Here is a 57,671-nt window from a genome sequence, read left to right as displayed (position 1 = left end):
CCCAGGTCCAGACGCCGCTGTCGACGACCTCGACACCGTCGGCCACCTGCGCGAAGAGGTAGCGGCCGTCGGTCGTCAGTGCGCTCGGTGCGGAGATCTCGCCGATGTCCGTGACGCTCTCATCGAGGAGGTCGAGGTGGGTCACGGCCCCCTCGGGATCGATCGAGGTCAGTCCGAGCTGCGGTTCGGCGACCTCCTCCGCTCCGGCGACGGCGCCGTGGCCGCCATCGGACGATGCCGTCGCGTCCGGGTCGGCGGGGCCCGCGGCGCAGGCGGACAGCGTGACGGTGAGGGCGCCGGCGAGGGCGAAGAGGGCGATGCGAGAGCGCACGAGGTGCCTTCCTGTCGGTGTCGGGTGTCGGGTGTCGGGTGTCGGACGTCGGCTCAGGCGCGTCAGGCGCGTCAGGTGCGTCGCGCGCGTGACCCGAGCGAGTCGATGACTGCGCGCGTGCCCCACGAGAGGCAGGCGAGCAGGATGGCGGATGCCGCGACCGAGGCGCCCGCGGCCGTCGCCGCGTACCACGACGCGAGCAGGCCGAGGAAGACGGCGGCGACGCCGAAGATCGCCGCCAGCGCCATGCGGGTCGGGATGCGGGTGGTCCAGTGCCCGGCGGCGACGGCCGGGGCGAGCAGCAGGCCGACGACGAGCATCGAGCCCACGGCCTGGTACGACGCGACGACGGCCAAGGTCACGAGTCCGACGAGCGCGGCCTGAGCGATCTGCGGGCGCAGCCCCAGCACCGCGGCGATCCGCGCATCGAGCGACAGGGCCACGAACGAACGGTGGAGCGCGGCGGCGGCGATCAGTCCGACGGTCGCGGCGGCGGCGAGCAGCACGAGATCCGTTCCGCTGATCGCGAGGATGTCTCCGAAGAGGATCGCGGTCGCATCGGTGGCGAAGCTGCCGGAGTGCGAGATGACGATGACGCCCAGGGCCAGCATCGAGACGAACAGCAGGCCGATGCTCGTGTCGTACGACAGGCGCGCTCGCCGCTGGAGGGCGCCGATGCCGAGGCTCATCGCGATGGCGCTCAGCGCGCCGCCGACGAGCACGGGCAGCGAGAGCACCGTGGCGAGAGCGACGCCGGGGAGCATGCCGTGTGCGAGCGCCTCGCCGAGGAACGCCATTCCGCGGATGACCACCCAGGTGCCGACGACGGCGCAGAGGATCGCGACCAGGGCACCGCCGAGCATCCCGCGCTGCAGGAAGTCGAGAGCGAAGGGGGCGAGTACACCGGTCGGATGGGAGGTCACAATCAGCGAGCCTAGAGCTTTATGAGAATGATTATCAAACTCATATAGTGGGATCATGCCCGACACCCCCCTCTCTCGCCGCGCTGCCGCCGATCTCGTCGACGTGCACGTGTCGTTCGGCGACCGCGCGGCTCTCGCGGGCGTCGACGTGCACATCCCCTCAGGCGCGGTCACCGTGATCACCGGGCCCAACGGCGCGGGAAAGTCGACTCTCCTCGAGGTGCTCGGAGGCACGCGGGCGATGACCTCGGGCAGCCGGGCCGTGCCTGGCACCGTGGCGTTCGTTCCGCAGCGGGCCGCGATCCCCGCCGGTCTCCCCGTAGCGGTGAGGGATGTCGTCAGTGTGGGCGCGTGGGGCCGGCTCGGACTGTGGCGGCGCATGGACGCCGCAGCACGCGAGCTCGTCGAGAGGTCGATGGACCGCCTCGACATCCGCTCCCTCGCCCGCGCGCCGTTCGCCGCGCTCTCCGGCGGACAGCAGCAGCGGGCGCTGCTCGCCCAGGGGCTCGCGCGGGATGCCGACCTCCTGCTGCTCGACGAGCCGACGACGGGCCTCGACGCGTCGAGCGCTCTGCGCATCCGCGCCGTGCTCCGCGAGGAGTCAGCACGCGGCGTCGCCGTGGTGTGCGTGTCGCATGACCCCGCGGTGATCGGCGACGCCGAGCACACCGTCCGGCTGGTCGACGGTCGCATCGGCGTCGGGGCTTGAGGCCCCAGCAGCCTCGGGGGCGTGTGGCTCTCGGGATGAGCAGGGCGCGCGTTCTAGTGTTGACCCGTTCTCCTCCGGACGAGCATCCGTCGGGCTCCGGACCGATCGGATGCCGTGAACACCTCCCACGATTCGAGGATTCGATGACCACGCAGCCGCCTCCGCCGCCACAGCCCCCGCAGTATCCGTCGCCTCCGCCGGCTCCGTACGCGGTGTTCTCGGGCATGCTCGGCGACAACGCCTCCGGCGGCTGGCTGCTCGCGCGGGCAGAGGTCAGCAACGGCCTCATCACCCTCTGGGTCGAGCTGCCGAGCGGCTGGACGCAGTACTTCAGCGTCAGAGCCGACGAGGTCACGGTGAAGTCGGCTGCGCAGCGCATCACGCTGGTCGTCCGCGGACAGAGCTATCCGCTGCTCGCCGACGCCCGCGCGGTGGGCAGAGCCATCGGGCTCGGCGTCGTCGGCGTCGTCGCCGACATCGTCGACAAGCCGGGGCTCGAGATCGGGGCCGACCTCGGTCGAGGCGCCAACGTCGCCGGTGCTGCGCGCGCCTTCCAGCAGGGGGGAGGACCCGAATTCCTCGCTGCGGCGCGGCAGTCGGGTGCGCGAACCTCGAGACTCGGCTACGGGCCCTTGCTCGCGATCGGCTGCGGGGGAGGGCTGCTCGTCGTCGTCCTCGTCACCGTGATCACCCTGGTGGCGATCAACTTCTGAGGCTCTCGCGGTTCAGGACGGCGTTGAGCGATCCGTACCCTTGCGCCCATGTAGTTTTGTTGCAAAACTATATGGGCGGCTCACGGTGAGTCGCAGCCAGGAGCGATCAATGAAGATCATCATCATCGGTGCGGGCATCGGCGGACTCGCCGCCGCCGTCAGTCTGCACGAGGCCGGACTGCGTGACGTCACCGTCTACGAGCGCACCACCGCGATCCGCGGCCTCGGGGTCGGCATCAACCTGCTGCCCCACGCGCTGCGCGAACTCACCGAGCTCGGCATCGCCGACACGATAGCCGAGCTGGGTGTCGAGCCGCGGACTCTCGCCTATTACAACCGTGTCGGGCAGCCGATCTGGAGCGAGCCGCGCGGCATCGCGGCGGGCTACCGCTGGCCGCAGCTGTCGGTGCATCGAGGTCGGCTCCAGCTCGCGCTGCGCGACCTCGCAGAGGCTCGTCTCGCCGAGCCCATCCGCCTCGATCACCGTCTCATCGACATCGCTCGCAACGACGACGGCACCGAGACCGTGCGCTTCGCCACCGGCGGCGGCACAATCGAGGACACGGCAGATGTGATCATCGGCGCCGACGGCATCCACTCGGCCCTGCGTGCGCTGCGATACCCCGCGGAGGGGGCGCCGCCGTGGAGCGGCCTCACCCTGTGGCGCGGAGTGACCCGGATCCCGGCGTTCCTCGACGGACGCACCATGATCATGGCGGGCGACGGCGAGCAGAAATTCGTCGCCTACCCGCTCGCCCCCGTCGACCCCGACGGGCGGATGCCGGTGAACTTCATCGCCGAGCGACGCACCTCGGGCTCGGGCGATGCGGACTGGAACCGCGCCGTCGACCCCGCGCCGATCGCCGAGCTGTTCCGCGACTGGCGCTTCGACTGGCTCGATGTGCCCGCTGCCATCGCCACCGCGGACGAGATCCTCGAGTACCCCATGGTCGACCGCGACGCCCTGCCGCAGTGGACGTTCGGGCGCACCACGCTGCTCGGCGATGCGGCCCACGCGATGTATCCGAACGGGTCGAACGGCGGCTCGCAGGCGATCCTCGACGCCCGCACCCTCGCCTTCCACCTCGCGACGGAGGAGAGCATCGACGACGGACTCGCGGCGTACGAGCAGGCGCGGCGTCCGGCGATGACCGCGCTGCTCGCCGGCACGCGTGCCACCGGACCCGAGCGGGTGATGCAGCTTGCGCGCGAGCGTGCTCCGGAGGGCTTCGCCGACATCGACGACGTGATCCCGTACGCCGAGCGCGAGCAGATCGCCACCGACTACAAGACCGCAGCGGGCTTCCTTCCCGAGATCCTCAATGAGCGCCCCTCACTCACACCGGCCTCGGCGGTGACGCCATGAGCGATCTCGACGCGGGCAGGCTCGCCGCCGTCATCTCCCCGCTGCGTCGCGCCCTGCTCGCCGCGACGCGCGCAGAAGCGCGGTTGCCCGAGATGTCGGACGCGCAGATCGACGTGATCCGCGCGCTCCCACGGGGCACGTCGCGCGGCCCGGCCGAGATCGCCGACCGGCTGCGTCTGAGTCGTTCGACCGTGAGCAACCTGCTCGGTGCCATGGAGAGCGACGGACTCGTCGAGCGGACCCCGGCTCCGGCCGACGGTCGTCGTGTCGTGGTGAGAGCCTCGGCGGCCGCACTCGACCTGTTCGACCGGTTCGACGCGGCGAACTCCGCGCTCGTCGCTCAGGCGACAGCGCGTCTCGATCCCGGCGAGCGGGCGGCGCTCGACGCGGCGCTCCCCGTGCTCGAACGGCTTTGCGCCGTGCTCGTCGGCACGGCGTCGCCGCCGGCCACGCCAGACGCGGCAGATGGCGCTGCCCCAACTGAGGAGTCGAACCGATGACACCGCACGACGCACTTCCTGTTCCCGGCCTCGAGTTCGCCTTCGACGTCACCGTCGATCTCGGTCCGCTCGAAGACCACCTCGCCACCAGCGTCGGTCATCGTCGCGTGGTGCCGATCCTCGGCGGAAGGGTCACCGGCGGGGTCGAGGCAGAGATCCTGCCCGGCGGTGCCGACTGGCAAATCGTGCGTCCTGACGGCACGATCGAGATCGACGGCCGCTACTCGGCCCGCACGGCAGAGGGCGACCTGCTCCTGCTCCACGCGAGAGGTCTGCGCACCGGCACCGCCGACATCCTCGAGCGGCTGGGTCGAGGCGACGAGGTCGCCCCCGAGTCGTATTACTTCCGCACGACCGTGCAGATCGAGACGGCGGCGCCAAAGCTCGCGCACCTGCAGCGTGCGCTGTTCCTCTCGGCGGCCCAGCGACAGGCGAACGCCGTGCGTTATCGCGCGTACCGGGTGAGCTGACTGCGACCCCGGATGTCTGGTGCGGCCGGACTCAAGAGTGCGCGGGTGAGACGGGGCGGGTGGAGGCTCGCTCGCGATAGATCAGGTCGAACCACTCCGTGCCGTGCACGGAGTCATCGGCCTTCTCGATGAGGGAGATGAGCATCGCGCCTGCCCGCATCCCGGCATCCTGAGCGCGCAGATCGAGAGATGAGATCGGCGGCTGCACGATCTGCAGCGCGGGGCTGTCGTTGTACGCGACCAGCTGGACCTCGTCGGGGACGGCGTGGCCGAGTTCGCGCAGGGTGGACAGGATGCCGACGCCGAGGCCCTCGGGGAGGCACACGATCGCGTCCACGTCGGGGTGATCCTCGTGCAGGCCTCGGATCATCGAATGGAGTTCCTCGGCAGAGGGCACACCATGGAGGTCGATGAACCTCACGGTGATGCCGGTGGCGTCCGCCCAGTCCGCGGCGGCGTCGGCCGCGAGTCGCGCCCACATCTGATCTATCAGTGGCCGGACGACGGCGATCGACGTCGCGCCGCTCGCGCGCAGCCGATCGAGCAGCCGATTCATCGCGGTGCGGTGATCGCCGGCCAGGGCCACGGTGGGCTCGGGCATCCCCGGGGGGACGAGTTCGGATGTCACCACAGGGCGCCCGGATTCGAGGATCGCGCGGGCGAGCTCGTCGCCGCCGATCACATCCGTCATCACGAATCCGTCGACATGAAGGGCTCGGGCCTTGGCGGCGGGGAACTCTGCGGGAATCAGAGACACCGTCAGCTCCCGATCCTCGGTGCTCTGCACGACGCCGACGGCGAAGTTCATGTAGTACTCCATGAAGTTCATGCCGCGAGGCAGCCAGAGTCCGATCGAGCCGGCCCGCGCCTGGCGGAGGTTGCGCGCTCCGCTATTCGTCGAGTAGCTGAGGGCCTGCGCCGCCTCGAGTACCCGACGTCTCGTCTCGGCGGAGACGCGACCGGTGCCGGCGAGCGCGCGGGATGCCGTGCCTCGAGAGATTCCGCACAGATCGGCGACGTCTTGCAGCGTCGCGGCTCGTGTCGATGACATCGTGACCTCCCTGTCGATCCTATGTCGCCGCTGGGTATCAATATTGCCCAATCGATTGCGCAACCGATGTTCCGTGCGCCACACTGTCGTCCAACGACCCGCAGGCGTGTTGAGCAGGTCGGCCACCCGACGGAAGGAAAGCACGCCATGACCCAGCAGACGTCTCTTCGAAACGAGGAGCACACCGGCCAGCTGAAGAAAGCAGCCCTCAGTGCGTGGGGGGTCGTCTTCCTCGTCATATCGGCTGCGGCCCCGTTGAGCGTTCTCGCGGGGATCGGACCCCTGGCTGTCCTGATCGGCGGCGTCTCGGCCCCGATCGTCTACGCCGTCGCGGGCATCGTCCTCGCCGTGTTCGCCGTCGGATTCCTCTTCATGGCGCGCAACCTCACCGCGATGGGAGGCTTCTACACCTACATCGCGGTCGGCCTCGGCCGGGTGGTCGGACTCGCGGCGGGCTTCCTGGCCTGGATCTCCTACAACCTTCTCCAGATCGGTCTCTGGGGTCTGTTCGGGGTCATGGCGCAGGGCATGTTCGCCACCGTCTTCGGCATCGACGTGCCGTGGTGGATCCTCGCGGTCGTCGGCGCGGTGCTCGTCTTCGCGCTGGCCGTCGCCGGAGTAGATGTGGGGGCGAAGGTGCTGGGAGTGCTCCTGGTCCTCGAGACCATCCTGCTCGTGGTGCTCGCCGCGTCGATCCTCACCCAGCGCGCCGGGCAGCTCGAGTTCGGGACGTTCGCGCCCGAGAACATCTTCACGCCGAGCATGTTCGCCATCCTCGGATTCGGATTCGCCGCGTTCATGGGGTTCGAGTCGACCGTCCTCTACCGCAGTGAGACCCGCGACCCCGATCGTTCGATCCCGCGGGCGACCTACATCGCCGTGGCATTCCTGGCGATCTTCTACACGGCCACCCTGTGGCTGGTGATCCAGGCATTCGGTGACAGCGAGGTGCAGGGCGTGATCGCTCAGGACCCCGCGGCCTTCTTCTTCACCGCCATGGGCGCGTACGTGGGGGATTGGGGAGTGTCAGTGATGTTCGTGCTGATCGTGACGAGCATCTTCGCCGGCCAGCTCGCCTTCCACAACGCGATCAACCGCTACAGCTTCGCGCTGTCGCGGGACGGGATCCTTCCCTCGGCGTTCACCAGGACCAACCGCAGGGGTGCGCCCTGGGTCGCCGGGGTGATTCAGAGCGTGGTCGCCATCATCGTCGTCATCGCGTTCGGCACCGCCGGCCTCGACCCGCTCACTCAGCTCGTGATCCTCGTGAATTCCCCCGGTGTCTACGGCATCATCACGCTGCAGCTCCTGGCCTCGATCGCCGTGCTGATCTTCATCATGCGCAACAGGCATCTGGCGCGCCGGTGGTACGTCCTGCCGGCTGCCATCGTCTCGCTGGTCGCGATGGCCGTGCTTCTCGTCGTCCTGGTGATCACGATCGACTACCTGACGGCGGCCGGCCCCGCGATCAACGCGATCATCCTCGCCGTCGTCCCCGTGGTGCTGCTGCTCGGCGCCGGATACGCACTCATCCTCCGGGCGCGCCGGCCCGAGGTGTTCGCACGCATCGGCGGTGCCGATCCTGAGACGGCCCGCATCGAGAACGGAGAAGGGCGATGACGCGCGAAGGCATCGCAGACCTGGTGGTCTTCGCGGGCACGGTGGTCACGATGGAGTCCGACCCGACGACCTCCGACGGGGCCGAGGGCGTGGCCATCGTCTCCGGCGAGGTGGTGGCGGTCGGACGCAGGGCCGCGCTGCAGGCCTGGATCGACGAGACGACTCGCGTCATCGATCTTCCCGATGCGGTGATCCTCCCGGGGTTCGTCGACAGCCATATCCATCCGGTGTTCGGCATCGAACTCACCCGCGGAGTCGACCTCAGTCGGTGCCGCACACTCGTCCAGGTCGAGTCGGCGCTCCGGGCCGAGGTCGCCGGACTGGCAGCCGACGACTGGCTGCTCGGCTGGGGGCTCGACCCGAACGTGTTCGGTGAAGAGCCCGTCTCCCACGCGGTCCTGAATTCCGTGGCGGGCGAGCGGCCCGCCCGCATCCGCTTCTTCGACGCCCATGCCGCGCTGGCGTCCGATGCGGCACTCGCGCTCGGCGGCGTCACCGGTCGCGAAGAGTTCACCGACGGCTCCCGCGTCGTGACCGACGGACAGGGCCGCCCCACGGGCTACCTCCTGGAGCTTCAGGCCATCGACCTCGTGGAGAAGGTGCTTCCCCCGCTGAGCTTCGAGCACCGCGTCGACGCCCTCTACGATGTGCTCCTGAACATGGCCAGGGGCGGATTCACCTCCGGACAGGTGCAGGACCTCGCGCCCGACGCGATCGACCTCCTGAAAGCGATCGAGGAGACGCGCGAACTGCCGATCCGGTTGCGCATGTCGCCCTGGTACGTGCCGGGGACCCCGATCGAAGAGGTGGTCCGGCTGGCCGCACTGCAGGGCGCTCACGGTCGGCACTGGGTGGTCGAGGGCGTCAAGCTCATGATCGACGGCACCATCGACAACGGCACGGCCTGGCTGCATGAGCCGGATTGTCTCGGAGAGTCCACCACCTCGCTGTGGCTCGACCCCGACCAATACCGCAACGCACTCACCGAGCTCGACCGGCGTGGCATCCCCACGACGACGCACGCGATCGGTGACGCCGGGATCGACTTCGTGGTGCGCGCGATCGACGGTCTGACGGAGCCCGCGGCGACGCACCGTATCGAGCACATCGAGACGATGACGGATGCCGCACTGGCCGTCTTCATGTCGTCGAAGGCGACCGCGAGCATGCAGCCGACCCACTGCACGCTCTTCACCAAAGCGGATGAGAGCGACAACTGGTCGCGACGTCTGGGCCATGCCCGCGCGGGCCGCGGATTCCGTACCCGTGATCTCGTCAGCGCCGGGATTCCGCTCGCGCTCGGGTCGGACTGGCCCGTCGCTCCGAGCGACGCCGTCGGCATCCTCGCGGACGCGCAGCTGCGGCGCCCGCACGACGACCCCGCCGCGCCGCCTATCGGCCCGGATCAGGCGCTCGATGCGATGACGGCGCTACGCGGGTTGACGGTGGAGCCCTATCGCACCATCGGTCGCACCGGCGGTGTTCTGCGGGCGGGCGCCGTCGCCGACATCACCGTGCTCGACCGTGATCCTCGGACGGTCGATCCCGAGAGCCTGGGCGAGGCCGCGGTGCTGTTGACGATCGTCGACGGTGGCGTCGTCGTCGACGCCGGCGAGCGGCGATCATGACGTCGCCCCACCTGCCCGTCGCCCTCATCACGGGGGTCGGCAGCGAGCATGGCATCGGTTTCGCCGTCGCTCGACGACTCGGCGCCGAGCGGATGCGTCTGGTCCTCACCTCCACGACGGAGCGCATCTTCGGCCGCGTCGACGAGCTGCGAGCGGCCGGGGTGGAGGCCGTGGGGATCGTGGCCGATCTCACCAGGCAGAGCGGGGTGGACGCCGTCATCGCATGCGCACAGGAGACCTACGGCTGCGTGGATGTGCTCGTCAACAACGCCGGAATGACCTCGGTGTCGGACCCCGACGAGCCCGGTGCGATCGATGAGCTCTCCGCTGACCGATGGCACGCCTCGCTGGAACGGAACCTCACCACCACGTTCTCGGTGATCCGCGCGGTCGTCGGCGGGATGCGGGATCGGGGCTATGGCCGGATCGTGAACGTCTCGTCGGTCTCCGGACCTGTCGCTGCATTCGTCGGAGACGTGGCGTACCACGCGGCGAAGGCGGGAGTCGTGGGGCTGACCCGCGCGGCGGCGGTCGAAGTGGCGCCTGCGGGAATCACCGTGAATGCGGTCGCGCCGGGATGGATCGATACGGCGTCGGCGACAGATCGCGAACGGGCCATGGGTGCAGCGACTCCAGTCGGGCGATCCGGCACCGCGGATGAGGTCGCATCCGTGATCGGGTTCCTCGCCGACGAGGCGGCGTCGTACATCACCGGGCAGTTGATCACTGTCGACGGGGGGCAACTCCATCACCGAAGAACGCGGGCGTTGAGACCCGTGACGAAAGAACGGCGAGAATTGACCATGAACGAGAACACTCTCGGATTCGACTTCTTCGAGGCGGGGGAGCTGCCGGCGCCGATCGTCACGGCAGCGCTGGCCGAGCGGTGGGCGGAGGAGGCGTTCGGCCTCGTCGTGGATGCCGTCGATCTGGGCAGCCAGCAGGATGCGAACTTCCTCCTCATCGCTCGCGGCGGAGTGAGCGGTGATCGGGTCGCGGTGATGAAGGTCTCGAACAGCGCGTTCGACGTCGAGGCGGTCGACGATCAGGATCGTGCCGCGCAGTGGGCGGTCGATGCGGTCCCCGGGCTGCGCGCGCCGACGCGGATCGGCGACGTCGCTCTGCTGGAGGCGCCGAGCGGCACTCACGTCGTACGACTCATCCGCTATCTCGACGGGGGGACGCTGCACGGGAGCGCGCCTCTCTCGCCTCGTTCCGTCGCGGCGATGGGGCGAGTGTGCGGCGAGATGAGCGCCGCGCTGTCGAGCCTTCCGCACACGCCGGCGGAACGAGTGCTGCAGTGGGACCTGCGCCAGGGATCGCGAGTGGTCGAGTTCCTCGCGGAGCACATCCCGGACGCGGTGCTGCGGGAGCGGCTCGTGAGGGTCGCGCGTGCGGAGGCCGCCCGCGTCGAGCGGGTGGCTGCGCTGCTGCCTGTGCAGGTCGTGCACGGCGATCTGACCGACGACAACCTGATGCGGTCCGCATCACGGGGCGACGACAGGGTCTTGGACGGTGTGATCGACTTCGGCGACCTGATGCTCTCCTGGCGCGTCGCGGAGCTCGCGACGACGATCTCGTCGGTCCTGCATCATGACGGCGCGTCCGCGTCGTCGGTCCTGCCTGCCGTCCGGGAGTTCCACCGGATCCGTCCGCTGAGCATCCCCGAGGTGGAGGCCCTGTGGCCCCTCGTCATCATGCGCGGGGCGGTGCTGGTGACGAGTGGTCATCAGCAGGTCGGCACGGACGACTCCAACGAGTACGCCCGGGACGGTCTCGCGCGCGAGTAGCTCATCTTCGACCGGGCCGCATCTGTGCCGTCGCCGGTGATGACGGAGATCATCGCCCAGCACCTGGGTCTCCGGCCACCCGGCTCCCCGGTGGAGGTCACGGCCGCGCGGTTGTTCGACGGCGATCCCTCTGCTGCAGAGCTCGACCTCCGCGTGGGCAGTCGCCTCCTCGACGATGGCGCCTGGATGACCGACGCGGACGCGCGTCGCGCCGTCTCCGAGGCCGTCGACGCGCTCTTCGCGCAGGGAGCGGACATCGTCGTCACGCCGTTCGGCGCGATCGACGCCACTCGGAGTCGTCCGCTCGCCACAGATCCTGCGGCCACCTGGCGCACGGGTACGGACCTGTGGGTGTCGGGCGAGACGCGGATCCTGGCGCCGTGGTCGGGGAACGTGGCCGCCACAGGCACGCAGATCGTCCTCGCCGGTGACAGCGCGACCCTTCGGATCTCTGCGGATCCGGACATGTCGGGTCTCCCCGCGGCTCCGTCCCTGGGCGTCGGTGAGCATCTCGCGACGCTGCGGCCGGGGGTGCGCTACCGACTCTCCGTCGCGGCAGCCGACGTCGACGCCGAGATCCCCGACGCGGTACTGCCGGACCATGCCGTGGGGTGGATTTCTCAGCTCGGGAACCCCGCAGCGGTATTCGGTCTCGTCGCTGCAGACGGGGAGGCGACAGTCGACGGCAGTGGGGATGGCGACCTGCTGGACCGACGGGCGGCCGTGCTGGCAGACGTGCAGGAGCATTACTACGCCCGCCCTCCGCGCATCGATCGCGGATGGAAGCACCATCTCATCGCCGACGACGGACGCGTCTTCCTCGACATGGTCAACAACGTCACCGTGCTCGGACACAGCCACCCGAGAGTGGCGCGCGCGATCGCCGATCAATGGCGGACCTTCAACTCCAACTCCCGGTTCCACTATCAGTCGATCGTCACGCTCGCCGAGAAGCTGACCGCGCTGCTCCCCGAGAGCCTCGACACGGTGTTCTTCGTCAACTCCGGCTCGGAGGCGGTCGAGCTCGCACTGCGCCTCGCGCGCGTGCACACCGGACGCGATGATCTGCTGGCGGTGCGCGAGGGGTACCACGGCTGGACGTACCTCGCCGATGCGGTGTCGACCTCCAGCGCAGACAACCCCCGTGCCCTGCAATCCCGGCCCGAGTGGGTGCACACCCTCGACGTGCCGAACGCCTTCCGGGGCCGGCACCGCGGTGAGCACGCGAGCCGCTACGCAGATGACGCCGCGGCCGTGGTTCGAGAGCTCGTCTCCTCAGGCCGACCACCGGCGGCGTTCATCTGCGAGCCGGTGTACGGAGGTGCGGGCGGTGTGACGCTTCCTGACGGCTATCTGAAGACCGTGTACTCCGAGGTGCGGGCGGCAGGAGGACTGACGATCGCGGACGAGGTGCAGGTCGGGCTCGGCAGGCTCGGCACGTGGTTCTGGGGATTCCAGCAGCAGGGCGTCATCCCTGACCTGGTCACGATCGCCAAGTCCTTCGGCGACGGACATCCGCTGGGTGCCGTGGTCACCACGAGAGCCATCGCCGCGAGCTATGCGGCTGAGGGGTACTTCTTCTCCTCGACCGGAGGCAGCCCGGTCTCGAGCGTCGTCGGCTCGACGGTGCTGGATGTCATCGCCGACGAAGACCTCGCCGGCAACGCCCGACGGGTCGGCGCACACCTGAAGAATCGCCTGCAGGGACTCGCGCACCGTCACGAGATCATCGGCGCGGTGCACGGGGAGGGGCTGTATCTCGGCGTCGAGTTCGTGCGCGACCGGGTCACGCTCGAACCCGCCACCACCGAGACGACGGAGATCTGCGAACGACTGCTCGAACGCGGGATCATCGTGCAGCCCACCGGAAACCTCATGAACGTGCTGAAGATCAAACCTCCGCTCAGCTTCGATGAAGCCGCAGCGGACTTCTTCGTCGATGCCGTGGATCACGTGCTGTCATCGGCACACCGTGGATAGTTACATCCCGGCGCATCCCGGCACCGCTCCCGATGGCCGGCGGTGAAGCGCGTCAGCGGAGTTCGCGGGTCGAATAGAGGCGCACGGCGGTGATCGTGCCTATGACGATGCCGAGCACGCCGACGGCGACGCATGCGCCGAGCCCGAGGGCGGGCGGTATCGCTCCGATGGCATCGCCGTCGATGGCGCCGGTCGTCTGGGCGAGCCAGGCGGCGCCCGCGATGAGGAGGGTCGGTGCATAGACCATCAGTCGACCGCGTGAATAGCCGATGCGGAACAGCACCGGCAGCTGCACACCGATCGAGATCCCGATGATCGCGAACGCCGCCGCGTAGCCGAGGCCCAGGAACTCGGGCGCGACGGAGGTTCCACGCACGGCTGCGACGCTCAGCGTCGTCACGGTGGCGATGAACATGGCGACGACGCCGTAGATCAGGATCGAGAGGGTGCGGCCGACGACGACCACGCGTCGGGAGATCGGCAGGATGCCGTAGAGCGTGTCGAGGTGGTCGCGCTCGTCGCCGAGGAACGGCCCCGAGAGCATCAGCGATGTCACGAAGGCGGATGCGGCGATCGCCATCCCCGGAACGGGCAGGACGATGCCGACGACGACGATGAACGCCAGGGGCAGCAGAGTCTGCCGGCGAGGGAACCACGACATCAGGTCGAGCTTCGTGAATGCGAACGTCATGCTGCTGCCTCCTCGTGCTGGGCGGCCAGGTGGATGATGATGTCGTCGATCGTCGCCTCGTCGATCACGACCTCGGGTCCGAACATCGGCGAGTCGTCGACGCGGATCAGGGCGGACCAGTGCGCCCCCGTGCGCTGGGGTCCGAGAGTGCCGCCCGGTACATCGCCGGTTCCGCGGGCCACGGCGAAGTCCTCCGTCGCGTCCGGCAGCGTGCCCTGGTGCGCGATCGCGGTGAATCTGATTAACCGCTTGACCATAACCCGAGAGCGCGCTACTGTCTGCGTAACCGATTAACCAAAGACGATTGGACGGGCAGTGAGTCAGCGAGGTTTCTACCGGCCGGACGGCGGATGGGTGGGAGATGTCATTCCCTGGCAGGAGGACGGCGTGCTCCACCTGTTCTATCTGCACGAGACGCGGCAGGTGCCGAAGGAGGGCATGCCCTGGCACCGCATCTCGACGGAGAACCTCGTCGACTTCGTGGATCACGGCGAAGCGATCGCCTCCGGCGGCTCCGCCTCCGACGACTTCAACATCTACACCGGCAGCATCGTGCGCGACGCCGACGGCCGGCACCATGCGTTCTACACCGGACAGAATCCCGACCGGAGCGGACCCGACGGACTCCCTCTGCAACTGGTCCTCCATGCGACGAGCGATGACGACATGGCCTCGTGGCAGCGGCATCCGGAGCACACGTTCGGGGCGACCGTCGGCTACGAGACCGCCGACTGGCGTGATCCGTTCGTCTTCCGAGACGAGAGTGCGGGCCTCTGGCGGATGCTGATCACCGCTCGCCACGACACCGGGCCCGAGCGGCGTCGGGGCGTCGTCGCGCAGTGCATCTCCCGCGACCTCGAGCACTGGGACCCCGCCGCGCCCTTCTGGGATCCGCGCCGCTGTGTCGCTCACGAATGCCCCGAAGTCTTTCAGTGGGGGGACTGGTGGTACCTGGTCTCCTCCGAATTCAGCGACGCCTTCGTGACCCGCTACCGGATGGCCCGCAGCCTCGACGGGCCCTGGGTCGTCCCCGAGCACGACACCCTCGACTCCCGGGCGTTCTACGCCGCGAAGTCCGCCGCCCTCGGAGATCGACGCTTCTTCTTCGGGTGGATCGCCACCCGCGAAGGCGGCACCGACGACGGAGCCTGGCAGTGGGCGGGAACCATGTCGGTCATCGAAGCGGCGCAGCGGGCCGATGGAACGCTGGCCTTCCATCCGACGCGCGAGCTGCGCGACACGTTTGTCGCACCGGCCGCCGCGCTTCCGGTGCCGACGACGCTGAGCGCCCCGGACGGGTACGAGCAGATGCTCGCCGAGAACGTCGCCGAGGACTCCTTCCGACTCGTCGCACGATTCGACATCGGAGTGAACACCCGGGAGTGCGGCATCGTGCTCCGGGTGGGCGATGACGGTGAATCCGGGTACAGCCTGAGGCTGGAACCTCAGCGCGACCGCCTCGTCTTCGACCGCTGGCCGCGCCGCTCCACCGGCACCGAGCAGTGGCAGATCTCGGGAGACGTGCCCTTCGTGATCGAGCTCGAGCGTCCCGTCGATCTCGCACCCGGCGAGCACGAGCTCGAGGTGATCGTCGACGGCGAGCTCTGCGTGGCGACAGTCGACGATTCCACCGTGCTGAGCACGCGTCTCTACGACCACCCGACAGGCCGGGTGGGCGTCTTCGTCGGCGAGGGAGAGGTCACCGTGCGCGAGTTCACGATGCGCACCCGCGACCACGCCCGCGTCGATCCGAGACGAACCGACCTGCTCGCAGCGAACGCCTGAGCATCCCCCTCCACACACCTATGGACATCGAAGGAGATTCACCATGATTCGACCCGCACGCAGGATCGTGCTTCTCGCCGCCGCAGCCGCGACGACCGCGCTCATGCTCACGGCGTGCGGGGGAGCATCCCCCGCAGCCGACCCGACAGACGTCGATCCCGAGGGAGAGGTCGTGCCCCGCGAGATCTCTTGGCTGCTCTCGCGTCCGGCGGACGGCGGTGTCATCACCACGATGGAGAAGATCGCGGACGAGTACGCCGAGGACCACCCCGGATTCGCGCTCAACCTGATCACGACCCCCGATCGTCCCTCGTACATCCAGAAGTACGAGACGCTCGCCGCGGCGAACAAGCTGCCCGAGCTCTTCGACACCGATGCGACCCCCTTCGCCCAGAAGCTCGCCGAACAGGGACGGATGGTCGATGTGGACCTCCTCCTCGACGACCTCGGCCTGACCGAGGACTACCGCCCGGCGGCGCTGAACTACCAGCGGTTCGACGACGGCTCGCTCTACATGGTGCCGTTCGAGTTCCAGCTCGAGTTCTTCTGGTACAACAAGGCGCTGTTCGACGATGCCGGAGCGACCGTGCCCGCCACTCTCGACGACTTCCCGCAGATGTGCACGGATCTCCGCGCCGCGGGCGTCACGCCCATCGCGCTGGACGGCCAGGACCAGTGGCCTCTCGAGCGGTACATGGCCTATTACCCCTTCCGCATGGCGGGTCCCGAGTACGTGCAGGACCTCAAGAACGGCGACGCCTCGTTCTCCGATCCCGCCGGGCGCGCAGCGGCCGAATGGCTGTACTCGCTCGGACAGGCGGGATGCTTCTCGGAGGGCTTCTCCGCGACGGGCTACGCCGACGCCCAGGCGCAGTTCACCTCGGGTGATGCCGCCGTGTACAACATCGGCACGTGGGAGCTCGGCAACCTCGCCACCGACGCCCTCGATCCCGGGGTCCGTGACGACGTGGACTACTTCACGCTGCCGACCATCGACGACGCGGCGACGGCCGACAACGAGTACGTCACGCCCTCAGGCATCGGCATGGCGGTGAACGCCAAGACCTACGACCCCCTGGTGCGCGACTTCCTCGGGTTCGCGCTGGAGCGGTATCCGGAGCTCTACGCAGCGACCGGCGCGCTGTCGCCGACATCCTCGGCGACCACGACCGTCCCCGACACTGCGACCTCCCTCTACGGCCGGGCCGTGGAGCAGGCGGACGGCGTCGGCGAGGCGATCGCCATGCCGTGGGACACCCAGCTGGATCCGGCCACCAACACGCGACTCCAGCAGGAGCTCACCCTGCTCGTGCAGGGGGAGATCACACCGGACCAGTTCATCGAGACCATGGACAAGGCGCTCGCGGAGAACAGCGATGGCTGACGTCCTCCCGGCGAGGACCCTCCCGGCGACGACGGCCCCGGCCCGGACGGGCACGTCCGGCCCGTCCAGGCCGGCACGGCGTCGGCCGATGTCGGGAGCCATGCTCCCTCGACGGTCCGCACTGTCGGTCCTCGTGTTCCTCGTCCCGCCGCTGCTGCTGTACGGCATCGCCGTGCTGCTGCCGATCGTGCAGTCCCTCGTCCTGAGCTTCTTCCGCTGGGACGGCATCACCGACATGGCGTTCGTCGGCGTCGACAACTACGTGAAGATGCTCACCCGTGACGATGTCTTCTGGACGGCGTTCGGGAACGCGATCGGATACCTCGCGATCTGCCTGGTGCTGCAGCTCGGCGGCGCCCTCTTCGTCGCCGGGCTGCTCACGGCCCTTCCCAAGGCGCGAGAGCTCGTCAAGACGATCTATCTCCTGCCGGCCGTGATCTCCACGGTGGCCATCGCCATCCTGTTCCAGCGGATCTACTCGTTGGAGCCGGTCGGCCTGCTGAACCAGGCGCTGGCGTGGATCGGGCTCGACGGCCTGCAGACCGCGTGGCTGTCCGACGTGCAGACGGTGCTCGCCGCGGTGTCGATCCCCGAAGGATGGCGCTTCACGGGCCTGTACATGCTGATCATCTACGCGGCGCTCATGGCCGTGCCGCGAGAGCTCGAGGAGGCGGCGCGTCTGGACGGCGCCTCCTGGTGGCAGGTGTTCTGGCGTATCCGGTTCCCCTACATCCGGCCCGTGTGGATCACGACGACCATCATGGCCACGACGTTCGCGCTCCGAGGCTTCGACATCCCCTACCTGCTCACCGGAGGAGGCCCGGGTCAGGCCTCCGAGCTGCTGACCACCTACATGTACAAGACCGCGTTCGTGCACACCGACTACGGCTACGCCAGTGCGATCTCGGTGTTCATCGTCATCGAGTGCCTCGTCGCCGTCGGCCTCATCCTGCTCGTGCTGCGCCGGAAGGATCGCTCATGACCTCCACCGCCACCCTCACGCCCCTGGCGAAAGCGCCTTCGTCGCCGTCGCGGCCGCCGTTCCGACGGCGCGGCTCGTCGCGACTGCGTGCTCAGCGCACACTGCTCACGGTCACGATCGTGCTGATCGTCCTCGTGCAGATCTATCCGCTCGCCTGGCTGTTCCTGACGAGCTTCCGCACCGCGGCGGACTTCGCCGGCGGCAACCCGTTCGCCCTGCCGTCGGAGTTCACGCTCGACAACTACGGGCGTGCATTCGCCACCGGCAACCTCGGGGTGAACATCGTGAACAGCCTGATCGTCACGCTCGGCTCCAGCGTGCTCATCGTCGTCGCCGGCATGATGGCCGCCTTCGCGCTGCAGGTGCTCGGCTTCCGATTCAGCGGCATGGTGCGCGCACTGTTCCTCCTCGGGATCATCGTGCCCGTGCAGATCGCGCTGGTGCCCCTGTTCATCGACTACTCGCAGGTGGGGCTGCTGGACACCCACCTCTCGATGATCATCCCGCTGGCCGCCTTCGCCCTTCCGATGGCGGTGTACCTGTTCTCGTCGTTCTACGAGTACATCCCGCGAGAGACGTACGAAGCGGCCTCGCTGGACGGAGCGGGCCCGTACCGCATCTTCCTCACCATCACCTCACCGCTGTCGGTCAACACGATCATCACGGTCGTGCTCGTGAACAGCATCTTCATCTGGAACGACTTCATCTTCGCGAACACCTTCGTGCTCTCCGACGGGTTGAAGACGATCCCCCTGGGCCTGCAGAACTACATTGGAGCAATGGGCAATACGGACTGGACGGCGACCTTCGCGGCGGTCTGCGTCTCGGTGACGCCGTTGCTGCTCGTCTTCCTCGTGCTCAACAAGGCGATGATCCAGGGCCTCGAGAGTGGAGCCACCAAGGGATGAGCACAGCAGGGAACGGCGCGCACCCGCCGAACGTCACGATGCGAGACGTCGCCAAAGTCGCGGGCGTCTCGATCGCCACGGTCTCGCACGTCATCAATGACAAGCCGGGCGCACGGATCGGAGAGGACGCGCGTCGGCGTGTGCAGGATGCCGTCGCCTCGCTCGGATACCGTCCCAACGCACTCGCGAAGACCCTCTCGCAGGGCACGTCGCGATTCATCGGCCTCGTGGCCGACCAGATCGCCACCACTCCCTTCGCGGGGCAGATCATCCACGGCGCGCAGGACGAGGCGTGGAAGCACGGGTTCGTGCTGCTCGTGGCCAACACCGACGGCAACGTCGACGTCGAGAACGATGCGATCGCGATGATGCTCGAGCATCAGGTGCGCGGCATCCTCTACTCCAGCTGGTATCACCGCGAGATCGCGGTGCCCGCGGCCCTCCTTCAGACGGACTCGGTGCTCGTCGACTGCTTCGCGCCCGACAGCGGGCTGCCCGCCGTCGTGCCCGACGAGGTGCAGGGCGGGCGCACGGCCACCGATGAGCTCATCGCGGCCGGGCACCGGCGGATCGCGTTCGTGAACACCACGACGCCATCGCCCGCGCGGAGCGGTCGGCTGGCCGGATATCGGGCGGCTCTGACCGCCGCCGGCATCGACCTCGACGACGCCCTGGTGCTCCCGGCATCCCCGGAGCAGGAGGGCGGGTACCGTGCGACGCCGCAGATCATCGCATCGGGGGCCACGGCGGTCTTCTGCCACAACGACCGCGTCGCCATGGGCGTGTACGACGGGCTGCGCGAGCAGGGTCTGCGCATCCCCGAGGACATGGCCGTCATCGGCTTCGACAATCAGGATGTGATCGCGGCGCATCTGCGTCCGGCGCTCTCCACGGTCGCGCTGCCGCACTACGAGATGGGGGCGGCCGGGGTCCGAGTGCTCCTCGGGCTCGACGAACCGGGCGTGGCGAACCCGACACCGGTCCGGTGTCCGCCGGTGCTTCGAGCGTCGATCTGACCGTCTGCACCGAGAATGCTTGACACCCGTTCTGTCGCGCGTTAGCTTGGGGTCTCACAAGTACTAACGCGCGACAGAACGGTCAACGATGACGAAGCGACCCGTCACCATGAGTGACGTAGCCAGAGATCTCGGTCTCTCCCGCTCGGCGGTGTCGTTCGCGTTCAACGACGAGAACCAGGTCTCGGCCGAGACCCGTGACCGCGTGCGGGAGCGGGCGGCCGAACTCGGGTATCGCCCGAATGCCGGAGCCAGGGCGCTCGCAGGACAGCGGACCGACCTGTTCGGGCTCGTGACCGACATCGTGTCGACGCCCTTCGGCGGCGATCTGATCGCCGGGGCGCAGGACTGGTTCTGGCGCCACGGCAAGTCGCTCATCATCGCGGGTGCCGCGCACATCGAGCGTCCGGACGCCCGGTCGATCGAGATGATGCTCGAGCACCGCGTCGGCGGCATCATCGTCGCCACCACCTGGAACCGGCCCATCGACCTGCCCGCCTCCCTCGACGGGGTTCCTGTCGTGCTCGTGCACTGCTTCGACCCGCTCGGACGCTACTCGACAGTCCTTCCCGACGAGGAGAACGGCGGCTACTCCGCCACCTCGATGCTGCTCGAGGCGCGGCGTCGGCGGGTGGCGTTCATCAATCTGCCGAGCGATCTCGTGGCCGCCGAAGGTCGCGAGGCCGGCTATCGCCGCGCCATGGCCGATGCGGGGATCCCCCTCGACCCCACGCTCATGGTCCGGTCCGGACCCGAGGCCGAAGACGGCTACCGGGTCGCGATCGAGCTGCTGCGCGACGGCGACGTCGACGGCCTGTTCTGCGCCAACGACCGCATCGCGATGGGGGCGTACGAGGCTGCGAGGGAGCTCGGCCTGCGGATCCCCGAAGACATCTCGATCGTCGGCTTCGACAACCAGGAGATCATCGCCGGATCGCTGCGACCCGGCCTCTCCTCCGTCGCCCTGCCCTTCCGCGAGATGGGGGAGCGGGGTGCCGAACTGCTCATGAATGCGGCCGACGGCGAGCCGCCGTCCCACGTGAGTGTGGCCTGCCCTCCCATCGCCCGGAATTCGGTCTCGATCCTGACCTGACCCGCAGGGTTCCCGCACGATGCGGGAGCCCGTTTCGACACCCGAACAGTCCTGTTCAAAGATGAAAGGAAATCATGACCACTTCTCGTTCGCGCCGTTTCTGGCGCGCGTTAGTTGGCGCTACCGCCGTGGTCGGCGCGGCCGCCATGGCGCTGTCGGGCTGTGCGCCGGCGATGTCCGGTGCGAAGTCCGACATGCTCCGCGTCGCCGCGATCGGCAACGCGTCGTTCGTGCAGAACTTCAACCCCTTCTCGCCGACCGCGGTCGCGATGTCGAAGAACGCCGTCTACGAGTCGATGATGGTGACGAACCTCCCCAAGGGCGAGATCGTGCCCTGGCTCGCCTCCGGGTACGAGTGGAGCGACGACGGACTCACGCTCACCTTCACGCTCAACGACGACCTCACCTGGTCCGACGGCGAGGAGCTGACGTCGGAGGACGTGGCGTACTCCTTCGACCTCGCCCGCGAGGTGCTCGGCGAGTCGACCTACGAGTACGTCGACTCGGTCGCGACCCCCGATGACACGACGGTCGCCTTCGCGTTCAACCGTCCCTACACGCCCGGCCTGTATGAGCTGGGTGTTCAGCTGATCGTTCCCGAGCACATCTGGAAGGACGTCGACGACCCGGCGAAGTTCCAGAACTCCGACCCCGTCGCCTCGGGCCCGTTCACCGAGGTCGCCAACTTCTCGGCGCAGTCCTTCGACCTGCTCCGCAACCCGCACTACTGGCAGAAGGACAAGGCCGACTACACCGGCATCCGAGTCATCGCCTACGGCGGAAACGACGCCGCGAACATCGCCGCGATCAACGGCGACATCGACTTCGGCCTCGGCTTCATCCAGGACATCCAGAAGACCTACGTGGATGTCGATCCCGAGCACCGCGGCTACTGGTTCCCGGCCGTCGGCTCCACCATCGCCCTGACGCTCAACACCGCGCAGGGGCCCTACGACGACGTGAACCTCCGCAAGGCGATCAGCATGGGCATCGACCGCGAGGCCGTCGTCGCCAAGGGGATGAACGGCTACACGCACCCCTCCGACTGCACCGGCCTGAGCGACGCGTACGACACGTGGCGCGACGAGGCACTCGTCTCGCAGTGCGACTGGACCACCTACGACGTGGATGCCGCGAATGCGCTGCTCGACTCGTCGGGCTACGAGCGCGGGGCCGACGGCATGCGCGTCACTCCCGACGGAGCACCGCTGGAGTTCAGCATCGGCGTCGGGTCCGCCTCGACCGACTGGATCGCGGTCGCCCAGGTGATCTCCGACAACATGACCGAGCTCGGCATCAGCGCACCGCTGAAGGTGCAGGACTGGTCGCAGATCAACCAGGCGCTGTTCGGCGGTACGTTCCAGGGCAACATCGCCTGGAGCGGCGCGGGCGTCACGCCGTTCGAGTACTACCGCAGCGCGATGTCGTGCCGCACGGTGAAGCCCGTGGGCGAGGAGGCGACCCAGAACTTCCAGCGCTTCTGCAGTGAAGAGGCGGACCAGCTGCTCGATCAGTTCGCCGCGGCCACCAGCGACGAGGAGCAGGCGGCCGTCATGGACAAGCTGCAGGCCGTCTACTCGGAGTCCGCGCCCACCATCCCGCTGTTCCCCGGCCCGGAGTGGGGTGCCTACAACAGCACCAACTTCGTGGGCTGGCCGAGCGAGGACGACCCCTACGCGACGCTGTCGGCCAGCGTCTCGAGCACCGTGATGGTGCTGGCGAACATCCGCCCGCGCGAGTGAGGGCTCCCGGTGGCGGCGCCTCCGCGCCGCCACCGGCACCCTTCTCCATCCGTTCCCCGCCCGCGACCAGCGGCGACCACGTTGAGAGGCATCTGATGGCTTTCGTTCTCCGCAGACTCGGCTACTACCTGATCGCGTTCTGGGCATCCCTCACGATCAACTTCCTGCTCCCGCGCCTGATGCCTGGCGACCCCGTCGGCCGCATGCTCGGTCAGATGCAGAACCTGACCGACGATCAGGTCGCGCAGTTCCGACACCTGTTCGGTCTCGACGACCGTCCGGTGTGGCAGCAGTACATCCAGTACATCGGCGACGTCTTCACCGGCAACCTCGGCCTCTCGATCTCGCAGTTCCCGACGCCCGTCGTGCAGGTGATCGGCGCGCAGCTCGGGTACACGATCCTGCTCGGCGGCACGGCGCTGGTGATCTCGTTCGTCCTCGGCAACCTGCTGGGCATCTGGGCGGCCTGGCGGCGCGGCGGTGCGCTGGACACCATCTTCCCGCCGCTGCTGGTGTTCACCGGGTCGTTCCCCTACTTCTTCATCGCGATGATCGCGCTGTACCTGTTCGCCGTGACCCTGAAGTGGTTCCCGATCGGTCAGGCCTTCACGCTGGGCACCGTCCCCTCCTTCAGCGGGGAGTTCATCGGCGACCTGCTGCTGCACCTCGTCCTGCCCGCCGGCACGATCGTGGCGGTCTCGGTCGGCGGATGGATGCTGGGCATGCGCAACACGATGATCGGCACCGCCGCCGAGGACTACATCACGATGGCGCGCGCGAAGGGCCTGACCGAGCGGCGCATCATGTACCGCTACGCGGCCCGCAACGCCATGCTGCCCTCGGTGACCTCCTTCGGGATGTCGATCGGCTTCGTGGTCGGCGGCGCGCTGCTCACCGAGGTCGTCTTCGCCTATCCCGGCATCGGCTACCAGCTGCTCCGGGCCGTGCAGGCTCTGGACTACCCGCTCATGCAGGGCATCTTCCTCACCCTGACCGGCGCGGTGCTGGTCGCCAACTTCCTGATCGACATCTTCTACGTGCGGCTCGACCCGCGCGTGCGAGTGAGGTAATCATGTCCGTACAGAATTCCGGATCGAGCATGCTCTCGACGGCGACGACCTCGCGCCCCGGCGTGCCGGTGAAGAGCCCGATGTACCGCGACCATCTGCTCGCGCGTCTGCTGCGGGACCGTCGCGCCATGATCGGCCTGGTCATCCTGGCGATCTTCGTGATCGTCGCGATCGCCGCGCCGCTGCTGGCACCCGGCAACCCCCGCGCCTCGGTGGTCGCCGGGTCCGAGGCGCCGTCGCTCGCGCACCTTCTCGGCACGACCGCGAAGGGGGAGGACGTCCTCGCACTCCTGATCTGGGGATCCCAGAGCTCGCTCGGCATCGGGTTCACCGTCGGCGCTCTGGCCACTCTCATCGGACTGCTGGTCGGCCTGGTGTCGGCCTTCTTCGGCCGCGTCGTCGACGACGTGCTGTCGGTCGTGACGAACATCTTCCTGCTGATCCCCGGGCTGCCGCTGCTGATCATCCTCGCCGCGTTCCTCCCGCCCGGACCGGGGACCATCGTCATCGTGCTCGTCGCCACCGGCTGGGCGGGCTCCGCGCGAGTGGTGCGGTCGCAGGCCCTCTCTCTGCGCGGCAAGGACTACACCGACGCCGCGGTCGTGACGGGCGAGCGGGCGCTGACGATCATGTTCCGCGAGATGCTGCCGAACATGGCGTCGATCGTGATGAGCACCTTCCTCGCCTGCGTGATCTTCGGCATCGGCGCCCAGGCGGGGCTCGAGTTCCTCGGGCTCGGCGACGTATCGGCGATCAGCTGGGGCACCAACCTCTATTGGGCCAGCATCGAGGGCTCGCTCATCCGCGGCACCTGGTGGACCTTCATCCCGTCGGGTGTCGCCATCGCCCTCGTCGCGTTCGCCCTCGCTCTCATCAACTACGCCGTCGACGAGATCACCAATCCGCGACTCGCCGGACGCACCAAGAGAAAGGACCGTCGGCGATGACCACCACACCGAGCGCGACCGCGAGCAGCACGCAGGCACCCGACGCGGCCGATGTCATCCTCGACGTCCGCGATCTCACGATCGCCTACGAGGGGAACGGCCGATCCGTCACCGCCGTCGAGAACGTGTCCTTCTCCATCCGCCGGGGGGAGACCTTCGGCCTCGCCGGAGAATCCGGAAGCGGCAAGAGCACGATCGCGAACGCGATCCTCAAGCTGCTCGGCGGCAACGGCCGCATCGTGTCGGGGTCGATCCGCTGCGGCGACGTCGAGATCGAGAGCCTCACCGGGGAGGAGCTGCGGGCGTTCCGCTGGAATCGTGTCTCGATGGTCTTCCAGAGCGCGATGAACTCGCTGAACCCGGTGATGACGGTCGGGGATCAGATCATCGACGTCTTCACCACCCACCGCAGCATGTCGCGGGCCGAGGCGCGCGATCGGGCGCGGCAGCTGCTCGAGCTCGTGGGCATCGATCCCGACCGCATGACGTCGTATCCGCACCAGCTCTCCGGGGGCATGCGTCAGCGTGCGGTGATCGCGATCGCCCTGGCCCTCGAACCGGACCTGCTCATCATGGACGAGCCCACCACGGCGCTCGACGTCGTCGTGCAGCAGGAGATCATCAACGAGATCAAGGAGCTGCAGGCCCGCCTCGGGTTCGCGATCCTGTTCATCACGCACGATCTCTCGCTGATGGTCGAGATCAGTCAGCGCCTCGGCATCATGCGTCACGGCGTTCTGCTGGAGGTGGGGGACTCGGCCGAGGTGTATGCGCGGCCCACGCACGAGTACACGCGAAAGCTCATCGACGCCTTCCCGCCGGTGACCCGCGACCCGTCCGCGCCCGCGCCGGCCGCCGTCGTCGACGGGGCCTCCCCGGATGCGAATGCGGATGCGGATGCGGCCGGTGAGGTCGTGGTCTCGTTCCGCGACGTGACCAAGGACTTCACGGGCGGGTCGATGTTCGCACGTCGCAGCACGAGAGCCGTCGACGGGGCGAGCTTCGACCTGCACGCGGGGGAGATCATGGCGCTCGTCGGCGAGTCCGGCAGCGGCAAGAGCACGATCGCCCGCATCCTCGCACGGCTCGAGCAGCCGTCCGCGGGGCGACTGGTCGTCGAGGGCATCGATGTGCTCCGCGACGAGCCGCGGCGCGCGTCTCGGAGATACCGGAACACGGTGCAGATGGTGTTCCAGGATCCGTTCGGATCGCTGAACCCGACGAAGCGCATCCGGCACTTCCTCGAGCGTCCGCTCGCCATCTACTCCGACCTCTCCGCCGCACAGCGCCGGCAGGAGGCCGTCGCCCTGATGCACTCCGTCGAGCTCGACCCCGCGCTGCTGGACCGGCATCCGCACGAGCTCTCCGGCGGGCAGCGTCAGCGGGTGGCGATCGCCCGTGCGCTGGCGGTGAACCCGAAGGTGATCCTGGCCGACGAGCCCACCTCGATGCTCGACGTGTCGGTGCGGATGGGGGTGCTGCAGCTGCTGAAGCGCCTCCGCGACGAGCGCGGGATCTCGATCCTGTACATCACGCACGATCTGGCTTCCGCGCGTTTCGTCGCGGACACGACGATCGTCATGCTCCGCGGAGCACTGGTCGAAGGCGGCGCGAGCGCAGAGGTGATGGATGCGCCGCAGCATCCGTACACCCGGCTGCTCGTCTCGGCCGCCCCCGATCCGCTGCGACGCACGCCCTTCGACCGGGAGGAGCGCGCCCGCGTGCGCGCGCTGATCCACACGATCACGGAGGGCCGGTCGCCGGCCCAGGACCGACCGGCGCATCGCTTCGTCTCCTCGACGCACTGGTACAGCCAGGACGGCCTGGACTGACAGCCGCGATGCCGATCCCGACGACCCGCCACACGACGACCACCACGACATCGAACCGAGTAGACACGCAATGACGACGCCCCTCACCGACGCGACCAGTCGCCCGCAGGCACACTTCGCCCCCGCGGAGAACTGGATGAACGACCCGAACGGTCTCATCCACCACGACGGCCTGTACCACCTGTACTTCCAGCACAACCCCGAGTCGGCGGACTGGGGGAACATGAGCTGGGGGCACGCCACGAGCCGCGATCTGCGGACATGGCAGGAGCACGCCGTGGCGTTGCGGTTCGACCACGACGAGCAGATCTTCTCCGGCTCCATCGTGTTCGATGCGACGAACTCGTCGGGCCTGGGGGGCGACGGTCGCGCGCCTCTGGTGGCGCTCTACACGTCGGCGACCGATCGCGGTCAGGCGCAGGCGCTCGCCCACAGCCTGGACGGCGGCTACACGTGGACGAAGCACGGCGTCGTCCTCGATCGCGGCACCGCGGACTTCCGCGACCCGAAGGTGTTCCGCCACGGAGAGGAGTGGATCCTCGTCGCGGTGGAGGCGCTCGATCGTCAGGTGCATCTGTTCCGCTCCGACGACCTGCTCGACTGGCACCCGCTCAGCGTCTTCGGACCGTTCGGCGCACCCGAGGGCATGTGGGAGTGCCCCGACCTCTTCGCGGTGGGGGACAGATGGGTGCTGGCGCTGTCGGTGAACCCCGGGCATCCGAGCGGCGGCTCGGGCATGCAGTACATCGTGGGCGACTTCGACGGCACGACGTTCACCGCGTCGCGCTGGGACTGGCTCGATCACGGACACGACTACTACGCCGGCGTCACCTTCAGCGGGATGGAGGAGCCCGTGATGCTCGCCTGGCTCAGCAACTGGTCGTACGCGCGCGAGGTGCCGACGTACCCGTGGCGCGGCAGCATGGCGCTCCCGCGCCGTCTCGCGCTCCGCGGAGATGTGCTGCTGCAGCTGCCCGCCGTCGATGTCGACCGTCCGCCCGCCTTCTCGTGCGAGGACACCCCGATCCCGGTCGGCGGGTTCGAACTGCCCGCCGAGGCGCAGGGATCCGCGCTGCGCATCGAGCTCACGATGCGTCCCGCCGGAGCGGCGGTCGAGCTGCACGTCCGCGCCGGAGCGGAGGCGGAGGACGCCATCGCGGTGCGGTACGACGACGGCGTGCTCACCCTGGATCGATCCGGCGCGTCGAACACGTCGTTCTCGGCAGACTTCGGACTCGCCTCGTCGGCGCCCGTGGAGCTGCGCGACGGCATGCTCGACCTCGATGTCTGGGTCGACAGCACCTCGGTCGAGGTGTTCGCCGACGGAGGCGCTGTGACGATCAGCGACCAGATCATGACCGCGGACGAACGGACCGGCGTGCGGATCGGCGCGAGTCGCCCCGGTGCGACGATCGAGTCCCTGACGGTCACCGGTCTGGATCTCGGATGAGCGGCGCGACGGCGGAACCGCTCGCCGCCCTCGTCATCGGGGAGGCGCTCGTGGACATCGTCGATGACGGCACGTCGACGACGGAGCATCCGGGGGGCAGCCCCGCGAACGTCGCGCTCGGACTCGGCCGTCGCGGCCTGGACGTCGCACTGCTGACCGACCTCGGACGGGACCCGCGAGGCAGCCGCATCGTGCGTCATCTCGAGCGATCGGGCGTGCACGTGCTGGCCGGTTCGTTCTCGGATCTCCCCACCTCCACGGCGACCGCCACAATGCGCGGCGACGGCTCGGCGTCGTACCTCTTCGACGTGCGGTGGAACCCGGGCGCGGCACCGCTGGCGGTCGCCCCGCAGCTCGTGCACACCGGATCGATCGGCGCCTTCCTCGCGCCGGGGCGCGCGACCGTGCTCGCGCACCTGGATCGGCTCGACGCGCGCCTCGTCACGTTCGACCCGAACATCCGGCCCGCCCTGCTCGGCAGCCATGCCGAGACGTTCGCGGACTTCGAGGAGCTGGCCTCCCGGGCCGACGTCGTGAAGATGAGCGATGAGGATGCCGAGTGGCTGTATCCGCTGCTGTCGCCGGCCGAGGTCGGCGAGCGTGTGCGTGCGCTGGGGCCGAGGCTGGTCGTGATCACCCTCGGTGCGGCAGGCGCTCTGCTCGTCGCACAGGACGCCGCCGTCTCCGTCGCCGCGTCCGCCGTGTCGGTCACCGACACGATCGGTGCAGGCGACACCTATATGAGCTCTCTCATCGCCGACCTGCTGACCACGGATCGTCCTCTCGACCGGTCGACGATCGAGGTCCTCGGCATCCGCGCGGCCGTCGCCGCAGCGATGACGGTGTCGCGGGCCGGAGCCGATCTGCCCTGGGCGGCAGATCTCGCGGCGGCTGCGCTGCCGTCGTTCGACGCGATCGGCGGGCGAGCGCCTGCCGTCGCGCACCCCTAACGGCAGCGCCGATGCTGCCCTCAACGGAAGGTGATCATGGACACTCCTCACGCGCTCTCCCGCCGCGCACTCCTCGCAGGGGCGGGGGCCGCCGCGATCGGCGGCTCGCTCGCCCTGGTGGCCGGTGAATCCGCCGCCGCCTCGACACTCGCTCCCGCGACTCCTGCCGCAGCGGGAGGCCCCTCCTCGAAAGGACGATCGCGCATGCGACCGACGTACCACTTCAGCGTGCCCGACAACTGGAAGAACGACCCGCAGCGGCCGATCTACCTCGACGGCGAGTACCACTACTACTACCTCTACAACGCCGACTACCTCGAGGGCGGAGTCGGCACGTCGTGGCGCCGCGCGACGACCCGTGACCATGTCGAGTTCCGCGACCGCGGCGAGGCGATCCCGAAGTTCAGCGACGCCAACGGCGACTGCTGGTCGGGGTCGCTGGTCGTCGACGACCAGAACACGGCGGGATACGGTGCCGGTGCCGTCATCGCGATCGTCACGCAGGCCCCCGAGGGGCGGCAGGCGCAGTACCTCTGGTATTCGACCGACCGCGGTCGCTCGTTCCGGCCGGGTGGCACCGCTCCGGTCCTCGCGAATCCCGGAACCCCGGACTTCCGCGACCCCAAGGTGATCTGGGATGCCGACCGCGACCGATGGTTCATGGCCAATGCGGAGGGGCAGACGATCGGCTTCTACGCGTCAGGCGACCTGCGCTCCTGGACGCGGGTCGGGGAGTTCGTGCGCACCGACCTCGGCCTTCTGGAGTGTCCGGACATCTTCCGGATGACGGCCGACGACGGCACCTCCCATTGGATCCTCGGCACCAGCGGGAACGCGAAGGCACGGGGCCTGCCGGCCACCTACGCCTACTGGACGGGCCGCTTCGACGGCGCATCGTTCGTCGCCGACCGTGATGAGCCCGAGTGGCTCGACTACGGGTTCGACTTCTACGGAGCGGTCACGTACCCGAACCATGACACGGCGGGTGCGGAGGATCCGACCCTCCGGCGCGTGATCGGCTGGGCGAACTTCTGGGACTACCCGCACAACACCCCCACCCTCGCCACCGACGGCTACAACGGCGACGACATGATCGTCCGTGACGTCCGCCTGAAGCGGGGGAGCGACGGCTACCACCTCGCCTCCGCCCCCACCGCCGCGTTGGCCGACCACGTGACGCGCACGCACAGCCTGGGCGACGTCGAGGTCGCCGGGACGCGAGACCTCGACCTGCGGGAGTCGGCATACGATCTCACCTGCGACATCGTCTGGGATGCCGCGTCGGCGCCGACCAACGTCGGCCTGGAGATCTGCCGCGCACCCGGCGGCGGGCGCCACGTCGCCACGGGAGCATTCCTCGCGGGGGGATTCGCCTATCTCAACCGGCGTCCGACCATCAACCCGACCGGCGGCGAGACCCAGACGCCGATCGATCCCTCGGCCGGGCACCTGAGCCTGCGGATCCTCGTGGACCGCACGAGCGTCGAGGTGTTCATCGGAGACGGGCGCGCCGTGCACTCGCACCGTGTGTTCCCGCTGGAGGGCGACAACCGCATCCGTCTCTTCTCTCACGACGGGACGAGCACGTTCCGTGGTCTGACGGTGAAGCGGCTCGCGTAGGCCCGGTCGTCCTCCTCGTGGGTTCAGCGCGAGGAGGGCGGCAGCTTGTCGACGCCGTGCCGATGGGGCTTGTCGGGCTCGGCCGCCGTCTCGGGTGACGCATGCGTGGTGCCCGTCGGGGTCGAGTCGGTCGGGTAGCTCGGCTCCTCGATCTCGACGGCCTTGTCGCGTTCGTCGAGAGGGGGCAGGTGGTCGAGGGGCTGTCTGATGTCGTCGGGATGGCTCATGACGGCAGGTTCTCGCGACTCGCAGGTGCGGGCCAGGGGGTTGAGAACACCGCGCCGGTGTGTTTCCATTCCGCCTCGACCGGCCCGACGAACCGTCGGCTCGCCCTGCATGGGCTCGACCGGCACCTCGCTCGTGTCACGTGCAATCCGGTCCTCCCGATGCTCCGAACAACGGGTACATCGACGCGGGGCTTCACGGCGCTTCACTCGCAGAGACAGCGAGTGGCTGCCGATTTGTGAGTAGTGGTCCTGCCCGAGGAGTCAAAATTCTGGGAGGTTGCGATGTCGGACCCTCTGCTCGACGATAGTCAGGTCGGTACGCGGAGCCACGAACGGCCTGACGAACGCTCTGTGAAGCTGGCGAAGTTCCGGGCCGTCGGGCGGCAAGCGATCCTTAACGCGAAGCCTGCGAGATCGTACGGTTCGCCGACCAACGTCAGATTCACGGAGGTAGCCGACGAGAACGCCGCTGTGCGGGCCGATCTCGTGCGGATCGGGGCGTACATGTTCGCCCATGTGCAGCTGCCCGCGGGGAGACTTGTCTGGACGCGAGACGGACTGTCACAACACCAGGTGGTCGTGGTCGCGACGGAGAGCCCCGGACTCGAGGTGGTGTCGGAGGGCCCGGTGGTCGCGCGACGTGCGACCTGGTTCGTGGTCGCACCTGGACGGACTCCGGTGCAGTTCACAGCGGCCAGACCGCTCGAGCTCGTGTTCGTGAACCTCGACCGGTCCAGGATCGCAGAGGAGATGGATGTCGACCTTGCTCATGCTGGTCGAGACACTGTCGACGATGGAGTCGTCAGGCCGATGGTGAACTTCGTGAAGTCGCTCTGCGCGATCCAAGGGGAGAAGGTCGAGACAGGGGCGACTCCGTTGGGGGGCGCCGCGTGCGAAGTGGCGCGCTCGCTCGTCAAGACCGTCGTCGGGGATCCGGTCCCCGAGACCTCTCTGACGGATGCGGTGATCGGCATCCTCCGTCGGCGACACGCGTCACCGCACCTGTCGGTGTCGATGGTGGCGCGAGAACTGGGAGTCTCTGTGCGGACGATCCAATCGGCACTTCGACGCGAGCGCACCACCTTCTCCGCGGCTCTCCGCTCCATCCGCATCGATATGGCGAAGGATCTGCAACGAGCGGATCCCGGTCTGGGTGCGGCTGCAGTCGCGAGGGCAGCCGGGTTCGGTTCCCGACAGGCGTTGTACCGGTCGGTGCGCAATGCCGAGAAGAGCAATGCCGAGAAGAGCAATGCCGAGAAGAGCTCGGCGAGAGAGTAGTGAGCCTTCGGTGGGGAGCATGCGCTGCGTGTTCCGCTCGATTCCCTCGAAGACGCGTCACGATCCGGAGCTCCGCGAATGTAAGCGGTGGGACTCGACCTTTCGGCTCCCGCCTATCTCCCCCTAGATGCTGTCCTCCCCAGGGACAGGTGAGGGAACGGTCCGACTGTGCCCTCGCTTCCCAACGCAAGCGAAAGACCCCATCCGTGTCGACACTGCCCCTCCCTCGTCCCCGGCTCTTCGAGCCGTCTCGTTTCCCCCGGGTATCGTGAAAATGGTAGCGATTCCGCGCAACGAGGGGGACAGAGTGCTACGACGACGTTCCGAGGCCATCGGCCGTACCGGCTTGGAACTCGCGAAGTTCCGAGCTGCAGGAAAGGCTGATCTGCTCGCCCTTCGCCCGCTCACTTCGTACATGGCGTCGGCGAACATCCAGTTCTCTGAAGTGCCCGAAGAGAGCACTGAGCTCCGGGCGAACCTCGTGCGCATCGGGCAGTTCCTGTTCGCCCATGTCAGGTTGCCGGCCTCGACTGTCGTCTGGCCGCGAGACGAGGCGTCGCACAAGCGCGTCGTCGTGATCGCGGCCGAGGGAACCGGGCTGGAGATCCACTCGGACTCGCCGATAGTCGATCGGCGGTCCTCCTGGTTCGTCGTACCGCCCGGCACAGACCCCGTGACCTTCCGGGCTTCGGAGGCGACCGAGCTCGTCTTCGTCAGCCTCGATGAGACGGAACTCGTCGGCGAACGCCAGGTCGAGTTCGAGCGGATCGGCGACGAAGATCCCGCAGATTCCGTTCTGAGACCGTTGATCAGCTTCGTGAAGTCCCTCTGCGCGATCGAGCCGAGGAGCATCGAGACAGGCGTGTCACCCCTGGGTGACGCGGCGTGCGAGGTCGGCCGCGCGCTCGTTGCGGCAGTGGTCGGGGAGCCGCCGCGGCGTGCGGAGGTGTTCGACGAGGTGATGCGGATCGTGCTCCAGGACTATTCCTCGCCGCACCTCTCCCTGCCGGCCGTCGCGCGCGCGCTCGGGATATCGGTGCGCACGGTGCAATCATCGCTGAGCGCGCACGGCACGACCTTCTCTGACGAGCTCCGCACGGTGCGTCTCAAAGCGGCGTCGGAACTCAGGGCACAGAATCCCCATCTGCTGTTGGCCGACGTCGCGAAGCTGGCGGGGTTCGGCACGCGTCAGTCGCTCTACCGTGCCATGCGTAAGAAGTCTCACAGCTAAGGGTCGACGGTTCCCGCTCGTGTGCGATCGACGTATCGCACCTGTCGGACGCCCCCACCCCACGGCAGACGAATTGCTTTTCGATCCAGCCCAAGAAGTCATTTCACGCAACTTTTCGGCACGTCGTGACACGTTTCGTGCAAAGTCTCGTTCCCGAGGTTCGGGCCGGCTCTACGCTCCGGCGTAGCGGTATATCGGGCGCGATGAGCTCCGGCGTCAAAAAACCTGCAGAGCCGCGTCACGATTCCGGCTAGCTGCGATGTAGGTAGCGAACGGCGAGCTAAGGTTCCCCGCGTGGGGGCGGTGCCGAATCTTTTCTACACATAAACGAGGGGGAACAATGACCGGCAAGCCGGCGCGAAGGAAGCGCTTCACATCGGGAGCGGGGGAGAGGCTGAGAAAGATTCTCGCCCTCGTCTCCGCCGGGGCGTTGGCGACAGCCACCCTGGTGAGCATGAACCTGGTGGGCGCGTCGCCGGCTATGGCTGCTCCGGGAGACGCCTTCGACCCGAGTACGCCCACGGTCTTCGTCGCCCAGTCCAACGCTGGTCAAACCACTCAACTTTCCCGCGCCGAGACGACAGGCGATGGAACGTTCGCGTTCACCCCGGAGGGCGGCCGTCTCGCCTCGGGCAACTACAACGCCATCAGCTTCAATACCTCTGACAACTACATCTACGGTGTCGTCACCACTGCGATCGGGTCCATTCCGAACGGATCGATCATCCGGATCGGCCAAGGCAACGTGGTCACACGAGTGGGTACCTCGACCTTCACCCCACCGACACAGTTCGTCGGCGCGTTCAACTCGGACAACGGGCGGCTGTACATCGCCAACGGCTCGAACACGAATCCCATCATCCGTCAGATCAACGTCTCGACCGGTGCGGAGGTGGCGTCGATAACTCCGTCGATCGGCGGGTACTCGATCGCTGACATGGAGTATCTCGACGGGTTCTTCTGGGCGTACGACTACAACGCCGACCAGCCGACCGGCTCTCTCATCCGCATCAACCCGACCACCGGGGAGACCACCCGCTTCCCCGGCGCCGTCACCACCACGCTGACGGGCGCCTGGGGCGCCGCCTGGCGCTTCGGAAACGGCAACCTGGGCTTCTCGCACAACGGCACGGGGACCATCGTGCAGTTGCGCATCACCAACCCGGGGTCCGCGAACCCCACCTTCACAACGGTCTCGACAACGCCCGGCCCTGGCTCCAGCGGCAACGACGGAACTGCGATCCCTGGCCTGCCGGCAGATCTCTCGATCACCAAGACCGGTCCTGCGACCTTCGTGTCCGGAGACCGCATCAGCTACAACGTCACGGTCACGAACAACGGTGCGGGTGTCTCGAGCGGCTGGACCGTCACAGACGTCCTGCCCGCCGGTCTCAGCAATCCGACAGTCACGGGCAACGTCAGCGAGACCATCGCGGGCAATACCGTCACCGTGAGCGGCTCACGCCTTGCGGTCGGCCAGTCGACGACGTTCACGATCGCTGCCGATACGAACGTCTCGCCGCCCGCCTGTGTCACCAACACCGCCTCCGTGCTTGGCAACGAGGCTGACCCGAACGCGAACAACAACCAGAGCAGCGCTCAGTCCTGCGCACTTGCGCTCTCGGTCCAGAAGACCTCCGACGCCACCGCCGACTCGCGGCCGGGTGATGTCGTGAACTACACCGTCACCGCCACCAACACCGGCGCCGGCGCTTACACCACGAACAACCCCGCAGTGGTGTTCGACGACCTGTCGGGCGTGCTCGACGATGCCGACTACAACGCGGACGTGGCGGCGTCAGCTCCCGGAAACCTCGGCTATCAGTCCCCACGGATCTCCTGGTCGGGCCCGCTCGCCGTCGGGGCGTCCGTCCAGATCACCTACAGCGTGACCCTCAAGACCGGCGGTAACGGTGAGGTGCGCAACGTCGCCTGGGTGCCGGACGACCCCGGGGTCACCACACCTCCCACCTGCGATCCGGCAACGGGGGGCATCGACAACGCCACCGGTCAGCCCTGCGCCGTGTCCGAGGTCGACCTGCCGCGCCTCACGATCGACAAGTCCGTCAACACGACGGAGCTTCCCGCGATCGGCGAACAGGCCACCTTCACGATCGTCGTGCGCAACGCCGGACCCGGCGCATACACCGTCGGCAACCCCGCGACGGCGACCGACGACCTGAGCGCGGTGCTCGACGACGCGACGTTCGACGACGCGTCGCTGACAGCCAGCGTCGGCACAGCCACTCGCACCGGGAACACGCTCGGATGGAGCGGTGTGCTCGCTGCCGGCGAGCAGGCGACCATCACGTACTCCGTGACGTACACGGGTGAGGGCGACCAGATCCTCCGCAACCTCGCCTGTATTCCTGAGGACGAGACCCTGCCCGGCGCGCAGAGCTGCGACCGCGTGCAGGTTCCCGGGGCACTGTTGACGCAGTGGAAGTCGGCTCAGGCATCGTCCGACCCGGTGGTGGCCGGATCGACCATCACGTACACGCTGTACTTCGACAACGACGGGCAGGCGCCCGCGACCGTCGATGCGGTCGACGACCTCACCTACGTCCTCGACGACGCAGCGGTCACCACGGAGCCGACAGGCTCTGACGGACTGACGGTCGTCCGCGACGGTGCGGAGATCTCCGTCACGGGATCGGTGCCGGTGGGGCAGACGTCGACGGTCACGTACACGGTCACCGTGCTGCCGGACGACGAGCGCGGTGACAGCCTCGCCTCGAACTTCCTGCTCGCGCCGGGAGAGACCCCGCCGCCTGGTGGCGAGTGTGTGCCGACCGACACCGAACAGCCCAACTGCACGACGACTCCGATCACCGGTGTCAGCTACACGAAGTCTGTGGAGGCGTCCGAGACGCCCGTGCGCACCGGCACCGAGCTCACGTATACGGTCGTCGTGACCAACACGGGCGCCACCACCGTCGATGTGCTGCGCGATGACGACCTCAGCGACGTCCTCGACGACGCGACGCTCACCGGCGCTCCCGAGTCCGACACCGGCTCGGTGACCGTCGACGGCCCGACTGACGACATCCTGCAGATTCGCGGCACCCTGGCCGCCGGTGCGACGGCCGAGGTCACCTACACGGTGACGGTCAATGCGCTCGGCGACCGTGGGAACAACACCGCAGCGAACTTCCTCGTGCCGCCGGGAACCCCGCCGGCGGGTCCTTGCGACCCCGCGACGGAAGAATGCACGGTGACCCCGATCCAGGGGTTCACTGTCTCGAAGTCCAGCGATGCGCAGACGACGACTCCGGGAGGCGTGGTCACCTACACGGTGACCGTCACCAACGTGGGGGCCGTCGACTACACGGACGCCGACCCCGCTGCATTCGAGGACGATCTGTCGGGTGTGCTCGACGACGCGACGTACAACGGTGATGTCTCTGCAGGCGGCACGGTGACCGACACAACGCTCACCTGGTCCGGCCCGCTCGCTGTCGGGGCCACTGCGACGGTGACGTACTCCGTGACGGTGAACAGTCCTACGGCCGGCGACTCGATCCTCGAGAACGCCGTCGTGCCGGACGGCCCCACGGGTGAGTGCGTGACCGACGGATGCATCGTCACGACCCCCGTGTCGTCGTACACGGTGTCGAAGGAATCTGATGCCACCACGGCCATGGCTGGGGACACCGTCACGTACTCGGTGACCGTCACCAACACCGGTCAGGTCGCCTACACGGATGCCGCCCCGGCGTCGTTCGATGACGATCTGTCTGGCGTTCTCGACGACGCGACGTACAACGGCGACGTCTCTGCAGGCGGCACCGTGACCGAGAACACGCTCACCTGGTCCGGCCCGCTCGCTGTGGGCGAGACCACGACCGTCACCTACTCGGTGACGGTGAACGACCCGCTCACCGGTGACCGCACCCTGCGCAACGCGGTGGTTCCGACCGGACCGGGAAGCAGCTGCGATCCGGATGAGAACTGTGTGACCGAGACTCCGGTCGCGTCCTACACGGTGTCCAAGGCATCGGACTCGGCGACGGTGCTCCCCGGGGGCGTCGTGACCTATACGGTCACGGTGACCAACACCGGTGAGGTCCCGTACACGGATGACATGCCTGCGACCTTCGAGGACGACCTCTCGGGTGTGCTGGACGATGCGGTGTACAACGACGACGCATCGAACGGTGCGGAGGTCTCGGGAAACACCCTCTCCTGGTCCGGAGCCCTCGGCGTCGGTGAGTCGATCGAGGTGACGTACTCGGTGACCGTGGACGATCCCATCACGGGTGACTTCGAGCTTCTCAACGCGGTCACTCCGACCGCACCGGGAGGCGGTTGCGACGGCGCCTGCACGACCGACACCCCCGCGGGCTCGTACCGCGTGGTCAAGTCCACCGTCGCCACGGAGGTGCTGCCCGGCGACGTCGTCGAGTACTCGATCACCGTGACGAACATCGGCAAGGTCGCCTATACGGATGACGCTCCCGCGTCGTTCACCGACGACCTGTCGGCGGTGCTCGATGACGCGGTCTACAACGGCGATGCGACGAGCTCGAGCGGCGCAGGCGTCAGCTACACCGACCCGCAGCTGGCATGGTCCGACGCGCTGGATGTCGGCGAGACCGTCACCATCACCTACTCGGTGACTGTGAACGATCCGGCCACAGGTGATCGGCAGCTCGCCAACACGGTGGTGACACCCCCGGGGACGGGCGGCAACTGCGTGGAGGGATCGACAGATCCTGCATGCGTGGCGAACGTTCCCGCCGCCTCGTACACGGTTGCGAAGTCGGCGTCTCCCGGCACGGCTCTTCCCGGCGATGTCGTGACCTACACGGTCACCGTGACCAACACGGGCGCGGTCGCCTACACCGACGAGAACCCGGCGTCGTTCACCGATGACCTCTCCCGCGTGCTCGACGACGCCGACTACAACGACGACGTCTCGGTCGGCGGCGAGGTGTCAGGTGACACGCTCACGTGGAACGGACCGCTGCAAGTCGGCGAGACGATTCAGGTGACCTACACCGTGACCGTGAACGACCCCGTCACGGGGGACTTCACGCTTCGCAACGTGGTCGCACCGTCTTCACCGGGAGGCTCGTGCGTCGAGGGCTCGTGCATCACTGACACGCCGGTCGCCTCCTACGCGGTCGAGAAGTCTGCAGATGTCGAGGACGTCACCCTCGGAGGTGTCGTCACCTACACGGTCACCGTCACGAACACCGGACAGGTGCCGTACACGCAGGACGCTCCGGCGTCCATCGTCGATGACCTGTCCGACGTGTTCGACGACGCGTCCTACAACGACGACGCCACCGCTGGTGCGCAGGTCACGGGGAACACCCTCAGCTGGGCAGGCGAGCTCGCAATCGGTGAAACCGTGGCGATCACCTACTCGGTCACGGTGAACCAGCCGGCGACCGGCGACGGAAATCTCCGGAACAGCGTGACGAGCGACGGCCCGGGTGGCGGATGTGTGGGTGATTCGGACTGCATCACGAACACTCCGGTGTCCAGCTACCACGTGACGAAGACCGTCTCGACAGCGACGGCATCGGTGGGAGACAGAGTGACGTTCACGATCACCGTGACCAACACCGGAAAGGTCGCGTACACCGACGAACGTCCTGCGACGTTCACCGATGATCTGACGTCGGCGCTGGCCGTGGGCTCTTACAACGGAGACGCCACCGAGGGTGCGACCTACGACAAGCCTGTTCTGTCCTGGTCTGGAGCTGTCGGCGTGGGCGAGAGCGTCGATGTCACCTACTCCGTCACGGTGACCTCCACAGGGCAGCTCCGCAATGTCGTGGTCACCCCCGACGGGTCGGGAGCAAACTGCTCGAACGACTCGGACGATCCGGATTGCCGGACGACGACGACGGTCGTTCCGCCGGGCCTGGCGACCACGGGTGGGGTGATCTGGATCGGTGGCGGTGTCGCTGGTGCTGCGCTCCTGATTCTCGGGCTGTGGCTCGTCTCCAGGCGTCGTGCCGAGCGGATCGGGTCTGCCACGCAGGTCTGATATCGATGCAGCGGCGGCCACGGGCGAAAGTCCGTGGCCGCTGCTGCGTTCCGAGCAGCGGGGGCCACGAGAGAAGAAACGTGATGAACGACAATCAGGAAGAGCAGATCGAGGAGATCTCAGACGAGGAGCTCCTCGAGCATGTTCGCCGAGGCGACATGCGCTCCTATGGACTGCTGTGGGAACGGCATGCCGGACCGGCCCGATCGGTTGCGCGCGGCTTCGCCGGTCTCGACGCCGACGACCTCGTCTCCGAAGCCTTCGAACGACTCCTCGTGGCCCTTCAGGCCGGTAAAGGGCCCCAAGGGGCATTCCGCCCTTACCTGATCACGACGGTGCGGAACGTCGCGCGGCGCCAATACAACCGGGACGTGCCTCGCGCAGAGATCGACTTCGACTTCATGGTCGATGCGGACGCACCTGATGGTGAAAGCGCTGCGATTCAGGGGCAACGCCACCGCGCCGTCAGTGAAGCGTTCCAGTCTCTCCCTCTACGGTGGCAGGAAGCGCTGTGGTATGCCGAGGTCGACGGTCTCCCGCCGAGAGAGATGACCGGATCTCTCGGACTCTCCGCCAACGCCGTCTCCGCGCTCGTGCTCCGAGCGAAACGCGGTTTCCGCGATGCCTGGGTGACTGCCCAGCTCGCCAGAGCGGATTCGCCGGAATGTCAGCAGATCCTCTCCGACATCGGCGCGTACTCGCGCGGCGGTCTTTCCCCGCGCGCGACCAAGAAGGTCGATTCGCATATCGCGACATGCGAATCGTGTACAGCAGCGCTGAAGGAAGCCCGCGAGATCGCACACTCCCTCGCTCTCGCCTTGCTTCCCGCAGTGGCCGGCGCGGCAGGTGCCGTCGGGTATCTGTCGACCATGCGGCCCCCGACGATGCCCGAGATGCAGCTGCCGGTCACGACCGCGGCGGCTGCCGAAGGACCCGTCCGCGAGGGACCCCGCAGTCTGACGACTCGTCGTCTGGGGGCAGCGGCGCTCGTGGCCGTCGTCCTGATCGGCGGTGGAAGTGCCGCCGCGACCCTCTGGCAGCCGGGCTCGGACGCGAACCCGCTCGCATCAGAAGAGCAGACGCAGACCCCGATCGCCTCGAGGCCCGTGCCTTCGCCGCTTCCTTTCGTGAAAGAAACCCAAGACGCACCCCTCAATGAGGATCCGGTGATGCCGCCTCCCGGGGCGACGCGGCCAGACACCCCTGTCGTCACCGATCGCCCGCAAGACCCGACGGACACCGTCCAGCCCCCGGATACGCGACAGAACCCGGGAACGCCGACCCCGACGGTCGCTCCTTCGGACCCTGAAACACCTGACATGGCGGTTCTCCAGGATGACTCCCGCATGTACCCCCGAGTGACGGGGACGGACGCTGTCCCCGGCGCGCGGATCGAGATCAGCGACGCCACCGGCACTCTCGTCGCTGTGACGACAGCAGACAGTCGAGGGCGCTGGACGATGTCGCTCACACAGAACGGGCCCGGTACTTTCACCGTCTCCGCATCTCAGACCGTGCTCGGGCTCGACTCGAAGCCGTCTGCTCCGGTGACCTACACCGTCACGGATGCTCCTGCAGCTGCGCGCCCGCTCGCCGGTGCTGTGGTGGACGCGACACGGTTCAACTTTCGTCTGGACCTGCCTCCTGGCACGGTGATCCAGCGCCAGATCCTCGGTCAGCCATCGATTCACACCCTGACCGTGCCCGCCTCGGGCGCGTGGAACGAGTATCTCGCAGTCACGCCGGGCGACCGGGTGCTCCTTCTCCGGTACGCACTCCCAGAAACACGAGACTTCGGCCCCTGGGCGGAAACCGAGTTCACTGCACGATGACTCAGCGATCAGCGATCAGCGATCAGCGATCAGCGATCAGCGATCAGCGACATGAGAAGAAGGGGGAGAGAGTCGAGACCCTCTCCCCCTGTTCGCTGGACGCCTGAAAGGCGGGGCCCGAAACAGCAGGCATGAGGCCTGCCGATATCTGTCGACCTATCTACCGCATCCCCGAACCGTGGAATCGTGACGCCGGATCATGAAATCTGAGGCGCCCCTCGTGAAATCAGGCGATTCTCTGCACAGCGAAGATTCCCTTCACGTTTTCACGTCACGATGGGGGATCCCCGTGATGTACATAGTGGATCGTTTTCCCCAGTGATCCACACTCAAAGTCCCGTACTTCACGCTGCGGGCTCGGTGTGGGGGGCTCTCCCCGCCCTCCACACCCACCTCTGACGGAACGCCGTCCGCCGACGATCCCGGTCGGGTGCTCGCACCCCTGAGATTCTGCCTGCACGTCGTCGCACGGGCTGAGGACACTGCTCAGATCGGGAGAAGCCGGGACGAGAAGGAGCGGATCCGGCGGAAGAGAGTGTCGAAGGCCGCGTCGAACGCGGCGGCGGTGCCGATCCTCGCAGGATCGCGGATGGACCAGTGCAGATCGTCGCCGTCGCGCAGCCGCTCGTGGGCGTCGTCGCACACCGTGATCACGAGGTCGCCGTCCGCACGGACGTCGTCGATGTGCTGCGGGGGATGGTCTGACGCGATGGTGAGGCCGTGGCGGGCGGCCGACGCCGTCGCCTCGGGGTTCACCGCGTTCGCGGGCCGCGTTCCCGCCGATGCGACGTCGACCGCGCTCGTCTCGCGCCAGATGGCCTCGGCGAGCTGCGACCGCGCCGAGTTCGCGGTGCACACGAACAGCACGCGCTGCGGCGGCACGATGCTGGCGGGTGCGAGAGTGTCGAAGACCTCGGGGCGAAGGCCGATGTAGTTGCGGCGTCGGTCGAATTCGGAGCGCGAACGGGTGATGATCTGCGCCGATTCGAGGACGCCGAGATGATGCGCGACCAGATTGGAGCGAAGGCCGAGGGTCGCCCCGATCTCGGAGGACGACAGATCGCCGGTCGTGAGCAGGTCGACGATCCGCAGGCGCGACTGATCGGCGAGGGCGGCGAAGATCCCCGTGCGGCGTTCCAGGTCGGTCATCACCTTCATCGTTACCAGACGCCCGCTGATCTGTCCACGGCTATTGACTCAACGTGGATTGACCATATGTTGGTGCCAACGGGCCCCGCCGAGGCGGCCCAGGAGAGGAATCCACATCATGGGTATCGGAACCGGCATCGCGCTCATCGTCATCGGAGCGATTCTCGTCTTCGCGCTCAACATCGACACCGGCGGCTTCGTCGACCTCGATCTGATCGGCTACATCCTCATGGGCGCCGGCGCACTGGTGTTCCTGATCAGCCTCGTCTTCGTCACGCGCAGCAGGCGCACCGAGACCGTCGACCGCACCGCGGTCGACCCCGCAACGGGCGAGCGGGTCACCCGCAGAAGCATCCGTGACAACGAACCCCTCGCCTGATCGCGCGTGTCCGATGCTGCCCGTCGCAACGCCGCACTGCTGACGGGCATCTCGGCCGTCGTCGCCTTCGTCGCGCTGCGCAGCATCGTCGCGATCGGCGGGCATGAGCCGCTGACGATCGACGTGTGGTGGCACGACGTCATGGCGGCGGCATCGAGCGATGTCGGCATCGTCATCGCGTGGGTGCCCGCGGTCGTCGGAGGCACCCTCGGCATGATCCTGGTCGGCGTCGCCCTGATCGTCCTCCTGCTCCGGCGGGACCGGCGGGGCGACGCCGCGACCCTGGCGATCGCCATGATCGCGGTCGTCGCGCTCGGTGCGACGATGGCAGCGGTGATCGGACGCACGCGCCCCGAGGACTCGCTGGCCGAGAGCATGGCCACATCCTTTCCCTCCGGGCACACCGCGGTCGCGACCACCGTGGTCGTCGTGCTCGGCATCGCCCTCCGTCGCCGCCTCGTCTGGGTGCTGGGCGCGATCTGGGTGATCACGATGATGTGGAGCCGCACCTACCTCGCGGCGCACTGGCTCAGCGATGTCGTCGCCGGGATGCTCGAGGGCGTCGGCGTCGCCACGCTCGTCTGGGTGTGCGCCGAGGCCGCCCGCGATCGCCGTGCCGCCCACCTGTCCGCCACGACTCCCTTCCCGCACCCCGACGAAAGCGCCACGACACCATGAATGTCCCCACATCAGCGGCCGGCACCGCCAGGGCCGCGCAGAGCAGCACGGCGTTCCGCATCCTCGCCAGGGTCGGCTACGTCGTGCTCGGCATCCTGCATCTGCTCATCGGCGTCATCGCCGTCTCCCTTGCGACCGGCGGCGGCCGGGGCAGCGCCGATCAGGGGGGAGCGCTGTCGCAGATCCAGCAGTCACCCGCCGGCACCGCTCTGCTCTGGATCATCGTGCTCGGGCTGTTCGCGCTCGCGATCTGGCAGATCGCGGAGGCGGTCGTCGAGAGCGATGCCGATGCCAAGAAGAAGTGGGCTCACCGCGTCAAGTTCGCGGGGACGGCGGTGGCGTACATCGCCATCGGAGCGACCGCTCTCGTGTACGCGCTCGGCGGGCGGTCAGAGTCCTCGGATTCGTCGCAGTCGTTCAGCGCACGCCTGCTGGCCGTGCCGGCCGGCGTCGTGCTGCTCGTGCTCGTGGGCCTCGTCGTCGTCGCGGTGGGTGTCGCGTTCATCGTGCGGGGTGTCACGCGGGCGTTCACGAAGAACCTGTCGCTGCCCGGTGGCGCGGCGCGCTCGGGCATCATCGCGTTCGGCGTCGCCGGCTACATCGCCAAGGGGATCGCGGTCGCCGTCGCCGGCGTGCTGTTCGTCATCGCCGCTCTCACGCACGACCCCGAGGCGGCCGGCGGTCTCGACTCCGCGTTGCGCAGCCTCGCGGGGCTGCCCTTCGGGGTGTTCATCCTCTGCGTGGTGGGCGCGGGGCTCGCCGTGTACGGCCTGTTCTGCGTGGCTCGGGCACGCTACGCGAGGATGTGACGCCCCGCCCGGCCGGTCGAGGGGCCCCGGATGGTTGCTCCAGGTCGACAGTTGTGCTTTAGCAACCATCGGGCGTATAGTTGATTCTTATCAACTTTCTACACAGGAGCATCCCACTGTGACCCACGTCTCTTCCTCTTCTCTCGCTGAGCCCACACGCTCGCCGCGCGAGGTCTTCACCGCGATCTCCGGCCTCGTCGTCGGCATGTTCGTCGCCGTGCTCTCGGGCACGGTCGTATCGACCTCGATGCCGGTCATCATCGCCGACCTCGGCGGCACGCAGTCCCAGTACACCTGGGTCATCACCGCGAGCCTGCTGGCGACCGCCGTCTCGACCCCGATCTGGGGAAAGCTCGCCGACCTCGTCGATCGCAAGATCCTCGTGCAGATCTCGCTCATCATCTTCACCGTCGGCACGGTGATCGCAGGCTTCTCGACCGACACGAACATGCTCATCGCCGTGCGCGTGATCCAGGGCATCGGCGTCGGCGGCCTGATGTCGCTCGTCATGATCGCGGTCGCGCTGATCATCTCGCCCCGTGAGCGCGGCAAGTACATGGGCGTCGTCGGCGGGATCATGGCCCTCGGCACCATCGGCGGCCCGCTGCTCGGCGGACTCCTCACCGACGTGTGGGGCTGGCGCTCCAACTTCTTCGTCGGCGTGCCCTTCGCGCTCCTCGCGCTCGTGCTGCTGCAGTTCACGCTGCACCTGCCCAAGCCGCAGCGCGACACCAAGGTCTCGATCGACTACTTCGGCATCGTCCTGCTCGCGGTCGGCGTCTCGACCCTGCTGATCTGGGTGTCGATGGGCGGCAGCCAGTTCGACTGGGACTCCTCGACCAGCATCATGCTCGTCGTCACCGCGGCGGTCGCGATCGCCGGATTCATCACCGTCGAGTTCTTCGTCAAGGAACCGATCGTGCCGATGTCGCTGTTCCGCAACCGCACCTTCACGCTCTCCGTCATCGCGTCGATCGCGATCGGCGTCTCGATGTTCGCGACCTCGGTGTTCCTCGCGCAGTACTTCCAGCTGGCCCGCGGCGCCACACCCACCGAATCCGGCCTCATGACCATTCCGATGATCATCGGCCAGATGGGCGCGTCGATCATCATCGGCCAGCTGGTGAGCCGGTTCGGCAAGTGGAAGGGCTGGATGCTCACGGGCTCCGTCCTCACCACGGTCGGTGTGAGCCTGATGGCGACGCTGCGCTACGACACCCCGTTCGCCCTCGTCGCGACGTACATGTTCGTCCTCGGCGCCGGACTCGGCATGGTGATGCAGAACCTCACCCTCATCGTGCAGAACGACACGAACCCGAAGCAGCTGGGAGCCGCGTCGTCGAACGTGAACTTCTTCCGCACCATCGCCGGCACCATCGGCGTGACGGTCATGGGTTCGCTGCTGTCGACGAGCGTCGCCTCGTACATGTCCGACGCGCTCGAGGGCTTCACGCCGACCACTCCCGACGAGGTCGACGCACTCACCCACCTCGCCTCCGGCGACGTGCCCAAGGTGACGCAGCTCCCCGACACCATCCGTTCGATCGTCGAGGGCGCCTACGGCCACGGCATCGCGGATGCCTTCATCATCGCGATCCCGCTCGCCGTGATCTCGATCATCGCGATCGCGTTCATCCGCAACAAGCCGCTCTCGACCAAGAACGCCGCGGAGCAGCTGCGCGAGCAGGCCGAGGAGTCGGTGCTCGACGTCTCTGAGGCGGAGGTCGGGGCGAACATGTCGACCGGCACCATTCGGATCTCGGGTGTCCAGGCGTCGACCCCCACCGGGTCGGTCACCGTTCTCGAACACGAACGCCAGGGCGAGCAGGGCCGGGAGCCGAGGAACTGAGATGACAGTCTCAGAAGCGGCGGTGTCCGCAGATGTGGACACCGCCCTCGGCGACCTGCAGACGCATCTGAACCTCATCTTCGCGAGGACCAGGACGCTCTGGCGGGAGTCGGCGGCGAGGATCGACCCCGAACTGCAGGTCGGCGGCTACAAGCTGCTCGCCTTCATCGACCGCGCGGGCTCGGCCAGCGCCCACGAGCTGGCGGAGCGGTTCGAGATGGACAAGTCCGTCATCAGCCGCCACGTGCGGATGCTCGAGGAGCTCGGACTGCTGGCCTCGAGGGCCGACGCGCGGGACGGACGGCTGCGGGTGCTGACGGCGACGCCGTCGGCCTGCGCCGCTCTCGCCGAGCTGCGCAGCGACCATGCGTCGCGGCTGCGCACCGTGGTCGCGGAGCTCACCCCCGACGAGATCGAGGCCGCCTCGAAGGTCTTCCGACTGCTCGCAGAGGTCTGAGCGTCGCACCCGAACGATCACTCCTCGTGTCGTCTCGGGTTGTCGATCGAGATGTTCTGTGGTTCAGTCGAATGTCTTGACTTCGCGATTCGGCGTCCCAAGACCGTACAGAACGGTGCTTCGGTGAACTGGATCGCCTCAAATCTCGGCCTGATCTTCGATCTCACGATCAACCACGTGCGTCTGGCGATCATCCCCATCCTCCTCGGCTTCGTGATCGCGGTGCCGCTGGGCTGGGTGGCCAGTCGCAATCGCGTGGCCAGAACCGTCATCGTCACGACGGGCAGCCTGCTCTACACGATCCCGTCGCTGCCGCTGTTCGTCATCCTGCCGGTCATCCTCGGCACCCGGATCCTCGATGACACGAACCTCGTCGTGGCCCTCACGATCTACGCGGTCGCGATCATGCTGCGCTCGGCGACGGATGCCTTCGGGTCGGTCGATCGGGCGATCATCGAGTCGGCGAAGGCCACCGGCTTCTCGCGAGGCGGACGATTCTGGCGCGTCGAGTTCCCCCTCGCCGGCCCGGTGCTGATCGCCGGCCTGCGCGTGGTGTCGGTCTCGACGATCGCGCTCGTCTCGGTCGGCGTGATCATCGGCTCCGAGAACCTGGGCTACCTGTTCCAGAACGGCAAGCAGCGCGGCATCCTCGAGGAGGTCGTCGTCGGGATCGTCATGAGTCTGCTCATCGCGCTCGTCTTCGACCTGATCCTCGTGGCGATCGGGCGCATCCTGATGCCCTGGAGCCGCGTCTCCGACCGGCGCTCGCGGCGCGGCCGCTCCTCCGACGGCGAGCCGGATGCGGATGCGGACATCGACGCCGACAGCGCTCGCAGCCCGCGAATGCTCGCCCACCCGGGTACGGGGGCCTGATGAACTTCTTCCTCGACGCCATCGCCTGGATCTTCGATCCCGCCAACTGGGTGCCCGGCTCGCAGAGCCCCCTGCCCATCGGCGACCGGCTCGTCGAGCACCTCCTCTACTCGGGGGTCTCGCTAGCGATCGCGATGCTGATCGCCCTTCCGCTCGGCTTCTACATCGGGCACACGGGGCGCGGTCGGCAGTTCGTGATCGGCTTCACCGGCGCCATGCGCGCCCTCCCGACGCTGGGGCTCCTGTTCTTCCTCACGATGGTGCTGCGCTCCGGCCTCAGCACCACTCCGGCCGTGCTCGTCGGCTCCGTCATCGCGTTCGTCCTGCTGGCGATCCCGTCGCTGCTCGCCGGCGCCTACGCCGGGCTCGAGAGCGTGGGGCGCGAGGCGATCGATGCGGCGCGCGCGATCGGGATGACCGAGATGCAGATCCTCCGCAAGGTCGAGATCCCGCTCGGGCTTCCTGTCATCATCGGCGGGATCCGCTCGGCCACGCTGCAGGTCATCGCGACCGTGACGATCGCGTCGTACGTCGGACTCGGCGGACTCGGGCGCATCATCTCGTCGGGAATCGGCCTCAACGACTACACCGTGATCCTCGGGGGTGCGCTCCTGGTGACCGTTCTCGCGCTGGGCGTCGACGGTGTCTTCGCCATTCTCCAGCGCCTCACCCGCACCCGGGGGCAGGCGGCACGCCCCCTCCGCAACGTTCAGCGAAAAAGGTCGGATGCCGCTGTGGCGCCGACTCTCGACGAAAGGACCCCCGCATGACCTCTCGAGCCCGTAAGACCTGGCTGACGGCCTGCCTGCTCGCCGTCAGCACCACCGTCGCACTCACCGGCTGCGCGACCTCCGACCCGACGTCGTCCGGCGGCGAGTCCGGTGGGGCCGCCGACGGCGACGCCATCATCGTGGGCTCCTTCGCCTTCCCCGAGAGCGAGATCCTCGGCGAGATCTACGCGCAGGCGCTCGAGGGCGAAGGCTTCGACGTGACCACCAAGTTCAACATCGGCCCGCGCCAGCAGACGATCCCCGCCCTGCAGGACGGCTCGATCAACCTCATCCCCGAGTACAACGGCAACCTGCTGGCGTACTACGACACGGAATACGCGGAGCGCACGACCGAAGACGTCGACGCGGCACTGCCGGACGCCGTGGGTGCAGACGACCTGCAGGTGCTCGACTCGGCCGAAGCCGAGGACAAGGATGCCTATGTCGTGACGAAGGAGACCGCCGACGACAACAACCTGAAGGCCATCGGCGACCTCAAGGCGCTGGAGCCCTTCTCGCTCGCCTCGAACCCGCAGTTCGGCGAACTCGGCTACGGCATCCCCGGTCTGCGCGACGTCTACGGCGTCGGCACGGAAGCCGGTCAGGTCACTTTCGTCCCGTACGAGGACTTCGGCGGACCCGACACGGTGCAGGCGCTCGTCGACGGCACGGTGCAGGTGGCGGACATCTACACGACCTCGCCGGCGATCAAGTCGGAGGACCTCGTCGTCCTCGACGACCCCGAGAACATGATCTCGGCGCAGAACGTCATCCCGCTGCTCTCGAAGGACATCTACACGGACAAGCTCGCAGAGGTGCTCAACGGCATCTCGGCGAAGCTCACCACCGACGACCTGATCGAGCTGCGCGACCGGGTCGAGGGCGACGAGAAGGCGTCGGCGGCGACGGCGGCGGAGGAGTGGCTCACCGCCGCGGGCCTGCTCGACAAGTGACCGTGCGGACGGGTCACGCGTCCACGATCTGATCGAAGCCCCGCTGTCGCACCGGCAGCGGGGCTTCGCCGTATCATGGCGATCATGAGTGCCTCTTCCGACGAACCCGCCGGACCCGACGCATCCGCCCAGGACGCCGCGTCCGCAGGGGCCCTCGACCTCGACGAGGCGGTGTCGCGCGTCGAGCACGAACTGGGGCGGCTCTTCGCCCGCATCCGCGTGAGCTGGCGGGAGGCGGCACAGACCGTGCATCCCGATCTGCAGCCCCTCGGCTACCAGGTGCTGACCTCCATCGCGACGGGCAAGGCCACATCGGCCGGGGCGATCATCGACCGCCTGCAGACCGACAAGACCGCTGTCAGTCGCCAGGTGCGGCAGCTCGAGCAGCTGGGGCTCGTCGAGAGCGTGCGTGATCCCGATGACCGTCGCGCGCGGGTTCTCGTGGCCACCGAGCTGGCCCAGCAGAAGGTCACGGCCGCGCGCTCGCGCTACGAGGCCCGGCTCGCCGAGCGGCTCGGCCGATGGTCGCAGGCCGACCTCGATCGCTTCGCCGAGATGCTCTCGGAGCTCGGTGGCGGGGCATCCGCGCGCACCGACGGCACTGCTCCGGCATCCTGACCGGGAATACGAACCACGCGACGCGCCTTGACCCTCACTGTGAGTCTTTACGAGCCCGCCGCCTTCGGCGCCCTTCCGCTGTCCAACCGCGTCGTCATGGCGCCGCTCACCCGCACCCGTGCAGACGATGCGGGTGTGCCCACCGAGACGATGGTGGAGTACTACCGTCAGCGCGCGGGGCAGGGCCTCATCATCACCGAGGGCACGTGGCCCGCGGCCGAAGGCAAGTCGTACCCCGGGCAGCCCGGCATCGTGACGCCCGCGCAGATCGAGGGCTGGCGTCGCATCGCCGATGCTGTGCACGCCGAAGGCGGCACGATCGTGATGCAGCTCATGCACGGCGGTCGCGTGTCGCACCCCGCGATCTCCGGCGAGCCCCGCGTGGTGGCGCCGAGCGCTCTCGCGGCTCCCGGTCAGACGCACACTCCCGAGGGCAAGGTCGACATGCCGGTCGCGCACGCTCTGACCCTCGACGAGATCCCCGAGGTGGTCGAGCAGTTCGTGCAGGCCGCACGCAACGCGATCGCCGCAGGTCTCGACGGCGTCGAGGTGCACGGCGCCAACGGCTACCTCGTGCAGGAGTTCCTCTCGCCCGAGTCGAACGTCCGTGACGACCGGTACGGCGGGTCGCCCGAGAACCGTGCGCGCTTCGCGATCGAGGTCACCACGGCGGTCGCCGGGGCCGTCGGCGGCGACCGCACGAGCATCCGCCTGTCGCCGCAGCACAACATCCAGGGCGTCCTCGAGGAGGACGACGCCGACGCGCTCGCCACCTACCTCGCCGTCGCCGAGGGGCTGCGCCCGCTGGGCCTCGCCTTCGTCGACATCCTGAGCGCCGCCCCCACAGGCGAGCTCGTGCAGCGCATCCGCCGCGCGCTCGGTGCACCGCTGATCATCAACTCGGGTTTCGGCGTCGTCACGAGCCGGGAGGAGGCCGAGGGCCTCGTCGTCGACGGATGGGCGGATGCCGTCGCCGTCGGCCGCCCCGTGATCGCCAACCCCGACCTGGTCGAGCGCTGGCGTCAGGACGCCGAGCTCAACGAGCCGCGGCCCGCGCTGTTCTACGGCCGCACCGGTGAGGGCTACACCGACTACCCCTCGCTCGAGACGGTGCGCACCGGCGCCTGAGCGTCGAACGCCTGTCGGACCGCGAACCTGAGCGATCCGACAGGCCGGGCGCGTAGCCTGAACCCCATGACGCTCACGAAAGCCCGCACCGCCGCCGAGGTCGTCGACTGGCGACGCCGTGTGTTCGCCCTGTACGACGCCGTCCGGCAGTCGGAATCGCCGGAGGAGGCGCACGAGCTCTGGCGCATCGAACGCGACGATCTGATGCTGCACCACCCGGCGACCCCGCTGCGCGCGGGCGACAGGGCCCTGTTCGAGGGGCTGCCCATCGCCTCGTACGATCCGCAGTGGCGGTTCGAACTGCCGATCCTGCCCGCCGACCCCGGCGGCTTCGACTTCGCGACCGGAACAGACGGCGTCGTGCCGTTCGAACGCGTCGGCCGGGTGGAGATCCCCGACACCGGCTCGCTCGACATCTGGCGCCTGACGACCTACGGCGGGGGACTCTTCATCCCGGTGCGCGACGCACTGGCCGGACGCCCCGGCGGCACCTACGGGGGCGGCCGCTACCTGATCGACACGATCAAGGGCGCCGACCTCGGATCCGATGCCGACCGCGGCACGATCATCCTCGACTTCAACTTCGCCTACAACCCGTCCTGCGCCTATGACCCCGCATGGGCCTGCCCTCTGGCGCAGCCGGGCAACGTGCTGCCGGTGGCAGTGCCGGTCGGGGAGATGTACGCGGGCACCGCCGACTGACCGCCCGGGCTCAGCGCCGGACGCGCGCCCGCGTCTTCGCGACGCTGCTGAGCGTCGCCCGCACCGGCGTGCCCAGGTAGAGGCCGAGCGACGCGCCGGAGGCGAGTCCGATCCCGATCACCGCGGCGCCGATCAGCGATCCGCCGGTGCCGACGACGCCGCTCTGCGTCCCCACGGCGTGCACCATCTCGAGCAGCCCCTGGAACACCGCGACACCGGGCACCAGGGGGACGATGGCGGCGGTCGTGACGGCGACCGACGGCACATGCAGGTTGCGGGCGATGAGCATGCCGATGAAGCTCGAGGCCAGCGCGCCGATCGCGCTCGCCGCAGCCGGGTGCAGGTTCAGGCCGGTCATCGCCGTGTAGCCGGCGATGGTGACCGCGCTCAGCAGGGCGCTCACGAGGATGATCCTGAGCCCCGCGCCGTTGAAGACGGCGACCGCGACCGCCACGATGATCGCGCCCGTGAACTGGTTCAGCAGCGGGCCGAACGGGGCGGGGTCGTCGGGGAGCCCCATGGTGAAGCCGAACACCTTGCCGAGCTCGAGCCCGACGAGGATGCCGATCACCACGCCGAGCGTCTGCATCGTGAGATCGAGGATGCGTCCGCCCGCGGTGAGCGCGAAGCCGTCGATCGCATCCTGCGCGGCTCCGACCACCGTGAGCCCGGCGAGCATGAGCACGATTCCGGACGCCACGATGATCGAGGGGCGGATGCCGACGAACGGCTCGATGCCGGCCGAGCCCAGCGCCGACACCGCGACGGCGACCACCGTCGTCACGAAGCCACCGGCGATCTGGCTGAAGAAGAGGGGGACCCTGATGCGGGCGAGGCCGGCCTGGGTCAGAGCGGCGCACAGAGCGGCCACGAAGGTGAGGCCGACGACGATCGGCGACGCTCCCAGCATGATGCTGACGCCGACGGCCAGCAGCGCCCTGGCCACGATCACCACGGGCTGCTGGTAGCGGAACGGGAGCCGACGCAGCGCTTTGAAGGCGACGCGGGCGGATTCGAGATCGAGTCCGTCGCCGATGTCGGCGACGAGTGCCTGCACCCGCTGCAGCTTCGCGTGATCGGGGGCGGCGACGCGCACGACGCGCACGAGCGTCTCGGGCCAGACCTCGCCGCTCAGGTGGAACGAGACGGTGATCGAGTTGTAGGTGACGTCGACCTGCACATCGCGCATGCCGTACGCCGCGCAGATGCGTGTGATGGCGAGAGTGACCTCGTGCGCCGACGCGCCCACTCCGAACATCGATTCGCCGATGCGGGTGGCGAGGTCGAGCACGCGCGGGACCGTGCGCTCGTCGATGACGGGCATGGCTTCGGTGAGGGCCACGGCCGACGGGTCGGTGTGCAGCACTCTGCGCACGGAGGCGAGCAGTCGCCGGGGGGAGTTCGAGGCCATGATGCCATTCTCCCGCCTCGCAGACACGTGCTCCGGCGACCCGCAGAACTGCGAGCGGATCGTCGGGACGACGTCAGGCGAGGGCCGGGGTCGGCGCCTTCGTGGTCGGTGCGGAGGCGGGCTCCGTGGGCTCCGGCACCAGGTAGAGGCCACTGGGGGCATTCGCGGTGAACGCGAGAGCCTCGATCCAGTTGCGGTTGATCGAGGGCTGCCTGCTGCCGCTGTAGCGGAAGACGAGCGAGCTGCCGGCGTGCACCCACACGGTCGTGCGTCCGCCGCCCACACTCATGTCCTCGCGCCAGGTGAACGAGAACGGCTCACCGCGACGGAGCTTGGTGGTGATGACCAACTGCAGGTGCGTCAGCGCGCGGTCCTCGATCTCGGCCTTGACGCTTCCTTCGTAGACGAGCTTGCCCATCGTGATCTCCTCAATTCGCCACGCAACCCGTGTCCAGCGGTGCGATCTCGATGATCACTGGCGGTACTCCAGCCTCCCATATATCGCGACGTGTCGGGCTGCGATCTCTCTCAGGATCAGTGCGCGTGGCGTGATGTCAGCACCCGGGTCGAGCGTCTGTCAACCCTCTGTGCCGATCCGCCGACGGATGTGGAGTCTGGGAGCCCGGTAAACGACGAGGAGGACGCACGATGAAGGCACTCACCTGGCAGGGCACCCGTTCCGTGGCGGTCGAGGAGGTGCCGGATCCCGTGATCGAGCATCCGACGGATGCGATCGTACGGATCACGTCCTCGGCGATCTGCGGGTCGGATCTTCACCTGTACGAGCTGCTCGGGCCGTTCCTCGACCGCGGCGACATCCTCGGCCACGAGCCCATGGGCGTCGTGGTCGAGGTGGGCGGCGCGGTGAAGGACCTGGCCGTCGGCGACAGCGTCGTGGTGCCCTTCACCATCTCCTGCGGCCACTGCTTCTTCTGCCTGCGCGGCCTGCAGTCGCAGTGCGAGACGACCCAGGTCACGGAGTACGGCAGCGGAGCCTCGCTCTTCGGCTACACCAAGCTCTACGGCCAGGTGCCCGGCGGGCAGGCCGAGTACCTGCGTGTGCCGCTCGCGGACTACAACCACATCAAGGTCGCCTCGGATCTGCCCGATGAGCGCTACCTGTTCCTCAGCGACATCCTGCCGACCGCATGGCAGGGCGTGGAGTACGCGGACGTCCCGGACGGCGGCACGCTCGCCGTGATGGGTCTGGGCCCGGTCGGGCAGTTCGTGGCGCGGATCGGGGCGCACCGCGGCTACCGCGTGCTCGCCGTCGACCCGGTCGCCGAGCGGCGCGAGATGGCCGCACGCCACGGCGCGGAGGTCTTCGATCTCAGCGACGACATCGTCGACGAGCTGAGAGATCTCACGGGTGGAAGAGGTGCGGATGCCGTCGTCGACGCCGTCGGCATGGAGGCGCATGGCAACCCCGGTGTCTCGCTCGTGCAGAAGGCGGTGGGCCTGCTCCCCGATGCGGCGGCCCGGCAGATCTTCGACCGGGCCGGCATCGATCGCCTCGCCGCGCTGTATTCGTCGATCGATGTCGTGCGCCGCGGAGGCACGGTGTCGCTGAGCGGCGTGTACGCGGGCGACGCCGACATCCTGCCGATGAAGACCATGTTCGACAAGCAGATCAGCCTGCGCATGGGGCAGTGCAACGTCAAGCGCTGGGTCGACGATCTGATGCCCCTGGTCGAGGATCTCGCGGATCCGCTCGGAGTGATGGATCTGACCACGCACACGGCGCCGCTCGACGACGCCCCGAAGCTGTACGAGACCTTCCAGCGCAAGGAGGACGGCTGCATCAAGGTGGTGCTGCAGCCCGATGCGGTGTGACGGTCAGCCGGCGCAGATCAGTCGGCGCGTCCCTCGGCGAGGTAGGCGAGCCGGTGCAGCGTCTCGGAATTGCGCCACCGCAGCAGCGGGGCGGTGAGCAGGTCCGGCAGCAGCGTCGCCGGGCCGCTCACGGGCTCCTCGTCGATGCGCACCATCGTTCCGCCGCCGTAGGAGCGCACGCGCAGGGTGACCCGCGCTTCGCCGATCGGCCAGCCCTTGGCCCGCATCACCATGCGGTGCGGCGGATCCCATTCCTCGACGACGGTCGTGTCGTCGAGCAGCGCCGGCCAGACCCCGACCGAGTGGTGCAGCTCGGCACCCGGCTGGGGCCAGGTCTCGTCGACATCGCGCATGCGCGACGCGCCGACGACCCACGCGGGGTAGAGCCAGCCGTCTCCCAGAACCCGGAAGACGTCGTCCGGGGTGCAGTCCATCGTGCGTACGTTCTTCGCCATCTCGACTCCTGATCTCGGTCGCGTCGTGCTGTCGTCGATCCCGCCCCGACGCGGGCTGTCTGCGGTGATCCTCACTGCATGGTGCGGTGCGTTCCCCGCTCGCTCCCAGGGGGTTGACGACCGTGACCAGTGCTGCCACAGCCCCATCTACCACAGGCTCCGCGATCGCGCCTCCCCCTGGAGCGGCGCGCGCTCGTCTGAGATCGTCGGGCCATGGCACTCCTCGACACCACCGCCCGTGCCGCGCGCAGACTCGGCGCCCTGGCACGTGATGACGCCCCCGCACTGCTCACCCGGGGGTACGGCTTCGGTCCCCGCATCTGGCGGAGGGTGGGGAGGGGAGCGCGATCCGCGCCCCTGCGCCTGCTCGGCAGGGATGCGGTCTTCGTGCGTGGCGTCGAGGGCGTCGAGCTCTTCTACGACCAGAGCCGCATCGCGCGCTCCGGGGCCATGCCCGCTCTGGTGCAGGAGAGCCTGTTCGGACACGGCTCGGTGCACAGTCTCGACGGCGACGACCATGCGCACCGCAAAGCGACCTTCGTCGACGTCGCGTATGACGACGGGCAGGTCGAGCGGCTCACTCCATGGCTCGAGCGCGAGTGGCAGAGCGAGCGGCAGGCATGGCTCGACGGAGGCACCCGCACCGCCTACGACGCCGCGGTCGGTGCGCTGGGTCGCGCGATCATGGGCTGGGCCGGCGTGCCGGGAACCCCGGCGGCGAAGACGCGGTGGGCCGGACGTCTCGCGCAGATCGTCGACGGATTCGGATCCCCGTACTCTCCCGAGTACATCGCCGCGCTGGTGAACCGCTGGTGGTCCGATCGTCACTCCGCGCGGCTCATCGAGGCGGTCCGGCACGGTGCGCTGACGGCCGAACCCGGCACCGCACTCCACGAGTGGGCGCACCACCGCGACCGCGACGGCGCGCTGCTGCCCGCCCGCATCGCCGGAGTGGAGCTGCAGAACAGCATCCGCCCGATGATCGCGGTGGCGAGGTTCGTGGCCTTCGCCGCCAAGGACCTGCAGGAGCGTCCGGAGTGGCGAGAGCGCATCGCCGCCGAGACCGCCCAGCGCGGGGCGCTCGTCAGCGGCCCGCTGGCGGTCATGTTCGCTCAGGAAGTGCGCCGACTCTCCCCGTTCGTGCCGATGCTCCCCGGGTGGGCCATCGCCGACGTCGAACTCGACGGTCAGGGAGTGCAAGCGGGCGGACGCGTCGTGCTCGACCTGCTCGGGACGAACACCGACGAGCGATCCTGGGCCCGACCCCAGCACTTCGATCCCGAGCGATTCCGCGACGTCGGCGGCGAGTACGAAGCGCTCGCCGCCTTCGTGCCGCACGGCGGTGCCGATGTCGCGACGGGGCATCGCTGCCCGGGCGAGAAGCTCGCGATCGCCGGGCTCGCCGCGGCGGTCGCGGTGCTCAGCGACCCCGAGCTGCGGATCCTCGACGAGGGGCTCGACGTGAACCGCCGCCGCCTCCCCACCAAACCCCGCTCCGGGGGCAGGGTGCGCTCGGCCTCGCGCTCGGTCTCGGCCTCCGGCGGGTGCCCCTTCCACCGGTAGAAGCAGGCCGCGGCCCCGTCGTGCGACCCGCTACGGTAGGGCACATGTCGCAGGCCTTCCGGATCTTCGCGCGCGTCGTCGCCGGGCACTGGCCCGCGCTCATGGCGTGGTACCTCGGCGGAGAGGCTCTGCACCGGGTGCTCATCGAGCTCGCGGGTTTCGTCGGCGGCCACACCACACTCGGCGGTCTGCTGCTGCTGCCGCTCGCGGTCGCCGCTCGACTCGTCTCGTACGTCGCGATGTACCTGACGGTGCGGCCGTCGCTGCCGCACAGCCGCAGGGAGGACGCCGGAGGCATCCGCGAGTTCGCCTCCGCCACGCTGACCGCGATCCTGCCCTTCTTCGCGTTCTACACGGCGTGGGGCCTGCTCGACGCCGATCAGATCGAGTTCTTCCAGATCGCGAATTCGCTCGCGGTCGGGGGTGTCGGATACGATCCCGCTGAGCGCGGCGACCGAGGCGGCCTGATCGCGGTCGGCGTCCTTCCGGTCGCCGTGCTTCTCGTCGCCTTCGTCGCGCGTCTGCTCTTCGCCCGCTACGCCGCACGGTTGCCACGCTGGACGATCATCCTCGCGACGTACGCCGAGGCGCTGTGGACGTTCATGCTGTTCATGTTCGTCGCCCGCTGGTGGTCGGGGGTCCTCGACTGGTTCTCCCAGCGCGAGGCGGTCGGCTGGCTGCGGGGAGTCGGTGACTGGTTCGCCGTCAATCTCGCCCCGGTCGCGATCGTGTGGGAGGGAGCGGCCTGGGTCGTCGGCATCCTGGTCGCGGCCCTCATCGTCCCTGCGGCCTGGCTGACGGTCGCAGGCGTGATCTTCGGCACCACCTTCGACTCCACCCCCTCTCTCGGGCGCTGGCGCGGCGCGGCGGCGCGAGGCGCGGCGCGGAGCGCGGCGATGAGCGTCGCGCGCACCCTGGTGATGC

General features: G+C 68.3%; 50 protein-coding genes (2 of these 50 running past the window's edge). 40 read left to right on the top strand and 10 right to left on the bottom strand.

Going from position 1 to position 57,671, the window contains the following annotated elements; all coding sequences use genetic code 11:
- Positions 1-331 carry the start of a hypothetical protein gene (locus DXT68_RS14230; RefSeq protein WP_045254170.1) on the bottom strand. Its footprint begins 893 nt before the window's first position, so only the first 331 of its 1,224 coding nucleotides appear in the window; it begins with the start codon at positions 329-331; its stop codon lies beyond the left edge, outside the window.
- Positions 332-402: 71 nt separating this feature from the next.
- Positions 403-1,254: a zinc ABC transporter permease AztB gene (aztB, locus tag DXT68_RS14225; RefSeq protein ID WP_279625478.1), complete on the bottom strand. Its 852-nt coding sequence runs from the start codon at positions 1,252-1,254 to the stop codon at positions 403-405.
- 55 nt (positions 1,255-1,309) lie between these two features.
- Here aztB and aztA point away from each other — a divergent pair, with 55 nt between their 5' ends.
- The 5 genes from aztA to DXT68_RS14200 all read left to right on the top strand — a co-directional run bounded on the left by aztA (position 1,310) and on the right by DXT68_RS14200 (position 5,012).
- Positions 1,310-1,963 (top strand): zinc ABC transporter ATP-binding protein AztA, encoded by a 654-nt coding sequence (gene aztA, locus DXT68_RS14220; RefSeq protein ID WP_045254169.1) that lies wholly within the window; start codon positions 1,310-1,312, stop codon positions 1,961-1,963.
- A gap of 143 nt (positions 1,964-2,106) precedes the next feature.
- Complete coding sequence (locus tag DXT68_RS14215; protein ID WP_052677720.1) at positions 2,107-2,676, top strand: hypothetical protein; 570 nt, start codon at positions 2,107-2,109, stop codon at positions 2,674-2,676.
- 109 nt (positions 2,677-2,785) lie between these two features.
- A complete protein-coding gene (locus tag DXT68_RS14210) occupies positions 2,786-4,042 on the top strand; it encodes a flavin-dependent oxidoreductase (protein WP_045254168.1) in 1,257 nt (418 codons plus the stop codon).
- Positions 4,039-4,542: a MarR family winged helix-turn-helix transcriptional regulator gene (locus tag DXT68_RS14205; RefSeq protein WP_045254167.1), complete on the top strand. Its 504-nt coding sequence runs from the start codon at positions 4,039-4,041 to the stop codon at positions 4,540-4,542. Before DXT68_RS14210 ends, DXT68_RS14205 begins: the two co-directional genes overlap by 4 nt.
- On the top strand, positions 4,539-5,012 hold the full coding sequence (locus DXT68_RS14200; RefSeq protein ID WP_045254166.1) for a DUF3237 domain-containing protein: 474 nt from the start codon (positions 4,539-4,541) through the stop codon (positions 5,010-5,012). Before DXT68_RS14205 ends, DXT68_RS14200 begins: the two co-directional genes overlap by 4 nt.
- 31 nt (positions 5,013-5,043) lie before the next feature.
- Here DXT68_RS14200 and DXT68_RS14195 read toward each other — a convergent pair whose 3' ends face one another.
- Positions 5,044-6,063 (bottom strand): LacI family DNA-binding transcriptional regulator, encoded by a 1,020-nt coding sequence (locus DXT68_RS14195; protein WP_052677719.1) that lies wholly within the window; start codon positions 6,061-6,063, stop codon positions 5,044-5,046.
- 147 nt (positions 6,064-6,210) lie between these two features.
- Between DXT68_RS14195 and DXT68_RS14190 the strand changes: the two genes are divergently transcribed.
- From DXT68_RS14190 to DXT68_RS14175, 4 genes are read left to right on the top strand one after another with little or no spacing between them, the layout of a single operon-like run.
- Positions 6,211-7,683 (top strand): APC family permease, encoded by a 1,473-nt coding sequence (locus tag DXT68_RS14190; RefSeq protein ID WP_045254165.1) that lies wholly within the window; start codon positions 6,211-6,213, stop codon positions 7,681-7,683.
- Positions 7,680-9,311 (top strand): amidohydrolase, encoded by a 1,632-nt coding sequence (locus tag DXT68_RS14185; protein ID WP_045254164.1) that lies wholly within the window; start codon positions 7,680-7,682, stop codon positions 9,309-9,311. The genes DXT68_RS14190 and DXT68_RS14185 overlap by 4 nt, the downstream gene beginning before the upstream one ends.
- Positions 9,308-11,101: an SDR family oxidoreductase gene (locus tag DXT68_RS17150; RefSeq protein WP_216822639.1), complete on the top strand. Its 1,794-nt coding sequence runs from the start codon at positions 9,308-9,310 to the stop codon at positions 11,099-11,101. Before DXT68_RS14185 ends, DXT68_RS17150 begins: the two co-directional genes overlap by 4 nt.
- A gap of 39 nt (positions 11,102-11,140) precedes the next feature.
- Positions 11,141-13,081 (top strand): aminotransferase class III-fold pyridoxal phosphate-dependent enzyme, encoded by a 1,941-nt coding sequence (locus DXT68_RS14175; RefSeq protein WP_216822638.1) that lies wholly within the window; start codon positions 11,141-11,143, stop codon positions 13,079-13,081.
- A 52-nt stretch (positions 13,082-13,133) separates the two neighbouring features.
- Here DXT68_RS14175 and DXT68_RS14170 read toward each other — a convergent pair whose 3' ends face one another.
- Both DXT68_RS14170 and DXT68_RS14165 read right to left on the bottom strand, forming a co-directional pair.
- Entirely contained in the window at positions 13,134-13,772 is a 639-nt protein-coding gene (locus tag DXT68_RS14170; protein ID WP_045254163.1) for an ABC-2 transporter permease, read from the bottom strand.
- Entirely contained in the window at positions 13,769-14,029 is a 261-nt protein-coding gene (locus DXT68_RS14165; protein WP_045254162.1) for a hypothetical protein, read from the bottom strand. Before DXT68_RS14165 ends, DXT68_RS14170 begins: the two co-directional genes overlap by 4 nt.
- Positions 14,030-14,087: 58 nt before the next feature.
- Here DXT68_RS14165 and DXT68_RS14160 point away from each other — a divergent pair, with 58 nt between their 5' ends.
- The 13 genes from DXT68_RS14160 (at position 14,088) to DXT68_RS14100 (ending at position 30,551) form a co-directional block, all read left to right on the top strand.
- The gene (locus tag DXT68_RS14160) at positions 14,088-15,557 is read left to right on the top strand and encodes a glycoside hydrolase family protein (RefSeq protein WP_045254161.1); all 1,470 of its coding nucleotides are present in this window, start codon (positions 14,088-14,090) and stop codon (positions 15,555-15,557) included.
- A 43-nt stretch (positions 15,558-15,600) separates the two neighbouring features.
- Entirely contained in the window at positions 15,601-16,941 is a 1,341-nt protein-coding gene (locus tag DXT68_RS14155; protein ID WP_045254160.1) for an ABC transporter substrate-binding protein, read from the top strand.
- Between the two features lie 100 nt (positions 16,942-17,041).
- Entirely contained in the window at positions 17,042-17,923 is an 882-nt protein-coding gene (locus DXT68_RS14150) for a carbohydrate ABC transporter permease (protein ID WP_045254159.1), read from the top strand.
- Complete coding sequence (locus DXT68_RS14145; protein ID WP_045254158.1) at positions 17,920-18,831, top strand: carbohydrate ABC transporter permease; 912 nt, start codon at positions 17,920-17,922, stop codon at positions 18,829-18,831. Before DXT68_RS14150 ends, DXT68_RS14145 begins: the two co-directional genes overlap by 4 nt.
- Complete coding sequence (locus tag DXT68_RS14140; protein ID WP_045254157.1) at positions 18,828-19,847, top strand: LacI family DNA-binding transcriptional regulator; 1,020 nt, start codon at positions 18,828-18,830, stop codon at positions 19,845-19,847. The genes DXT68_RS14145 and DXT68_RS14140 overlap by 4 nt, the downstream gene beginning before the upstream one ends.
- A gap of 88 nt (positions 19,848-19,935) precedes the next feature.
- The gene (locus DXT68_RS14135; RefSeq protein WP_045254156.1) at positions 19,936-20,940 is read left to right on the top strand and encodes a LacI family DNA-binding transcriptional regulator; all 1,005 of its coding nucleotides are present in this window, start codon (positions 19,936-19,938) and stop codon (positions 20,938-20,940) included.
- Positions 20,941-21,014: 74 nt separating this feature from the next.
- The gene (locus DXT68_RS14130; protein WP_082068927.1) at positions 21,015-22,682 is read left to right on the top strand and encodes an ABC transporter substrate-binding protein; all 1,668 of its coding nucleotides are present in this window, start codon (positions 21,015-21,017) and stop codon (positions 22,680-22,682) included.
- Positions 22,683-22,777: 95 nt separating this feature from the next.
- Entirely contained in the window at positions 22,778-23,752 is a 975-nt protein-coding gene (locus DXT68_RS14125; protein WP_045254154.1) for an ABC transporter permease, read from the top strand.
- A 2-nt stretch (positions 23,753-23,754) separates the two neighbouring features.
- Positions 23,755-24,699: an ABC transporter permease gene (locus DXT68_RS14120; protein WP_052677718.1), complete on the top strand. Its 945-nt coding sequence runs from the start codon at positions 23,755-23,757 to the stop codon at positions 24,697-24,699.
- On the top strand, positions 24,696-26,531 hold the full coding sequence (locus DXT68_RS14115; RefSeq protein ID WP_052677717.1) for a dipeptide ABC transporter ATP-binding protein: 1,836 nt from the start codon (positions 24,696-24,698) through the stop codon (positions 26,529-26,531). The genes DXT68_RS14120 and DXT68_RS14115 overlap by 4 nt, the downstream gene beginning before the upstream one ends.
- A gap of 70 nt (positions 26,532-26,601) precedes the next feature.
- Positions 26,602-27,981, top strand: a complete 1,380-nt coding sequence (locus DXT68_RS14110; protein ID WP_045254153.1) for a glycoside hydrolase family 32 protein — start codon at positions 26,602-26,604, stop codon at positions 27,979-27,981.
- Positions 27,978-28,931, top strand: coding sequence for a carbohydrate kinase family protein (locus tag DXT68_RS14105; protein ID WP_045254152.1), 954 nt, complete (start codon positions 27,978-27,980; stop codon positions 28,929-28,931). Before DXT68_RS14110 ends, DXT68_RS14105 begins: the two co-directional genes overlap by 4 nt.
- A gap of 36 nt (positions 28,932-28,967) precedes the next feature.
- Entirely contained in the window at positions 28,968-30,551 is a 1,584-nt protein-coding gene (locus DXT68_RS14100; RefSeq protein ID WP_244268184.1) for a glycoside hydrolase family 32 protein, read from the top strand.
- Between the two features lie 23 nt (positions 30,552-30,574).
- On the opposite strand, the gene DXT68_RS14095 is transcribed toward DXT68_RS14100, so the two are convergent.
- The gene (locus tag DXT68_RS14095; RefSeq protein WP_045254151.1) at positions 30,575-30,778 is read right to left on the bottom strand and encodes a hypothetical protein; all 204 of its coding nucleotides are present in this window, start codon (positions 30,776-30,778) and stop codon (positions 30,575-30,577) included.
- Between the two features lie 243 nt (positions 30,779-31,021).
- On the opposite strand from DXT68_RS14095, the gene DXT68_RS14090 reads away from it, so the two are divergent.
- The 4 genes from DXT68_RS14090 (at position 31,022) to DXT68_RS14075 (ending at position 41,120) form a co-directional block, all read left to right on the top strand.
- The gene (locus DXT68_RS14090) at positions 31,022-32,056 is read left to right on the top strand and encodes a helix-turn-helix domain-containing protein (RefSeq protein WP_162829128.1); all 1,035 of its coding nucleotides are present in this window, start codon (positions 31,022-31,024) and stop codon (positions 32,054-32,056) included.
- A 127-nt stretch (positions 32,057-32,183) separates the two neighbouring features.
- Positions 32,184-33,287 carry a helix-turn-helix domain-containing protein gene (locus DXT68_RS14085; RefSeq protein WP_082068925.1) on the top strand — a complete coding sequence of 368 codons (1,104 nt, stop codon included), beginning with the start codon at positions 32,184-32,186 and terminating at the stop codon, positions 33,285-33,287.
- A gap of 340 nt (positions 33,288-33,627) precedes the next feature.
- Entirely contained in the window at positions 33,628-39,288 is a 5,661-nt protein-coding gene (locus tag DXT68_RS14080; protein WP_082068924.1) for a DUF11 domain-containing protein, read from the top strand.
- A 5-nt stretch (positions 39,289-39,293) separates the two neighbouring features.
- The gene (locus tag DXT68_RS14075) at positions 39,294-41,120 is read left to right on the top strand and encodes a sigma-70 family RNA polymerase sigma factor (RefSeq protein ID WP_082068923.1); all 1,827 of its coding nucleotides are present in this window, start codon (positions 39,294-39,296) and stop codon (positions 41,118-41,120) included.
- A 486-nt stretch (positions 41,121-41,606) separates the two neighbouring features.
- Here DXT68_RS14075 and DXT68_RS14070 read toward each other — a convergent pair whose 3' ends face one another.
- On the bottom strand, positions 41,607-42,269 hold the full coding sequence (locus DXT68_RS14070; RefSeq protein WP_082068922.1) for an arsenate reductase/protein-tyrosine-phosphatase family protein: 663 nt from the start codon (positions 42,267-42,269) through the stop codon (positions 41,607-41,609).
- A gap of 118 nt (positions 42,270-42,387) precedes the next feature.
- Here DXT68_RS14070 and DXT68_RS14065 point away from each other — a divergent pair, with 118 nt between their 5' ends.
- The 11 genes from DXT68_RS14065 (at position 42,388) to DXT68_RS14015 (ending at position 51,485) form a co-directional block, all read left to right on the top strand.
- On the top strand, positions 42,388-42,648 hold the full coding sequence (locus DXT68_RS14065; protein ID WP_045254147.1) for a DUF6458 family protein: 261 nt from the start codon (positions 42,388-42,390) through the stop codon (positions 42,646-42,648).
- A 6-nt stretch (positions 42,649-42,654) separates the two neighbouring features.
- Entirely contained in the window at positions 42,655-43,326 is a 672-nt protein-coding gene (locus tag DXT68_RS14060) for a phosphatase PAP2 family protein (protein ID WP_045254146.1), read from the top strand.
- Positions 43,323-44,135, top strand: a complete 813-nt coding sequence (locus DXT68_RS14055) for a DUF1206 domain-containing protein (protein ID WP_045254145.1) — start codon at positions 43,323-43,325, stop codon at positions 44,133-44,135. Before DXT68_RS14060 ends, DXT68_RS14055 begins: the two co-directional genes overlap by 4 nt.
- 118 nt (positions 44,136-44,253) lie before the next feature.
- Positions 44,254-45,984: a DHA2 family efflux MFS transporter permease subunit gene (locus DXT68_RS14050; RefSeq protein ID WP_052677714.1), complete on the top strand. Its 1,731-nt coding sequence runs from the start codon at positions 44,254-44,256 to the stop codon at positions 45,982-45,984.
- Position 45,985: 1 nt separating this feature from the next.
- On the top strand, positions 45,986-46,441 hold the full coding sequence (locus tag DXT68_RS14045; protein WP_045254144.1) for a MarR family winged helix-turn-helix transcriptional regulator: 456 nt from the start codon (positions 45,986-45,988) through the stop codon (positions 46,439-46,441).
- 123 nt (positions 46,442-46,564) lie between these two features.
- Positions 46,565-47,314 carry an ABC transporter permease gene (locus DXT68_RS14040; protein ID WP_082068921.1) on the top strand — a complete coding sequence of 250 codons (750 nt, stop codon included), beginning with the start codon at positions 46,565-46,567 and terminating at the stop codon, positions 47,312-47,314.
- A complete protein-coding gene (locus DXT68_RS14035) occupies positions 47,314-48,084 on the top strand; it encodes an ABC transporter permease (RefSeq protein WP_045254143.1) in 771 nt (256 codons plus the stop codon). Before DXT68_RS14040 ends, DXT68_RS14035 begins: the two co-directional genes overlap by 1 nt.
- Positions 48,081-49,037 carry an ABC transporter substrate-binding protein gene (locus tag DXT68_RS14030; protein ID WP_045254142.1) on the top strand — a complete coding sequence of 319 codons (957 nt, stop codon included), beginning with the start codon at positions 48,081-48,083 and terminating at the stop codon, positions 49,035-49,037. Before DXT68_RS14035 ends, DXT68_RS14030 begins: the two co-directional genes overlap by 4 nt.
- An 84-nt stretch (positions 49,038-49,121) precedes the next feature.
- On the top strand, positions 49,122-49,655 hold the full coding sequence (locus DXT68_RS14025; protein ID WP_052677726.1) for a MarR family winged helix-turn-helix transcriptional regulator: 534 nt from the start codon (positions 49,122-49,124) through the stop codon (positions 49,653-49,655).
- Between the two features lie 39 nt (positions 49,656-49,694).
- Positions 49,695-50,783 (top strand): alkene reductase, encoded by a 1,089-nt coding sequence (locus DXT68_RS14020; RefSeq protein WP_045254140.1) that lies wholly within the window; start codon positions 49,695-49,697, stop codon positions 50,781-50,783.
- A 66-nt stretch (positions 50,784-50,849) separates the two neighbouring features.
- The gene (locus DXT68_RS14015) at positions 50,850-51,485 is read left to right on the top strand and encodes a DUF1684 domain-containing protein (RefSeq protein WP_045254139.1); all 636 of its coding nucleotides are present in this window, start codon (positions 50,850-50,852) and stop codon (positions 51,483-51,485) included.
- Between the two features lie 10 nt (positions 51,486-51,495).
- Here the strand turns inward: DXT68_RS14015 and DXT68_RS14010 are convergent, their stop codons facing one another.
- Together DXT68_RS14010 and DXT68_RS14005 are read right to left on the bottom strand one after the other, a co-directional pair.
- The gene (locus DXT68_RS14010; RefSeq protein WP_045254138.1) at positions 51,496-52,896 is read right to left on the bottom strand and encodes a threonine/serine exporter family protein; all 1,401 of its coding nucleotides are present in this window, start codon (positions 52,894-52,896) and stop codon (positions 51,496-51,498) included.
- A gap of 73 nt (positions 52,897-52,969) precedes the next feature.
- Positions 52,970-53,314: a DUF7882 family protein gene (locus tag DXT68_RS14005; protein ID WP_045254137.1), complete on the bottom strand. Its 345-nt coding sequence runs from the start codon at positions 53,312-53,314 to the stop codon at positions 52,970-52,972.
- A 230-nt stretch (positions 53,315-53,544) separates the two neighbouring features.
- Here DXT68_RS14005 and DXT68_RS14000 point away from each other — a divergent pair, with 230 nt between their 5' ends.
- Complete coding sequence (locus tag DXT68_RS14000) at positions 53,545-54,729, top strand: alcohol dehydrogenase catalytic domain-containing protein (protein ID WP_045254136.1); 1,185 nt, start codon at positions 53,545-53,547, stop codon at positions 54,727-54,729.
- A 17-nt stretch (positions 54,730-54,746) separates the two neighbouring features.
- Here DXT68_RS14000 and DXT68_RS13995 read toward each other — a convergent pair whose 3' ends face one another.
- Positions 54,747-55,184, bottom strand: a complete 438-nt coding sequence (locus DXT68_RS13995) for an SRPBCC family protein (RefSeq protein WP_045254135.1) — start codon at positions 55,182-55,184, stop codon at positions 54,747-54,749.
- A 213-nt stretch (positions 55,185-55,397) separates the two neighbouring features.
- Here DXT68_RS13995 and DXT68_RS13990 point away from each other — a divergent pair, with 213 nt between their 5' ends.
- Positions 55,398-56,747, top strand: coding sequence for a cytochrome P450 (locus tag DXT68_RS13990; RefSeq protein WP_045254134.1), 1,350 nt, complete (start codon positions 55,398-55,400; stop codon positions 56,745-56,747).
- 44 nt (positions 56,748-56,791) lie between these two features.
- A protein-coding gene (locus tag DXT68_RS13985) for a hypothetical protein (protein ID WP_045254133.1) crosses the window boundary here: on the top strand, positions 56,792-57,671 show its 5' portion. It continues 416 nt past the right edge of the window; only the first 880 of its 1,296 coding nucleotides appear in the window; it begins with the start codon at positions 56,792-56,794; its stop codon lies beyond the right edge, outside the window.

The organism is Microbacterium foliorum (genome assembly GCF_003367705.1).
Lineage (GTDB): Bacteria > Actinomycetota > Actinomycetes > Actinomycetales > Microbacteriaceae > Microbacterium > Microbacterium foliorum.
This window is presented reverse-complemented; position numbering and strand designations above follow the sequence as displayed.

Excerpts from the sequence above, each read along its gene's own strand:
- aztA (WP_045254169.1), top strand. The coding sequence starts at position 1,310 with ATGCCCGACACCCCCCTCTCTCGCCGCGCTGCCGCCGATCTCGTCGAC.
- DXT68_RS14215 (WP_052677720.1), top strand. The coding sequence starts at position 2,107 with ATGACCACGCAGCCGCCTCCGCCGCCACAGCCCCCGCAGTATCCGTCG.
- DXT68_RS14210 (WP_045254168.1), top strand. The coding sequence starts at position 2,786 with ATGAAGATCATCATCATCGGTGCGGGCATCGGCGGACTCGCCGCCGCC.
- DXT68_RS14205 (WP_045254167.1), top strand. The coding sequence starts at position 4,039 with ATGAGCGATCTCGACGCGGGCAGGCTCGCCGCCGTCATCTCCCCGCTG.
- DXT68_RS14200 (WP_045254166.1), top strand. The coding sequence starts at position 4,539 with ATGACACCGCACGACGCACTTCCTGTTCCCGGCCTCGAGTTCGCCTTC.
- DXT68_RS14195 (WP_052677719.1), bottom strand. The coding sequence starts at position 6,063 with ATGTCATCGACACGAGCCGCGACGCTGCAAGACGTCGCCGATCTGTGC.
- DXT68_RS14190 (WP_045254165.1), top strand. The coding sequence starts at position 6,211 with ATGACCCAGCAGACGTCTCTTCGAAACGAGGAGCACACCGGCCAGCTG.
- DXT68_RS14185 (WP_045254164.1), top strand. The coding sequence starts at position 7,680 with ATGACGCGCGAAGGCATCGCAGACCTGGTGGTCTTCGCGGGCACGGTG.
- DXT68_RS17150 (WP_216822639.1), top strand. The coding sequence starts at position 9,308 with ATGACGTCGCCCCACCTGCCCGTCGCCCTCATCACGGGGGTCGGCAGC.
- DXT68_RS14175 (WP_216822638.1), top strand. The coding sequence starts at position 11,141 with ATGACGGAGATCATCGCCCAGCACCTGGGTCTCCGGCCACCCGGCTCC.
- DXT68_RS14170 (WP_045254163.1), bottom strand. The coding sequence starts at position 13,772 with ATGACGTTCGCATTCACGAAGCTCGACCTGATGTCGTGGTTCCCTCGC.
- DXT68_RS14165 (WP_045254162.1), bottom strand. The coding sequence starts at position 14,029 with ATGGTCAAGCGGTTAATCAGATTCACCGCGATCGCGCACCAGGGCACG.
- DXT68_RS14155 (WP_045254160.1), top strand. The coding sequence starts at position 15,601 with ATGATTCGACCCGCACGCAGGATCGTGCTTCTCGCCGCCGCAGCCGCG.
- DXT68_RS14150 (WP_045254159.1), top strand. The coding sequence starts at position 17,042 with ATGCTCCCTCGACGGTCCGCACTGTCGGTCCTCGTGTTCCTCGTCCCG.
- DXT68_RS14145 (WP_045254158.1), top strand. The coding sequence starts at position 17,920 with ATGACCTCCACCGCCACCCTCACGCCCCTGGCGAAAGCGCCTTCGTCG.
- DXT68_RS14140 (WP_045254157.1), top strand. The coding sequence starts at position 18,828 with ATGAGCACAGCAGGGAACGGCGCGCACCCGCCGAACGTCACGATGCGA.
- DXT68_RS14135 (WP_045254156.1), top strand. The coding sequence starts at position 19,936 with ATGACGAAGCGACCCGTCACCATGAGTGACGTAGCCAGAGATCTCGGT.
- DXT68_RS14130 (WP_082068927.1), top strand. The coding sequence starts at position 21,015 with ATGACCACTTCTCGTTCGCGCCGTTTCTGGCGCGCGTTAGTTGGCGCT.
- DXT68_RS14125 (WP_045254154.1), top strand. The coding sequence starts at position 22,778 with ATGGCTTTCGTTCTCCGCAGACTCGGCTACTACCTGATCGCGTTCTGG.
- DXT68_RS14120 (WP_052677718.1), top strand. The coding sequence starts at position 23,755 with ATGTCCGTACAGAATTCCGGATCGAGCATGCTCTCGACGGCGACGACC.
- DXT68_RS14115 (WP_052677717.1), top strand. The coding sequence starts at position 24,696 with ATGACCACCACACCGAGCGCGACCGCGAGCAGCACGCAGGCACCCGAC.
- DXT68_RS14110 (WP_045254153.1), top strand. The coding sequence starts at position 26,602 with ATGACGACGCCCCTCACCGACGCGACCAGTCGCCCGCAGGCACACTTC.
- DXT68_RS14105 (WP_045254152.1), top strand. The coding sequence starts at position 27,978 with ATGAGCGGCGCGACGGCGGAACCGCTCGCCGCCCTCGTCATCGGGGAG.
- DXT68_RS14100 (WP_244268184.1), top strand. The coding sequence starts at position 28,968 with ATGGACACTCCTCACGCGCTCTCCCGCCGCGCACTCCTCGCAGGGGCG.
- DXT68_RS14095 (WP_045254151.1), bottom strand. The coding sequence starts at position 30,778 with ATGAGCCATCCCGACGACATCAGACAGCCCCTCGACCACCTGCCCCCT.
- DXT68_RS14085 (WP_082068925.1), top strand. The coding sequence starts at position 32,184 with ATGCTGTCCTCCCCAGGGACAGGTGAGGGAACGGTCCGACTGTGCCCT.
- DXT68_RS14080 (WP_082068924.1), top strand. The coding sequence starts at position 33,628 with ATGACCGGCAAGCCGGCGCGAAGGAAGCGCTTCACATCGGGAGCGGGG.
- DXT68_RS14075 (WP_082068923.1), top strand. The coding sequence starts at position 39,294 with ATGCAGCGGCGGCCACGGGCGAAAGTCCGTGGCCGCTGCTGCGTTCCG.
- DXT68_RS14070 (WP_082068922.1), bottom strand. The coding sequence starts at position 42,269 with ATGACCGACCTGGAACGCCGCACGGGGATCTTCGCCGCCCTCGCCGAT.
- DXT68_RS14065 (WP_045254147.1), top strand. The coding sequence starts at position 42,388 with ATGGGTATCGGAACCGGCATCGCGCTCATCGTCATCGGAGCGATTCTC.
- DXT68_RS14055 (WP_045254145.1), top strand. The coding sequence starts at position 43,323 with ATGAATGTCCCCACATCAGCGGCCGGCACCGCCAGGGCCGCGCAGAGC.
- DXT68_RS14045 (WP_045254144.1), top strand. The coding sequence starts at position 45,986 with ATGACAGTCTCAGAAGCGGCGGTGTCCGCAGATGTGGACACCGCCCTC.
- DXT68_RS14035 (WP_045254143.1), top strand. The coding sequence starts at position 47,314 with ATGAACTTCTTCCTCGACGCCATCGCCTGGATCTTCGATCCCGCCAAC.
- DXT68_RS14030 (WP_045254142.1), top strand. The coding sequence starts at position 48,081 with ATGACCTCTCGAGCCCGTAAGACCTGGCTGACGGCCTGCCTGCTCGCC.
- DXT68_RS14025 (WP_052677726.1), top strand. The coding sequence starts at position 49,122 with ATGAGTGCCTCTTCCGACGAACCCGCCGGACCCGACGCATCCGCCCAG.
- DXT68_RS14015 (WP_045254139.1), top strand. The coding sequence starts at position 50,850 with ATGACGCTCACGAAAGCCCGCACCGCCGCCGAGGTCGTCGACTGGCGA.
- DXT68_RS14010 (WP_045254138.1), bottom strand. The coding sequence starts at position 52,896 with ATGGCCTCGAACTCCCCCCGGCGACTGCTCGCCTCCGTGCGCAGAGTG.
- DXT68_RS14005 (WP_045254137.1), bottom strand. The coding sequence starts at position 53,314 with ATGGGCAAGCTCGTCTACGAAGGAAGCGTCAAGGCCGAGATCGAGGAC.
- DXT68_RS14000 (WP_045254136.1), top strand. The coding sequence starts at position 53,545 with ATGAAGGCACTCACCTGGCAGGGCACCCGTTCCGTGGCGGTCGAGGAG.
- DXT68_RS13995 (WP_045254135.1), bottom strand. The coding sequence starts at position 55,184 with ATGGCGAAGAACGTACGCACGATGGACTGCACCCCGGACGACGTCTTC.
- DXT68_RS13990 (WP_045254134.1), top strand. The coding sequence starts at position 55,398 with ATGGCACTCCTCGACACCACCGCCCGTGCCGCGCGCAGACTCGGCGCC.